This is a genomic window from Streptomyces sp. UF-297, from assembly GCF_058245575.1.
Genome location: NZ_JBSIBZ010000042.1, coordinates 1 through 56077, shown reverse-complemented (window position 1 = coordinate 56077; position 56077 = coordinate 1). Strand labels below are relative to the sequence as shown.

48 protein-coding genes, 2 tRNA genes and 4 pseudogenes (1 of these 54 cut by a window edge) are annotated in these 56077 nt (G+C 72.9%); 29 read left to right on the top strand and 25 right to left on the bottom strand.

Annotated elements, in window-relative coordinates; all coding sequences use genetic code 11:
* On the top strand, nt 1-383 hold the final stretch of the coding sequence (locus AC4IJH_RS23340) for a YhgE/Pip family protein (protein ID WP_490853758.1). Its footprint begins 1948 nt before the window's first position; the window shows 383 of its 2331 coding nt (coding positions 1949-2331); its start codon lies off the left edge, out of view; the stop codon is at nt 381-383.
* Nucleotides 384-502: 119 nt separating this feature from the next.
* Entirely contained in the window at nt 503-1072 is a 570-nt protein-coding gene (locus tag AC4IJH_RS23335; protein WP_490853772.1) for a TetR/AcrR family transcriptional regulator, read from the top strand.
* A 35-nt stretch (nt 1073-1107) separates the two neighbouring features.
* Here AC4IJH_RS23335 and AC4IJH_RS23330 read toward each other — a convergent pair whose 3' ends face one another.
* From AC4IJH_RS23330 to AC4IJH_RS23310, 5 genes are all read right to left on the bottom strand, one after another.
* Nucleotides 1108-1758 carry a hypothetical protein gene (locus tag AC4IJH_RS23330; RefSeq protein WP_490853757.1) on the bottom strand — a complete coding sequence of 217 codons (651 nt, stop codon included), beginning with the start codon at nt 1756-1758 and terminating at the stop codon, nt 1108-1110.
* Between the two features lie 102 nt (nt 1759-1860).
* Nucleotides 1861-3006, bottom strand: coding sequence for a WXG100 family type VII secretion target (locus AC4IJH_RS23325; protein ID WP_490853756.1), 1146 nt, complete (start codon nt 3004-3006; stop codon nt 1861-1863).
* 3 nt (nt 3007-3009) lie between these two features.
* Complete coding sequence (locus AC4IJH_RS23320; protein ID WP_490853755.1) at nt 3010-3321, bottom strand: WXG100 family type VII secretion target; 312 nt, start codon at nt 3319-3321, stop codon at nt 3010-3012.
* A 191-nt stretch (nt 3322-3512) separates the two neighbouring features.
* Nucleotides 3513-5195, bottom strand: a complete 1683-nt coding sequence (locus AC4IJH_RS23315; RefSeq protein WP_490853754.1) for a thiamine pyrophosphate-binding protein — start codon at nt 5193-5195, stop codon at nt 3513-3515.
* Nucleotides 5196-5411: 216 nt separating this feature from the next.
* Nucleotides 5412-6890 carry a sodium:solute symporter family protein gene (locus AC4IJH_RS23310; RefSeq protein ID WP_490853753.1) on the bottom strand — a complete coding sequence of 493 codons (1479 nt, stop codon included), beginning with the start codon at nt 6888-6890 and terminating at the stop codon, nt 5412-5414.
* A 251-nt stretch (nt 6891-7141) separates the two neighbouring features.
* Between AC4IJH_RS23310 and AC4IJH_RS23305 the strand changes: the two genes are divergently transcribed.
* Nucleotides 7142-8686 carry a PucR family transcriptional regulator gene (locus AC4IJH_RS23305; protein ID WP_490853752.1) on the top strand — a complete coding sequence of 515 codons (1545 nt, stop codon included), beginning with the start codon at nt 7142-7144 and terminating at the stop codon, nt 8684-8686.
* A gap of 142 nt (nt 8687-8828) precedes the next feature.
* Here AC4IJH_RS23305 and AC4IJH_RS23300 read toward each other — a convergent pair whose 3' ends face one another.
* From AC4IJH_RS23300 to AC4IJH_RS23290, 3 genes are all read right to left on the bottom strand, one after another.
* Entirely contained in the window at nt 8829-9536 is a 708-nt protein-coding gene (locus AC4IJH_RS23300) for a methyltransferase domain-containing protein (protein ID WP_490853751.1), read from the bottom strand.
* A gap of 111 nt (nt 9537-9647) precedes the next feature.
* Nucleotides 9648-10889, bottom strand: coding sequence for an MFS transporter (locus AC4IJH_RS23295; RefSeq protein WP_490853750.1), 1242 nt, complete (start codon nt 10887-10889; stop codon nt 9648-9650).
* Between the two features lie 98 nt (nt 10890-10987).
* The gene (locus AC4IJH_RS23290; RefSeq protein ID WP_490853749.1) at nt 10988-11626 is read right to left on the bottom strand and encodes an NAD(P)H-dependent oxidoreductase; all 639 of its coding nucleotides are present in this window, start codon (nt 11624-11626) and stop codon (nt 10988-10990) included.
* A 301-nt stretch (nt 11627-11927) separates the two neighbouring features.
* On the opposite strand from AC4IJH_RS23290, the gene AC4IJH_RS23285 reads away from it, so the two are divergent.
* From AC4IJH_RS23285 to AC4IJH_RS23275, 3 genes are all read left to right on the top strand, one after another.
* Nucleotides 11928-12734 carry an arylamine N-acetyltransferase family protein gene (locus AC4IJH_RS23285; RefSeq protein WP_490853748.1) on the top strand — a complete coding sequence of 269 codons (807 nt, stop codon included), beginning with the start codon at nt 11928-11930 and terminating at the stop codon, nt 12732-12734.
* 42 nt (nt 12735-12776) lie between these two features.
* A complete protein-coding gene (locus AC4IJH_RS23280) occupies nt 12777-13403 on the top strand; it encodes a nuclear transport factor 2 family protein (protein WP_490853747.1) in 627 nt (208 codons plus the stop codon).
* Nucleotides 13404-13519: 116 nt separating this feature from the next.
* Nucleotides 13520-14362, top strand: coding sequence for a class I SAM-dependent methyltransferase (locus AC4IJH_RS23275; protein WP_490853746.1), 843 nt, complete (start codon nt 13520-13522; stop codon nt 14360-14362).
* 24 nt (nt 14363-14386) lie between these two features.
* Here the strand turns inward: AC4IJH_RS23275 and kdpB are convergent, their stop codons facing one another.
* On the bottom strand, nt 14387-16555 hold the full coding sequence (kdpB, locus tag AC4IJH_RS23270) for a potassium-transporting ATPase subunit KdpB (protein WP_490853745.1): 2169 nt from the start codon (nt 16553-16555) through the stop codon (nt 14387-14389).
* A 132-nt stretch (nt 16556-16687) separates the two neighbouring features.
* Between kdpB and AC4IJH_RS23265 the strand changes: the two genes are divergently transcribed.
* Nucleotides 16688-17374, top strand: coding sequence for a LysR substrate-binding domain-containing protein (locus tag AC4IJH_RS23265; protein ID WP_490853744.1), 687 nt, complete (start codon nt 16688-16690; stop codon nt 17372-17374).
* A 100-nt stretch (nt 17375-17474) separates the two neighbouring features.
* On the opposite strand, the gene speB is transcribed toward AC4IJH_RS23265, so the two are convergent.
* On the bottom strand, nt 17475-18443 hold the full coding sequence (speB, locus tag AC4IJH_RS23260) for an agmatinase (RefSeq protein WP_490853743.1): 969 nt from the start codon (nt 18441-18443) through the stop codon (nt 17475-17477).
* A 189-nt stretch (nt 18444-18632) separates the two neighbouring features.
* On the opposite strand from speB, the gene AC4IJH_RS23255 reads away from it, so the two are divergent.
* Entirely contained in the window at nt 18633-19421 is a 789-nt protein-coding gene (locus AC4IJH_RS23255; RefSeq protein WP_490853742.1) for a phosphatase, read from the top strand.
* Nucleotides 19422-19444: 23 nt separating this feature from the next.
* Here the strand turns inward: AC4IJH_RS23255 and AC4IJH_RS23250 are convergent.
* The 4 genes and pseudogenes from AC4IJH_RS23250 to AC4IJH_RS23235 all read right to left on the bottom strand — a co-directional run.
* A pseudogene (locus AC4IJH_RS23250) lies at nt 19445-19957 on the bottom strand (cation diffusion facilitator family transporter); the annotation flags it as partial.
* 135 nt (nt 19958-20092) lie between these two features.
* A complete protein-coding gene (locus AC4IJH_RS23245) occupies nt 20093-20980 on the bottom strand; it encodes an acyl-CoA thioesterase (RefSeq protein ID WP_490853741.1) in 888 nt (295 codons plus the stop codon).
* The gene (locus AC4IJH_RS23240) at nt 20977-22134 is read right to left on the bottom strand and encodes an acyl-CoA dehydrogenase family protein (protein WP_490853740.1); all 1158 of its coding nucleotides are present in this window, start codon (nt 22132-22134) and stop codon (nt 20977-20979) included. The genes AC4IJH_RS23245 and AC4IJH_RS23240 overlap by 4 nt, the downstream gene beginning before the upstream one ends.
* 116 nt (nt 22135-22250) lie before the next feature.
* Nucleotides 22251-22865 carry an SACE_7040 family transcriptional regulator gene (locus tag AC4IJH_RS23235; protein WP_490853739.1) on the bottom strand — a complete coding sequence of 205 codons (615 nt, stop codon included), beginning with the start codon at nt 22863-22865 and terminating at the stop codon, nt 22251-22253.
* 118 nt (nt 22866-22983) lie between these two features.
* Here AC4IJH_RS23235 and AC4IJH_RS23230 point away from each other — a divergent pair, with 118 nt between their 5' ends.
* The 4 genes from AC4IJH_RS23230 to AC4IJH_RS23215 all read left to right on the top strand — a co-directional run bounded on the left by AC4IJH_RS23230 (nt 22984) and on the right by AC4IJH_RS23215 (nt 28818).
* On the top strand, nt 22984-24600 hold the full coding sequence (locus tag AC4IJH_RS23230) for a carboxyl transferase domain-containing protein (RefSeq protein WP_490853738.1): 1617 nt from the start codon (nt 22984-22986) through the stop codon (nt 24598-24600).
* A gap of 65 nt (nt 24601-24665) precedes the next feature.
* Nucleotides 24666-26714, top strand: coding sequence for an acetyl/propionyl/methylcrotonyl-CoA carboxylase subunit alpha (locus AC4IJH_RS23225; protein WP_490853771.1), 2049 nt, complete (start codon nt 24666-24668; stop codon nt 26712-26714).
* Nucleotides 26711-27652, top strand: a complete 942-nt coding sequence (locus AC4IJH_RS23220) for a hydroxymethylglutaryl-CoA lyase (protein ID WP_490853737.1) — start codon at nt 26711-26713, stop codon at nt 27650-27652. Before AC4IJH_RS23225 ends, AC4IJH_RS23220 begins: the two co-directional genes overlap by 4 nt.
* A gap of 8 nt (nt 27653-27660) precedes the next feature.
* A complete protein-coding gene (locus AC4IJH_RS23215; RefSeq protein WP_490853770.1) occupies nt 27661-28818 on the top strand; it encodes an acyl-CoA dehydrogenase family protein in 1158 nt (385 codons plus the stop codon).
* A gap of 68 nt (nt 28819-28886) precedes the next feature.
* Here the strand turns inward: AC4IJH_RS23215 and AC4IJH_RS23210 are convergent, their stop codons facing one another.
* Nucleotides 28887-30488 (bottom strand): beta-N-acetylhexosaminidase, encoded by a 1602-nt coding sequence (locus AC4IJH_RS23210; protein ID WP_490853736.1) that lies wholly within the window; start codon nt 30486-30488, stop codon nt 28887-28889.
* A 202-nt stretch (nt 30489-30690) separates the two neighbouring features.
* Here AC4IJH_RS23210 and AC4IJH_RS23205 point away from each other — a divergent pair, with 202 nt between their 5' ends.
* Both AC4IJH_RS23205 and glmS read left to right on the top strand, forming a co-directional pair.
* Nucleotides 30691-30966 (top strand): hypothetical protein, encoded by a 276-nt coding sequence (locus tag AC4IJH_RS23205; protein ID WP_490853735.1) that lies wholly within the window; start codon nt 30691-30693, stop codon nt 30964-30966.
* A 121-nt stretch (nt 30967-31087) separates the two neighbouring features.
* Entirely contained in the window at nt 31088-32908 is a 1821-nt protein-coding gene (gene glmS, locus AC4IJH_RS23200; protein ID WP_490853734.1) for a glutamine--fructose-6-phosphate transaminase (isomerizing), read from the top strand.
* A 273-nt stretch (nt 32909-33181) separates the two neighbouring features.
* Here glmS and AC4IJH_RS23195 read toward each other — a convergent pair whose 3' ends face one another.
* Both AC4IJH_RS23195 and AC4IJH_RS23190 read right to left on the bottom strand, forming a co-directional pair.
* Entirely contained in the window at nt 33182-33757 is a 576-nt protein-coding gene (locus tag AC4IJH_RS23195; protein ID WP_490853733.1) for an acetate uptake transporter, read from the bottom strand.
* Between the two features lie 239 nt (nt 33758-33996).
* Nucleotides 33997-34518, bottom strand: coding sequence for a universal stress protein (locus AC4IJH_RS23190; RefSeq protein ID WP_490853732.1), 522 nt, complete (start codon nt 34516-34518; stop codon nt 33997-33999).
* 387 nt (nt 34519-34905) lie between these two features.
* On the opposite strand from AC4IJH_RS23190, the gene AC4IJH_RS23185 reads away from it, so the two are divergent.
* From AC4IJH_RS23185 to AC4IJH_RS23170, 4 genes are all read left to right on the top strand, one after another.
* The gene (locus AC4IJH_RS23185; protein WP_490853731.1) at nt 34906-35211 is read left to right on the top strand and encodes a hypothetical protein; all 306 of its coding nucleotides are present in this window, start codon (nt 34906-34908) and stop codon (nt 35209-35211) included.
* A gap of 348 nt (nt 35212-35559) precedes the next feature.
* Nucleotides 35560-36891, top strand: a complete 1332-nt coding sequence (locus AC4IJH_RS23180; RefSeq protein ID WP_490853730.1) for a GlxA family transcriptional regulator — start codon at nt 35560-35562, stop codon at nt 36889-36891.
* Between the two features lie 5 nt (nt 36892-36896).
* Nucleotides 36897-37514 carry an oligoribonuclease gene (orn, locus tag AC4IJH_RS23175; RefSeq protein ID WP_490853729.1) on the top strand — a complete coding sequence of 206 codons (618 nt, stop codon included), beginning with the start codon at nt 36897-36899 and terminating at the stop codon, nt 37512-37514.
* A 133-nt stretch (nt 37515-37647) separates the two neighbouring features.
* Nucleotides 37648-37723, top strand: a tRNA-His gene (locus AC4IJH_RS23170).
* A gap of 119 nt (nt 37724-37842) precedes the next feature.
* Here AC4IJH_RS23170 and AC4IJH_RS23165 read toward each other — a convergent pair.
* A complete protein-coding gene (locus AC4IJH_RS23165) occupies nt 37843-38493 on the bottom strand; it encodes an NAD(P)-dependent oxidoreductase (protein WP_490853728.1) in 651 nt (216 codons plus the stop codon).
* 139 nt (nt 38494-38632) lie between these two features.
* On the opposite strand from AC4IJH_RS23165, the gene AC4IJH_RS23160 reads away from it, so the two are divergent.
* On the top strand, nt 38633-39520 hold the full coding sequence (locus AC4IJH_RS23160) for a helix-turn-helix domain-containing protein (protein WP_490853727.1): 888 nt from the start codon (nt 38633-38635) through the stop codon (nt 39518-39520).
* 79 nt (nt 39521-39599) lie between these two features.
* Here AC4IJH_RS23160 and AC4IJH_RS23155 read toward each other — a convergent pair.
* Nucleotides 39600-40439, bottom strand: a pseudogene (locus tag AC4IJH_RS23155) (LacI family DNA-binding transcriptional regulator); the annotation flags it as partial.
* On the opposite strand from AC4IJH_RS23155, the pseudogene AC4IJH_RS23150 reads away from it, so the two are divergent.
* A pseudogene (locus AC4IJH_RS23150) lies at nt 40430-41458 on the top strand (glycoside hydrolase family 1 protein); the annotation flags it as partial. The pseudogenes AC4IJH_RS23155 and AC4IJH_RS23150 sit on opposite strands and share 10 nt — an antisense overlap.
* A 177-nt stretch (nt 41459-41635) precedes the next feature.
* On the opposite strand, the pseudogene AC4IJH_RS23145 reads toward AC4IJH_RS23150, so the two are convergent.
* The 3 genes and pseudogenes from AC4IJH_RS23145 to AC4IJH_RS23135 form a co-directional block, all read right to left on the bottom strand.
* Nucleotides 41636-41860 (bottom strand): annotated as a pseudogene (locus AC4IJH_RS23145) (chitinase); the annotation flags it as partial.
* Nucleotides 41861-42163: 303 nt separating this feature from the next.
* Complete coding sequence (locus AC4IJH_RS23140) at nt 42164-43594, bottom strand: sensor histidine kinase (protein ID WP_490853726.1); 1431 nt, start codon at nt 43592-43594, stop codon at nt 42164-42166.
* A complete protein-coding gene (locus tag AC4IJH_RS23135; RefSeq protein WP_490853725.1) occupies nt 43591-44301 on the bottom strand; it encodes a response regulator transcription factor in 711 nt (236 codons plus the stop codon). The genes AC4IJH_RS23140 and AC4IJH_RS23135 overlap by 4 nt, the downstream gene beginning before the upstream one ends.
* Before the next feature lie 121 nt (nt 44302-44422).
* Between AC4IJH_RS23135 and AC4IJH_RS23130 the strand changes: the two genes are divergently transcribed.
* Complete coding sequence (locus tag AC4IJH_RS23130; protein WP_490853724.1) at nt 44423-45052, top strand: hypothetical protein; 630 nt, start codon at nt 44423-44425, stop codon at nt 45050-45052.
* Nucleotides 45053-45128: 76 nt separating this feature from the next.
* Here the strand turns inward: AC4IJH_RS23130 and AC4IJH_RS23125 are convergent, their stop codons facing one another.
* Together AC4IJH_RS23125 and AC4IJH_RS23120 are read right to left on the bottom strand one after the other, a co-directional pair.
* Entirely contained in the window at nt 45129-45992 is an 864-nt protein-coding gene (locus tag AC4IJH_RS23125) for a spermidine synthase (RefSeq protein WP_490853723.1), read from the bottom strand.
* Between the two features lie 69 nt (nt 45993-46061).
* Nucleotides 46062-46655: a hypothetical protein gene (locus AC4IJH_RS23120; RefSeq protein ID WP_490853769.1), complete on the bottom strand. Its 594-nt coding sequence runs from the start codon at nt 46653-46655 to the stop codon at nt 46062-46064.
* Nucleotides 46656-46938: 283 nt separating this feature from the next.
* Between AC4IJH_RS23120 and AC4IJH_RS23115 the strand changes: the two genes are divergently transcribed.
* Complete coding sequence (locus AC4IJH_RS23115; protein WP_490853722.1) at nt 46939-48489, top strand: NsdA family TPR-like regulatory protein; 1551 nt, start codon at nt 46939-46941, stop codon at nt 48487-48489.
* Nucleotides 48490-48502: 13 nt separating this feature from the next.
* Here the strand turns inward: AC4IJH_RS23115 and AC4IJH_RS23110 are convergent, their stop codons facing one another.
* Nucleotides 48503-49096 carry a histidine phosphatase family protein gene (locus AC4IJH_RS23110; RefSeq protein WP_490853721.1) on the bottom strand — a complete coding sequence of 198 codons (594 nt, stop codon included), beginning with the start codon at nt 49094-49096 and terminating at the stop codon, nt 48503-48505.
* Between the two features lie 221 nt (nt 49097-49317).
* On the opposite strand from AC4IJH_RS23110, the gene AC4IJH_RS23105 reads away from it, so the two are divergent.
* The 7 genes from AC4IJH_RS23105 (at nt 49318) to AC4IJH_RS23075 (ending at nt 56077) form a co-directional block, all read left to right on the top strand.
* Nucleotides 49318-50421, top strand: coding sequence for a phosphatase PAP2 family protein (locus tag AC4IJH_RS23105; protein ID WP_490853720.1), 1104 nt, complete (start codon nt 49318-49320; stop codon nt 50419-50421).
* Nucleotides 50330-51631: a hypothetical protein gene (locus AC4IJH_RS23100; protein ID WP_490853719.1), complete on the top strand. Its 1302-nt coding sequence runs from the start codon at nt 50330-50332 to the stop codon at nt 51629-51631. The genes AC4IJH_RS23105 and AC4IJH_RS23100 overlap by 92 nt, the downstream gene beginning before the upstream one ends.
* Before the next feature lie 61 nt (nt 51632-51692).
* Nucleotides 51693-53264: a hypothetical protein gene (locus tag AC4IJH_RS23095; RefSeq protein ID WP_490853718.1), complete on the top strand. Its 1572-nt coding sequence runs from the start codon at nt 51693-51695 to the stop codon at nt 53262-53264.
* A 49-nt stretch (nt 53265-53313) separates the two neighbouring features.
* Nucleotides 53314-54672, top strand: coding sequence for an AAA domain-containing protein (locus tag AC4IJH_RS23090; protein ID WP_490853717.1), 1359 nt, complete (start codon nt 53314-53316; stop codon nt 54670-54672).
* A gap of 88 nt (nt 54673-54760) precedes the next feature.
* Complete coding sequence (locus tag AC4IJH_RS23085) at nt 54761-55150, top strand: DUF8844 domain-containing protein (protein WP_490853716.1); 390 nt, start codon at nt 54761-54763, stop codon at nt 55148-55150.
* A 146-nt stretch (nt 55151-55296) separates the two neighbouring features.
* Nucleotides 55297-55947 carry a bifunctional DNA primase/polymerase gene (locus tag AC4IJH_RS23080; RefSeq protein ID WP_490853715.1) on the top strand — a complete coding sequence of 217 codons (651 nt, stop codon included), beginning with the start codon at nt 55297-55299 and terminating at the stop codon, nt 55945-55947.
* Nucleotides 55948-56003: 56 nt separating this feature from the next.
* A tRNA-Lys gene (locus tag AC4IJH_RS23075) sits at nt 56004-56077 on the top strand.

Genomic DNA, 56077 nt, shown 5'->3' with positions numbered 1-56077 from the left:
CCCGCGCGGCCGGAACCATCGGCTTCCTGCTGCTGACCACGGCCTGCTTCACCGCCCTGATCCAGCTCTTCGGCGCGAAGTTCGGCCCGGCGGGCCGTGTGCTGACCCTGGTCGTGCTGATGCTCCAGCTGACCTCGGCCGGCGGCACCTACCCCGTCCAGACCAGCCCCGGCTTCTTCGGCGCCATCCACCCCTTCCTGCCGATGAGTTACGTGGTGGACGGCCTGCGCCGCCTCATCACCGGCGGCGACCTGGGCATCGTCTGGCAGGGCAGCATCGTGCTCGCAGCCTTCACGCTCGGCGCGCTGGCGCTCACCGCGCTGACCGCGCGCGGCCGGCAGGTCGTACGGATGAAGGACCTGCACCCGGAGCTGAGTCTGTGACCGTACGGACGACACGTCCCCGCGGCCACCGGGGTGGTGCCACGACCGGCACCACCCCGGGGCCGGGTCCCGCCGCGGCCCCCGCCCCGGGGGCGCGGCGCGCGGCCACCCGCCGCAAGCTGTTCGCGGCGGCGGTCACCCTCATCGCCGAACAGGGCTTCTCCGCCACGACCGTGGACGCGATCGCGGAGCGGGCCGGTGTCGCCAAGGGCACCGTCTACTACAACTTCACCAGCAAGGAAGTCCTCTTCGAGGAGCTGATGCGGGACGGCATCGAACTGCTCGCCGCCTCCCTCCAGCAGGCCGCCGACGCGACCGCGCAGCGCGGCGGCTCCCGGATCGACGCGCTGGACGCGATGATCCGGGCCGGTCTGGACTTCATCGTCCAGTCCCCTTCCCTGACCCAGCTCTTCGTCGCCGAGCTGTGGCGTACGAACCGGACCTGGCAGTCCACGCTGACCATGGTGCGGGGGCGGGCCATCGCGGTCGTGGAGTCCGTACTGCGCGAGGCGGTGGACACCGGCGAGCTGAGCGAGGAGATCGATATCCCGCTCACCGCGTCCGCCCTGTTCGGGATGGTGCTGGTGGCCGCCCTGGACTGGCAGTCCTACCAGCCGGACCGGTCGGTGGAGGACGTCCACGCGTCCCTGTCGTTCCTGCTCCAGGGCCGCGTGGGCGGCCACGCGTAACCCTGCGGCCCCAGCGGCCCCACCTTCTCAACTCCCTATGGCTGTCCGGCGGAATCCACCCGCCGGGCAGCCATTTCCATGAGCTCCCGGGGGATCGAGGCGACCGTGGCGTGCAGGTCCAGGGCGCACTCCTCCAGCAGCTCCGGCGAGGAGCGCCCCTTGCCCCAGGCGACCGCGAGGTTTCCGTCCAGCCGCCAGTGCCTGCCGATGAGCTGGGGCCGTCCGAGCACCTCGGGGGTGATCAGTGAGCCGGAAGTCCAGCCGTCGGCCACCATCACCTTCACGCCCTCGAAGCGGGGGCCCGCCGCCGCGGCGTCGCACTCGTAGAGCGTGCGCTCACCGGCCCCCCGGAAATCCCGGGGCGTGGGCCGCCAGCGCGGGCCGGGGGGATAGACCCCGAAGGTGGGCAGGGCGTGCGGGAACCACAGGGCGACGCCGGAGAATTCGGCGTCGTAGGAGGTGTGTCCGGACCGGATGACCTCGGTGAGCTGCCACAGCAGGACCTCGACCGCCGGGCCCGAGGCGTCCGGGCCGGGCAGCTCACCGGCGGTCGCATGGTCGAACCAGAGCTTGGCGCCGCTGAACGGCTGGGCGCCCACCAGCCGTTCCCTGGCGTCCGCCCGGTCGTCCAGATCCCGCAGCGCCCGCCAGTCCGGGCGGACGTTGTCCCATCTCTCCCGCTGCATGCGGGGCGTCACGGCAGGCGGCGGAGGGCTTCCGTCGGTCCGCCGCCGCTTGCCGGTGCCCTGCCACTTCGCCTTGCCGAAAGGCCACATGTACGCCTCCGCCTACGCGCCCGGAAGCTCCACCGCACCGTCCTCGTCGATCATCGCCGGTCCGGCACCCTTGCGCTTCGGACTGTTGTTGACGGTTCCTTCCACGGCATTGCCCTCCGCGTACGTGGAGCCGTTCCTGCCGATCTCGTAGCCGCCCTCCAGAGGCTTCTGCACGGCCTCCGGCTCGCGCCGCCCCGGGAACCTGTTCCCCCGGTACGCCCCCAGTCCCCCGGTGATCCCACTGGTCACGGTGTCGGCGCCGGGCGTCGTGGCGTTGGGGTCGAGCTGGTCCGCCACGAACGCCCCGCCCGCGCTGCCCGCCGCACCGGAGACCACCTTCTGAGCGGTCTTGGCCCCGCCTTCGAGCCCCTTGCCGAGCAGTGCCTTGTCGAGCGCGGTGGGCGCGGCATGAGTGCCCAGCGGGCTCAGCCCCTTGCCCAGCGCCGCCGGTCCCGCCGCCACCGTGCCCGCCACCGCCGCGTTGCGCAGATCCTGCCAGCCGAGGCCGAACCCGTCCTTCGCGTCGTTGCTGAGAAGTTTGTTGCCCGCGGTGCCCAGGTAGTTCATGGCGGTGTTCTTGAGCGCCTCGCCGAGGAGTTTGGACAGCCCCTTGACGATACGGGTCATGACCCGGGAATCGCTGACGAGCCGGACCACGGCCTCCTCGGCGCGTTCCGCGAGGCGGGTGAATCTGGCTGTCAGGCTGATGATTTTCATGGCGCGGGCGCCGGAGGCTGCGGCTGCCACCGCGTCGGAGATGCCTGCCGTGACGGCGGTGAGCAGGGCGCCCGCCAGTTCCATCTCGGCTATTTCCAGGGCTATTTCGACGATTTCCTTCAGGATCTGCTCGGCTTCGTCGGCGTAGGCCTGGAGTTCCTTCTGTACGGCGGTGAAGTTCTTCGACGTCTTCTTCAGGGCGTCGTACTGCTGCTGCCAGTGCTTCGTGAAGGCGTCGGCCGCCTCGCCCTGCCAGGTGACACCGGCCACGGCGTGCACGCGGTGGTTCAAGTGCTCGGCGGTGTGGTCGAGGTCCTGGCCGAACGTACGCCAGCCGTGGGCGAGTTCGCGCAGGGTTTCCGGGTCGCCGCCGGGCCAGGGGATGCCGAGCATTTCCAGGACCGGGGTGGCCTTGTCGACGAGGAAGCTGTTGAGGCTCATCCCTCAGCCGCCCAGCGTCTTGGTGGTGTGGGCCTCGACGGCGTCGTAATTCCCGGCGGAGCGGTGCAGCCCGGCGCCGGAGTGGTCCAGCAGGCGGGCGAGTTCACGCAGCCCTTCGGAGGTGTGGGCGACCATCTCGGTGTACTTGGTGGTGACGCCCGTGCACGCGCCCAGGAGGCCGAACGCGGTGCCCGCGTGGGCGACTCGGGCGGTGAATCCCGCGATGCGTCCGTCGATCTCCTCGGCGGCGGTACGGAAATCCTGGACGAGTTCGCGTACTCCGTCGGGATGCACGCGGAAGTGTTCCGCTGTCATTTTCTGTTCCCCGTTCCCCGTTCCCCGTATGCGCGTTGTCGGAGCGGTCATCGACCGTGCGCCGTTGGGACATTACGAGGAGCGGGTGGCGGCGAGGAAGGCGGAAAGGGAGGGATTTACGGTCGGGTGAGGGGGTGTTTGCGGGGGCGTGGGGCCGTCCAGGTCAGATGTTTGTTCAGGTTATGAAGGCGTCAAGGTGCCGCAGGGGCGGGGGTGGCGATGTGGGTGGGGGCGAACATGCGGAGGGTGGCGGGGAGGACGACGACCGAGGGGCCGGGGGCGGCGAGGGCGGCCGCGAGGTCGGCGCGGAGGCGGTCCGGGGTGGTGCGGGTGGCGGGGACGCCGAAGGAGGCGGCCAGGGCGGCGAAGTCCGGGCGGGTCAACTCCGTTGCCTCGGCGGTGGTTTCGCCGAAGGTGTCGGTCATGTACTCGCGCAGGATGCCGTAGCCGCCGTCGTCGACGATGAGCCAGGTGACGGGGAGGGCGTACTGGCGGGCGGTGGCCAGTTCGGCCAGGGAGTACATGGCGCCGCCGTCGCCGGAGACGGCGAGTACGGGGCGGGCGGGGTCGGCGACGGCGGCGCCCAGGGCCGCGGGGAAGCCGTAGCCCAGGCCGCCGGCGCCCTGGGCGGAGTGCAGGCAGTTCGGTGTGCGCGCGTCGAAGCCCGACCAGGCCCAGTAGGCGAGGATCGTCATGTCCCAGAAGCTGGGCGCGTCGTCGGGCAGGGCCCCGCGCACAGCGGCCAGCACCTGGCGCTCCAGGTCCAGCTTCTGGTCGTCCAGGCGCCGGCGGACGCGGGCGAGCAGGGCCGATACGGCGGCTTCGGGGCGGCTGCCGGGGGCCTCGCGGCGGTCCCGTACCTGTGCGAGCAGCGCCTCCAGGGCGAGGCGGGCGTCGGCGTGGAGGGCGAGGGCGGGGTGGTTGGACTCCAGTTTGCCCAGGTCGGCCTCGATCTGGACGACCCGGCCGCGCGGGCGGAAGGTGTGGTAGTTGGAGGAGAGTTCGCCGAGGCCGGAGCCGATGACGAGGAGCGTGTCGGCGTCCTGGAGGAACTCGGTGGTGTGCTGGTCCTCCAGCCAGGACTGGAGGGAGAGCGGGTGCTCCCAGGGGAAGGCGCCCTTGCCGCCGAAGGTGGTGGCGACCGGGGCGCGCAGCTTCTCCGCCAGGGCCAGGAGTTCGGGCTCCGCGCCGGACCGTACGACGCCGCCGCCGGCCAGGATCACGGGGCGGGGAGAGGAGGAGAGGCGGGCGGCGGCCTGCGCGATCAGTTCGCGGCGGGGCGTCAACGGGTGCAGGGTGAGGGGCAGTTCGGTGACCGGCGGGATGTCCGTGGGGGCCAGCAGGACGTCCTGGGGGATCTCCAGCCAGACGGGTCCGTGCGGGGCGGTCAGGGCGCTGCGCCAGGCCTCGGCGACGGCGGAGGGGATCTGGGAGGCCGTACGGGCGGTGTGCACGGACTTGACCACGCCCCTGAACGAGGCGCTCTGGTCGGTGAGTTCGTGCAGATAGCCGTGGCGTCCGCCGCCGAGGCCCGCGACGGGGACCTGGCTGCCGATGGCCAGTACGGCGGCGGAGGCGGCGGCGGACTCCTGGAGGGCGGCGAGCGTCATCAGGGCGCCGGGTCCGGTGGAGACCAGCAGCGGGGCGACGCCGTGCGTCATACGGGCGTAGGCGTCGGCGGCGAAGCCGGCGTTGTTCTCCACCCGGAGGCCGATGTAGCGCAGGGGGGAGCGGCGGAGGGCGTCGAAGGTGCCGAGGGCGTGCTGGCCGGGGAGGCCGAAGACGGTGCTCGCGCCGAGTGCTGTCAGCGACTCGGCGACCAGATCGCCTCCCCTTCGCTGCACTCGGCCCGGCGGCGGCGTGGTGGTGCTCATCGTGGTCGACTCTCCCTGTGTATCGCGGCCCGCGGCCGCTCATCCTCAAACACCGGCCGGGCTGAAATGTCGGGCCCGGCCGACTCGTTCGGGTCCCCGCCAGACGGGATCGTGCCGGCCCGGCCGGATCGTTCGGGCCCCCGACAGACAAGACCGTGCCGGCCCGGCCGGATCGTTCCGGCGCCCAGCGGGACGGAATGCGGTGGGCCGGGCGGCTCAAGTGCTGGGGCGGCCGGTGGGCTCGGCCGTTGCGCCGGCCGGGTGGGCCGGTTGTCGCACCCGTTCCCGCCAAGCCGCCAGTACCCCCGCGTCCGTTGGGCGGGTGCACAGGCTGACGGTCACGTAGGTGACGAGGGAGGCGGCCAGGCCGTAGTAGACGGGTTCGCTGGCGAGGACTCCCAGCCAGGCCATCAGGGCGATGACGCAGAGGCCGCCCACCGCTATGGCGGCCAGGGCGCCGGTGCCGGTGCCGCGGCGCCACAGGAGGCCGCCCAGGATGGGGACCAGGAGGCCGCCGACGAGGAGGTTGTAGGCGACGGTGAGGGCCTGGACGACGTCGTTGAGGGCGATGGCCACGGCGATGACGGCGAGGCCCATCAGGAGGATGAAGGCGCGGTTGCCGCGGACCTCGTCCCGCTCCCCTTCGGCCTCCCGGCCGCCCGGCAGGGCACCCCGCAGCCGGGACCAGATGTCGTTGTTGGCCACCGTGGCACAGGCGATCAGCGCGCCGGAGGAGGTCGACATCACGGCCGAGAGGGCCGCCGCGAGCACCAGGCCGCGTACGCCCATCGGCAGGGCGTCCTTGACGATGGTGGCGAACGCGTCGTCGGGGCTGGCCAGTTGCGGGTAGAGCACCTTGGCCGCCGTACCGATGGCCGCGCCTGCCACGGCGTACACCAGGCAGTACGTTCCGGCCGCCGCGCCGCCGACGCGGGCGACCTTGTCGCTGCGTGCGGTGAACACCCGCTGCCAGATGTCCTGTCCGATCAGCATGCCGAAGGAATAGATCAGGACGTAGGTGAAGACGGTGTGGCCGCCGATGCCCAGCGGCGCGAAGTAGTCGCCGGGCAGCCGGTCCCGCAGCCCGGCGAGGCCGCCCGCCTTGACGAGGGCGATGGGCAGCAGGAGCAGCAGTACGCCGATGGTCTTGACCACGAACTGCACCATGTCGGTGAGGGTGATCGACCACATGCCGCCCAGCGTCGAGTACGCGACCACGATCGCCCCGCCCAGGACGATGGCCACGGTGCGGTCCAGGCCGAACAGCACGTCGAAGATGGTGGCGTAGGCGATGGTGGAGGTGACCGCGAGCATCAGTGTGTACGCCCACATCACCACGCCCGAGATGACACCGGACAGGCCGCCGTAGCGCAGGTCGAGCATCTCGGAGACGGTGTAGACCTTCAGGCGGGCGATGCGCGCGGAGAAGAACAGGCTCAGGGCCAGCAGGCCCAGTCCGATGGTGAAGACCATCCAGGCCCCGGAGAGCCCGTACTGGTAGCCCAGGCCCACGCCGCCGATGGTGGACGCGCCGCCCAGCACGATCGCGGCCATCGTCCCGGAGTACATCCAAGGGCCCAACCGCCGCCCCGCGACCAGGAATTCGCTCTTGGACCGGGCGCGCCGCATGCCCCACCAGCCCATGGCGAGCATGCCCGCGAGATACAGGACGATCACCGCGTAGTCGACAGCCATCGGGCCATCCCTTCGAGCCGCGCCGTGGGGGTGGGGGGGCGGAGCCTCTCCGGGAGGGGGGTTCGGAGAGGCTCCGCCGCGGGACGGGGGCCCTCCTCGGCGGAGCGTCCCCGGTGGTCGTACAAGAGCCTCGGCGGCCGCACGGCCGCACAGCCGCACAAGGGTCTTAGGGGTCGACCCTAGGAGGCGGCGGGGCGGCGCTGAAGTGTACGTTTCCTCCACCCCTGCTCCCCGAACAGGATGGATCGCACATGCGGCAGCTGCCCCCCGCCCCCGCCGTCCCGCTGTCCGGCCTGCTGGCCCGTACGGATCTGGGGCTGCGCCAGCTCGCGGGCCCGCGCGGACAGACCGCCGTCCACTGGGTGCACACCTCGGAGATGGCCGACCCGGAGCCGTATCTGCTGGGCGGCGAGCTGCTGTTGACGGCCGGGGTGCACGCGGGGGCGGCAGGTACGGCGGCGAGCACGACGAATACGGCGGATACGGCGGATACCGCGGATACGGCGGATACGGCGGGCCCGGACGCCACCGGCTACTGGGACGGCTATGTGGCGCGGACCGTCGCGGCCGGTGCCGCCGCGCTCGGCTTCGGGGTCGCGCCGGTGCACGACGCGGTGCCCCAGGCGCTGGTGGCGGCCTGCGACCGGTACGGGCTGCCGCTGGTGGAGGTGCCGCCGCCGACGACGTTCACCGCGGTGGAGAGCGCCGTATGGCAGGACATGTCCCGGGCCCGGCACCACGAGCTGACGCGGATCGGCGAGGCGCAGCGCTCGCTGGCAGCGGCGGCGGCCGGGCCGTCCCCGGTGCCCGCCGTGCTGCGGACGCTGTCCCGGCACCTCGGCGGCCGGGCGGCCCTGTTCACCGCCGACGGCACCGAACTGGCCTCGTCCGGCCCACAGTTGGACGAGGCCGCGCGGGCGGCTGCGACCGGGCTGGTGGCGGTGGTCGGCCCCGGCGGCCCGGCGTCGGCGGGCGAGACGGTGGCCGGTGTGCAGCTGGCGGCGTACGCGCTGACCGGCCGTACGCCGGACAACGCCGCCGCCCTGGCCGTCGCGGCCCGGCCCGAGGACCCCTCGGCGCACGCCGTGGCGGGGGTGGCCGCCGTACTGCTGTCCCTGGTCACCGGGCCGTACGGCTGCGCGGGCGAGGACGGGCGGTCGGCGGCGCTGGTACGGCTGTTGCTGGGCGCGAGGCCCCAGGAGGCCGGGGCGCTGCTCGGCCACGAGCGGTGGGTGGTGGTGCACGGGCAGCGGCGGCGCGGCGGCGAGGAGCCGGCCGACGCGCTGTCGGCGGCGCTGGGCACGTCCCTGGTGGACCCCGGGCCCCGGTCCGTACGCGCCCTGGTGCCCGCGGGCCGGGAGGTCCTCGCGCCGCCGGGCTGGACCCTGGGCGTCAGCGCGCCCGCTGCCGTCGACCGGCTGCCCGCCGCCGACGCCCACGCCGCTGCGGCGCTGCGCCGCGCGCTGGCCTGCCGCTCCTCCCTGGTCCGCCACCGTGCGGCGGACGGGCAGGGCATCGCCGCCCTCGTGCCGCCCGCCGAGGCCCACGCGCACGCCCGCGCCCGGCTGGCGCCGCTGCTGCAGACCCCCGCCCTGCTGGACACCCTGCGCACCTGGCTCTCCCTGCACGGGAGTTGGGACCGTACGGCGGTGGCGCTGGGCGTGCACCGCAACACGGTCCGGCAGCGGATCGCCCGCGTCGCGGCGCTGCTGGAGACGGATGTGGACGACCCGGACGTACGGATGGAGCTGTGGTTCGCGCTCAGGGCGCTGAGCGCTGCGCCGGACGAGCGGTGAGCCGTGCGCGGGCGCGTCGTGGCCGCTCGCGCGGTTCCCCGCGCCCCTTGACGCCGCAGCCCGGCAACGCCCGGCGCGTCCGCGGGCGCCGTAGGACAGCTACGGCGCCCGCGGACGGGGTGCACGCACCGGCCTCAGCGCCTCACCCGGCGCTGGTGTACTCCAGCAGCCGGAAGCTGGCCGGCCGCCCGTCGCTCGCGAAGTCCAGGACGCCCAGCTCGGTGCGGGTCAGCCGGGCCTCGGCCGCGAACTTGTCCAGCAGCTCCCAGTCGCCCTGGTCGTTGAAGCCGAGGAAGAGACGGCCGCCCTCGGCGAGGTACTTGGGGCCGTCCACCAGGAACTTGCGGTGGGAGACATAGCCGCGGTCCATGATGGCCCACTGCATGTAGTGGGTGTAGGTGAAGTCCTCCGGCGCCAGCAGCGCGTTGGAGTCCCAGTAGATGGCGTCGAAGCGCTCGTCGGGGCCCAGCGCCTCGAACATGTCGCTGCGCACCGCCCGCACCCGGTCGGCCACCCCGTGCCGGGCGGCGTTGGCGCGGGTGTTGTCCACCGCTTCCTGGGTGATGTCGATGGCGGTGACCCGGTCCACGCCGTTCAGCGCGGCGATCACGGAGGTGACGCCGCAGCCGCTGCCCACCTCCAGCAGGGAGCCGCCCTTGGGGTAGGGAAGCCAGGAGGAGAAGCCGTCGGTCTCGGGGGAGATGTAGGGGGGCCAAACGCCGGGGAGCAGGTCCCAGGTGCGTCCCAGCAGCTGGAACTCGATGGGTTCTTTCTGCTGTGCGTGGTGGAACAGTTCGGCCGGGAGTCCGGCGGGCAGCTGCTGGTCGGTACCGGCATCCGTATGCGTCATGGTGGTGTACTCCTGTGCCGCTCGTTGCGTCGTACGTGGGGAAGGCGCCGTTCCTCAAGCGGTCACGGGCGTGGTGCGTACGGCGGGAGGGGAGGCATTACGCGCTCGGCCTCACGCGCTCACGGACATGGCCACGATGGCCGGTCCGAGCGCCCCGCCGAGCTGGTAGCAGAGGTTGAACAGGCCGATCGCCACCGGGCGCCGCTTGTCGTCCACCGTTTCGGTGGCGAAGGCCATCAGCGCTCCCTGGCCGCCCGCCGCCGCGAAGAGCCCGACGGCCAGCGCCACCAGGACGACGACGGCCGAGGCCGACAGCGCGGTCAGGACCAGGGCGAGCGCGCCCGCGACGGTCAGGACGAGGGCGGCGGCGTTGCGGCCCATGCGCACGGCGAGCGCCGCGATGACGAAGGAGAGGACCGAGCCCGCCAGTTGGGCGACCAGGGTGCCCACGCCGGCCGCGTCCTCGGTCCAGCCCGCGCCGCCGGTGAGCTTGCCGGGGATGACGAACAGCAGCCGGAAGTAGGAGGTCGCCAGCACCAGCGCCAGCAGGCTCACGCCGATGAACACCGGCGAGCGCAGGATGGTGACCGGTACGAAGCCGTCGGGGCGGGACTTGATGTGCAGGGCGAGCAGGACGGCCAGCACCACCGCGCAGATCGCCGCGGGCACGGGGAAGTAGGGGATCACGACCAGGGCGGTGGCCAGCGCGGTCAGGACGACGGCGCCGCGCCCGTCGAAACGGTTCTGCTCGGCCGGGACGGGTGAGGCATGGCGTACGACCGGCGGCACGAACACCACCGCCACCACCGGCAGAATCAGCACGACCAGCCAGGACGACCAGCCGGTGACCAGCGAGCCGACCAGTGGTCCGACGGCCGCGACGGCCGCGATCATCGAGGTGATCAGGCCCAGCCTGCGGGCGGTGCCCGCCATGTTCATCGCCACCGCTATCAGGCCGGTGCTGCCCAGGGCCTGCCCCGCGCGGCCCACCAGGACCAGCGGCAGCCAGGGCGCGACGGCCACCAGCACCGTTCCCACGATCAGCAGGACGGTGCTCGACAGCAGGGCGAAGCGCAGTCCCTTGCGGCTGATGAGGCCGGCGGTCAGCGGCGTACCGACCGCCATGGCGAGCGCCGCGACGGTCACCAGCCAGCTGGCGACGTCCAGTGGGACGGCGTACCCGTCCGCCATCCGGGGTAAGACGATCGCCGGCGCCGAGACGCTGAAGGTGGCAGGGGCGGCGATCAGCGCCAACCACATCCCACCGGCCCGCCGTTGAGAAGTGCCGCTCCGATCCGTGTCCGGCGTCGTCAGGGCAGGGGACGAGGGGGGTCCGTCGGACTGGATAGCCATGGGTTTCTCCTGCTTGCGGAAACTGTGCTCAGCGGGGGGAGGGGCGCCGGTTCCTGGGGCCTGTCGTCAAAGTCCCGTCTGGCCTGCGACGACAGGTCCTAGGCAGCGGCGAATCCCCGGTTCAGGGCCGCGGCTATCTCGATGACGTGACGGGCCTGGTAGGCGACGGCGGCGAGGTTGTCGGCCGGGACGGTGCCGGCCTCCTTCTGCCGGGAGACGCTGCTGGCGCCGTAGGGGCAGCCGTTGGCCCGCCGCTTGCTGATGACCTCGTCCGTGATGCCGTTGGGGACGATGACACCGCCCCAGTGGCAGAAGGTGTTGTAGAGGCTCAGTACGGTCGTCTCCTGGCCGGCGTGCGCTCCGTCCCCCGAAGTGAACGCGGTCACCGGCTTGTTGAGGAGTTTGCCCGCGATGGCCATGTCGGTGGTGGTGTCGATCCACTCCATGAGCTTGGGCGCGGGCAGGCCGTAGCGGACCGGCGTGCCGATCATGATGGCGTCGGCCCAGTCCAGATCGGCCAGTTCGGCCTCGGGGATCTCCGCCGTCGCGGCGACGTGCTCGGTCCAGACCTTGCGGTCGATCCAGAGCCGGTTGGCGACGGCCTGTCCCGGCACCACTTCGCCGATCTTGCGCAGCCGCACCTGCGCCCCGGCCTCTTCTGCGGCCTGCGCGGCGGCGGTGGCCAGCTGGTGGACATGCCCGGTGGACGAGTAGTAGACGATCGCGACCTTCGTCATGCCTGTGATGCTCCCTCTGCGGGCGGAAAACGCCAACGGGCGCCAAAAGACGCCGAAGTCACGGTGCGCAGGCGCCTGACCTGGAAACAACGTGACCGGATCAACCTGGCAGGACGGTGAATCGGCAGCAACGCGGTCCGCCGTAATGTGTCAGCTCAAGCGGAGGACTTGACTCAGTGCCCGGCCGATTCTTGCCAATTATTCCCCGGCCGCGATTCCGTCTCTATACAGCGCGCGGACTACAGCGCAGCAGGCGCAGCATCGTGAACTTGCAGAGTCTTCATCCTCAAGGGGGACCGTAGTGCTGAATGACGCCACCGTCGATGCATATCTCAAGCGCATCGGCGCACAAAGGCCCAGGAGCGCGGATCTCGCCACCCTGCGCGAACTGCACGAGCGCCACATTCTGTCGGTCCCGTTCGAGAACCTCGACTACCACGACGGTACGCCGATTCACCTCGACGAGAACGTCGTCGACAAAATCGTGCACCACAACCGCGGCGGCGGCTGCTACGAACTCAACCCGGCGTTCGCCTATCTGCTCCAGGCGCTCGGATACCGTGTGCAGTTCCTGCCGGCCCGTACCTACAACGGGGAAAAGCTCGGCCCGCCGATGTGCCACATGGTCCTGAGGGTGGAGCTGCTGGAGGAGTTCTGGCTGGCGGACGTGGGGTTCGGCAAGTGCGCACGGGGGCCGCTGGCCTTCGACGTGCGCGGCGAGCAGCTCGACAAGCACGGCGTCTATGAGCTGATTCCGGCGGAGAATGGCGAGATCGACGTCGTACTCAACGGCAAGCCGCAGTACCGTATCGACAACCGCCCGGCCGAGCTGGACGCTTTCCTGCCGACGCTGTGGTGGTACCGCACCGCGCCCGACTCGACGTTCCTGCAGTACGTGTTCGCCTCCCAGCTGACCGTCGACGGGCGTATCACCGTCAAGGAGAACACCCTGACAGTGACGAAGAACGGAAAGCGCCACTCCAAGGAACTCCCCACGGACGAAGCCGTCGTGGCCGCGTACCGCACCCATCTGGGCATCCGCCTGGACCGGGCGCCGAAGACCACCGCGTCCTATGTCGGACAGGCCGTGGACATGTACATCGACTGAGCCCGAGCGCGACCCCTCAATCAGGTCGATAGGAATGGGTGGATGGGGACTACAGAACGACGCAACGTGAGCGATCTGCTGGCCGCCGAAGCCGCGCGGGAATGCGTGATCCGGGAACGCTGGGCACGTGACACCGGGCAGTGGGAAGAGATGGCGGCGAGTTACTACGACGACACCCGCATCGCCGTCGGCTGGGCCACGTGCAGCGGCGCCGACTTCATCGCCAACACCCAGAAACTCGCGTCGACCGCACGGGGCCAGGGACTGCACCAGCTCGGCCCCATTCGCGTCGATCTCAACGGCAACCGGGCCTTTGCTGAACTGCCCGCGCAGATCGTGATGCCGGTGCGGGTGGACGAGCAGGAGGCGACGCTGCTCGTGTGGGAACGGATGTGTTTCCGGGTCGAGAAACGGCAGGACGACTGGCGTATCGCGGAGTTCCGCGCCGTCTATCTCAAGGACGCGCTGGCCCCCGAGTACGTGGGCGACCGGGTCCGTCTGGACACCTCCGTGCTCGCCACCTACCGCCGTTCCTACCGCTACACCCAGTACTGGTCCAACCAGGCCGGCTGGGGAAACCACCCCGACCGCCCCGGCCTGGACCGCCCCGACCTGATGCGCGAGGTGTACGAGAGCAACGCGCGCTGGCTGCACGAGCAGGACGGCTAGCGCAGGCCCGCAGCCCCGCCCGCCCGGCCCCTGGCGCCGTCCTTTTGCGGGAACGGCAAGGAAGTTTGCCCGACCGGCCCACCCGGGCGCATGGTCGGCGCCAGGAGGTGCTCACCATGGGCGATATGAAGGACTTCGACTGGGCCGCGATGGCCGACATGCTGGAACTGGAGGGGGAGACGCACAGCCCCTATGTGCGCCAGGCCTTCGAGGAGTTCCAGGACCTGGACCCGCAGCGGGTGCTGGACATCGGCAGCGGCCCCGGCGTCGCCGCCTGCCGGCTGGCGGAGCTGTTCCCGCAGGCCGAGGTCAGTGCGGTGGACGGAACCCCTGAGCTGCTGGTCCGCGCCGAGCAGCGGGCCAAGCGGCTCGGCGTACGGCTGCGCACCCAGGTGGCCGAGTTCCCCGCGGGCCTGAGCGATCTCGAACCCGCCGACCTGGTGTGGTCGGGGCAGGTCGTGCACCACGTCGGCGACCAGCAGGACGCGCTGAACCGGCTGGCCGCGCTGCTGCGGCCCGGCGGCACGCTGGCCATCGTCGAGGGCGGGCTCGCGCCCCGCTGGCTGCCGCGCGACCTGGGCATCGGCCGCCCCGGCCTCCAGGACCGGCTGAACGCGGCGATGGCGGAGCGCTTCAACCAGATGCGCGCGGGGCTGCCCGGCTCGGTGGCGGTGGTCGAGGACTGGCCCCAGATGCTGCGCAGCGCGGGCCTGACGGACGTCTACAGCCGCACCTTCCTCGTGGACCACCCCGCTCCCCTGGCCGAGCGCCCCCGGCAGGCCGTACGGCGCACCCTGGAGCACTTTCGCAACCGCCTGGAGGAGCTCGCGGACGCCGAGGACCTGGCGACCCTGGACCGGCTGCTGGACCCGGCCGACCCCCATGGGGTGGACCGGCGCCCCGACCTGTTCCTGCTGACCGCGAAGACCGTCCACTTCGGCCGGCTGCCGCAGGGCTGACCCGCTGCGTACGGGCTCCTCGCGCTACATCCCCGGCACGAACTGCAGCAAGAGATCGATCAGTTTGATGCCCAGGAACGGCGCGATGAGCCCGCCGAGCCCGTACACCCCCAGGTTCCGCCGCAGCAGCGCGTGCGCCGAGGACGGCTGGTAGCGCACCCCGCGCAGCGCCAGCGGGATCAGCGCCACGATGACCAGCGCGTTGAAGATGATCGCGGAGGCGATGGCGGACCAGGGGCTGTGCAGGCCCATGATGTTCAGCGCGCTCAGCCCCGGATACACCGAGGCGAACATCGCGGGCACGATCGCGAAGTACTTGGCGACGTCGTTGCAGATGGAGAAGGTGGTCAGCGCGCCGCGGGTGATCAGCAGCTGCTTGCCGACCTCGACGATCTCGATGAGCTTGGTGGGGTTGGAGTCCAGGTCCACCATGTTCCCGGCCTCCTTGGCGGCCGAGGTGCCGGAGTTCATCGCCACCCCCACGTCCGCCTGGGCCAGCGCGGGCGCGTCGTTGGTGCCATCGCCGGTCATCGCGACGAGGTTGCCGCCCTCCTGCTCCTGGCGGATACGCGCCAGCTTCTGCTCCGGGGTGGCCTCGGCCATGAAGTCGTCCACCCCGGCCTCGGCCGCGATCGCCTTGGCGGTCAGCGGGTTGTCGCCGGTGACCATGACGGTCTTGATGCCCATGGCGCGCAGCTCGGCGAAGCGGTGCGCGATGCCGTCCTTGACCACGTCCTTGAGGTGGACGGCGCCCAGCACCCGCGCGCCGTGCCGGTCGGCGACGGCCACCAGCAGCGGGGTGCCGCCCTGTGCGGCGATACCGTCCACGGTCCGCTGCGCCTCGGGCGGCACCCGGCCGCCCAGCCGCGTCACCCACGCGGTGACGGCACCCGCCGCGCCCTTGCGTACGTAACACCCGCCCGACCAGGCCAGGTCGACCCCGCTCATCCGCGTGTGCGCGCTGAAGGCCACCCAGCGCGCCGCCCCCAACTCCCCTTCCGCGCGCGCCCGGATGCCGTACTTCTCCTTGGCCAGGACGACGATGGAGCGGCCCTCGGGCGTCTCGTCGGCCAGCGAGGAGAGCTGGGCCGCGTCCGCCAGCTGCGCGTGCGGCACCCCTTCCAGGGGGACGAAGGCGTCCGCCCGGCGGTTGCCGAAGGTGATGGTGCCGGTCTTGTCCAGCAGCAGGGTGTTCACATCGCCCGCCGCCTCGACGGCCCGCCCGGACAGCGCCAGCACATTGCGCTGGACCAGGCGGTCCATGCCGGCGATGCCGATGGCGGACAGCAGCGCCCCGATCGTCGTCGGGATGAGCGTCACCAGCAGGGCGACCAGCACGGTCATGGTCTGCGGCGCGTCCGCGTAGGTGGCCATCGGCTGGAGCGCGACCACCGCCAGGATGAAGATCACCGTGAGCGCGGCGAGCAGGATGTTCAGCGCCAGCTCGTTGGGGGTCTTGTGCCGTTTGGTGCCCTCCACCAGCGCGATCATCCGGTCCAGGAAGGTCTTTCCGGGCCGGGAGGTGATGCGGACCACGATGCGGTCGGAGAGCACCGTGGTCCCGCCGGTGACCCCGGAGTGGTCGCCGCCCGCGGCGCGGATCACCGGCGCCGACTCCCCGGTGATCGCCGACTCGTCGACGGAGGCGACCCCGTCCACCACCTCGCCGTCGCCGGGGATCACCTCGCCCGCGTCCACGATCACGAAGTCGTACGGCGCCAGCTCGGCGGCCGGCACCGCCTCCTCCTCGTACTCCTGCGCCGTGATGCCCACCCGCCAGCTGCGCAGCCGGCGCGCCCAGGTGTCGCTGCGGGTGCGGCGCAGCGACTCGGCCTGCGCCTTGCCGCGGCCCTCGGCGACGGCCTCGGCGAGGTTGGCGAACAGCACGGTCAGCCAGAGCCAGGCGCTGATGGTCCAGCTGAAGACGCTCGGGTCCAGGACGGCGGAGAGGGTGGTGAGCACCGACCCGGCCTCGACGACGAACATCACCGGGTTCTTGACCATCACCTTGGGGTGCAGCTTGCGCAGCGCGTCGGGCAGCGACGCCAGCACCAGCTTGGGGTCCAGGGCCCCGGCGGCCACCTGCCGGTGCCGGCCCGGGTGCCCCGGGGGTACGGGCCGGGGCGCCGGGTGCGCGGCGGGCGCGGTCTGCGTGACGTCCGGTGCGTGGTGTTCCGGGGCCAGGGGCTGCATCAGTGGGGCCTTCGGCGAGAGAGGGATGATCAGCCCACCCAACCCTTCGGGCGCTCGGCGCCAGGCCGCACTGACGCCTCCCTATTGCTCAACGGCCCCGGCTTTACGCTCCTTTGACGCCCGGTCCGCTTCGTGAACCATGGTCTCTCCGGGCTTTCCAGCCCCTCTGACCTCCTTGCCCTCCTTAACCTCCTTGGCCTTCTCGGGCTCCTTGTGCACCTCAGACTCCCTGGACTCCCTGGACTCCCTGGACTCCCCGGACTCCCCGGACTCCCCGGACTCTCCGGACTCTCCGGACTCCTTGGGTGCCCGTCCCACGCTCCACACCGCGAGGACCACCAGCGCACAGCCCGCCAGCTGTACGGCACCGGGCCGCTCCCCGATGGCCAGGCCCAGCGCGAGGGCCATCACCGGCTGCAGGAGCAGCAGCGCGGCGGCCAGTTCGGTGCGCAGCCGCGGCAGGGCGGGCGTCATCACCAGCCAGGCCAGGACCTGGCCGAGCTGGCGGGCACCCCGTGGGCGGTCTGCCCGCCGGGCACCGAGCCGCACGAGGCCCTCGTACAGGCACTGCGGGCCCGCGGCGTCGAGCCGGACATCCGCTGTCCGGTGGGCGACCACCCCACCCAACTCGCGCTGGTCGCCGCCGGGTTGACCGCCGCCCTGGTCCCCGAGACGGCCCAGGCGGCGGCCCCGCCCGGCGTCCGCTTCGTCCCCGCCCGCCCCACGCTGCACCGCACGGTCCGGGCAGCGTGGCGCACCCGCTCACCGAGCCCACCGGTACGGGCCTGCCTTGCGGCGCTCGGCGCAAGCGCCCCATAAGGGGCGCGGGGCCGTGTCGGTATGCGGCTCCGCCGCGTGGGCGCGACCGGCCCTCCCACCACCGGCCCGCGGCAACGATGACCGCGCTTCCAGCGAAGCGCTAGCGCCCCGCGGCGATCTGCCGCGACATGATCGTCGTCAGCTCGTACGCGGTGTGGGACGCCGCCACCGATGTGATCTCGGCATGGTCGTAGGCCGGGGCGACCTCCACCAGGTCGGCCGAGACCAGGTGGCAGGAGGACAGACCGCGCAGGATCTCCAGCAGTTCGCGGGAGGTCAGGCCGCCCGCCTCGGGCGTCCCGGTGCCGGGGGCGTGCGCCGGGTCCAGCACGTCGATGTCGATGGAGATGTACAGCGGCCGGTCCCCGATGCGCTGGCGCAGCTGGTCGGCGACCTCGTCCACGCCGCGGCGCATGACGTCCGCCGAGGTGACGATGCCGAAGCCCATCTTCTCGTCGTCGTCCAGGTCCTTCTTGCCGTACAGCGGGCCGCGGGTGCCGACGTGGGAGAGGGCGGAGGTGTCCAGGATGCCCTCCTCGACCGCGCGCCGGAACGGGGTGCCGTGGGTGTACTCGGCCCCGAAGTAGGTGTCCCAGGTGTCCAGGTGCGCGTCGAAGTGGAGCAGCGCCACCGGGCCGTGCTTCTTGGCCACCGAACGCAGCAGCGGGAGCGCGATGGTGTGGTCGCCGCCGAGCGTCATCAGGCGGGCGCCGGTGCCCAGCAGGTCGTCGGCCGCCGCCTCGACCGTCTCGACGGCCTCGTTGATGTTGAAGGGGTTGGCGGCGATGTCGCCCGCGTCGGCGACCTGGGCCAGCGCGAACGGCGAGGCGTCCTGCGCCGGGTTGTACGGGCGCAGCAGCCGCGACGCCTCCCGGATGGCGTTGCCGCCGAAGCGCGCGCCGGGGCGGTAGGAGACGCCCGAGTCGAAGGGCACACCGACGACGGCGACATCGGCGCGGCCGCCCACCTCGTCGATGCGCGGCAGCCGTGCGAAGGTCGCCGGCCCGGCGAAACGCGGGATACGGGAGGAGTCGACGGGGCCCACGGGCTCAGAGGATGCGGTGGTCATGGCCCGAAGCGTAGGCACCCGCAAGGCCCCGGCACATGGACGGATACGTGGCTTTGCCGCCTCGCCTTCTCCACCGTGTCCATATCCCCGTACCGATCGCGTGCCCGGCGCCCGTATCCGGGGCCCGCGCACCGTCCGCCCGGCGGAACTGAGCCGCGGCCGGGAGATCGGTACGGGCACAATGGCGCTATGCCGATAACCACCGCTCCCACCCGCGCCGAACTCATCGGTCATCTCGTCCGCACCCGTATCGCGGGCCAGGTCGCCACCCCGCGGGAGAACAACCTCTCCCACTACCGCAAGCTGGCCAACGGTGACCGCCACTACTGGCTGGGGCTGGAGCTGGGCGACCGCTGGAGCGACGAGCAGGACGTGCTCGCCGTGATGGCCGAGCGCTGCGGCGTGGTGGACGACCCGGACCACCGCCAGGGGCAGGACACCATCGACCCGGAGCTGACGGTGGACGCCCTGGAGCGCGCCGCCGCGCTGCTGCGCAAGGCGGCGGCCGGCGAGCAGCGGGTGCTGCTGGCGACCGGCCACCCCGGCGGCCTGCTGGACGTGCACCACGCCACCGCGCGGGCGCTGCGGGCCAGGGGCTGCGAGATCGTGGCCGTACCGGACGTGCTGGCCGTGGAGGAGGGCCTGGTCGTGCAGTTCGCCGATGTGGCGGTGCTGGAGCGCGGCGCCACGCTGTGGCACACCCACTCCCCCGCGCCCATGGCGGCGATCCTGGACTGGCTGGAGCGGGAGGGCCGCCCGCTGCCCGACATGGTCATGGCGGACCACGGCTGGGCGGGCTGCGCGGGCCAGCGCGGCATCGAGACCATCGGCTTCGCGGACTGCAACGACCCGGCGCTCTTCCTCGGCGAGGCCGAGGGCACCCTGCGGGTGACCGTGCCGCTGGACGACCACGTCGTGAGCCCGCGCTTCTACGACCCGCTGACGGCCTATCTGCTGGACGCCGCGGGGCTGCTGTAACGGCGCCCGCGGGCCCGCCCCCGCCCCGCGCGCGCCAGCACCAGGCCCACCAGGGCGGCGGAGTCCTCCATCACCACGGCCTTGACCGCGGTGTCGGGGGTGTGCCGCAGATAGCGGCGCAGCGGCACCGTGAAGCGGGCGGCCTCGCCGCGGGCCTGCCGCAGCCCCTTGAGCAGCGATACGCCCTCCAGGAGGAAGGCGACGCCCAGGATGAGGTAGGACAGCAGCGGGTCGCCGGGCCGCTCGCCGTGGGTGAGGGTGTGCACGCCGTCGTAGATCGCGAAGACGGCGCCGCCGACGAAGGTGGCGACGGAGGCGAGCAGCGCCCAGACGTAGCGCTCGCCGCCGTAGCCGAGCGGATGGTCCTCGTCGGCGGGGCGCGCGCTGCGTTTGAGGGCGGTCAGCAGCAGGAGTTCGGTGACGGTGCCGGCGACGGAGTGCGCGGCCTCGGAGAGCATCGCGCTGGAGCCGCTGACGACGCCGCCGACGGCCTTGGCCGCCGCGATGCCGAGGTTGGCCACCGCCGCGACGGCCACCGTGGCGACGCTCTCGTCCTGTGCCGCCGCGGCCCCCTGCGGCCCGCCGGGCTCCGTGACCTCGTCCGTCTCGTCTTCACCGCTCACACCCGGGCAGTAATCCCGAAATGCCCGTCGCGGGCATGGGGGGACGGCTCAGTGCTCGCGCGGCGCGCGGACCACGCCCTCCTGCATCACGGACACCGCCAGGCGCCCGTCCGCGGTGAAGATCCGGCCCGATCCCATGCCCCGCCCGCCGTGCGCGGTGGGCGACTCCTGGTCGTACAGCAGCCATTCGTCGGCGCGCAGCGGCCGGTGGAACCACATCGCGTGGTCCAGGCTGGCGCCCACCACATCGCCCACCGCCCAGCCGCCGCGCCCGTGCGCCAGCAGCACCGAGTCCAGCAGCGTCATGTCGGACACGTACGTCACCAGGCACAGGTGCAGCAGGGGCTGGTCGATCTCGCCGTCCAGCTTGCCGTTGGTGCGGAACCACACCTGCGAGCGCGGTGCGCGCCGCTGCCCCGCGGTCCCGAAGGGCGGCTCGTCCACGTACCGCAGGTCCACCGCGGCGCGCGCCTCCAGCAGCTTGTGCACGACGCCGCCGTCACGGAACTTCGCCGCATAGCGCGGCAGTTGTTCGGCGGCGGTCGGCAGCGTCGCCGGGTCCGGCGCGGCCGGCATCGCCTCCTGGTGCTCAAGCCCCTCCTCCGCCCGCTGGAAGGAGGCGGTGAGATGGAAAATGGGCTGGCCGTGCTGGACGGCGACGACCCGGCGGGTGGTGAAGGACCGGCCGTCGCGCACCCGGTCGACGGTGTAGAGGATGGGCGCGCCGGGGTCGCCGGGGCGCAGGAAGTAGGCGTGCAGGGAGTGCGGGGGCCTCTCGGCGGCGACCGTGCGCCCGGCCGCCACCAGTGCCTGCGCAGCGACCTGGCCGCCGAAGACCCGCGGGACGATGGAGTCCCTGCTGTGGCCGCGGAAGATGTCCTGGTCGATCCGCTCCAGGTCCAGCAGATCGAGCAGGTCCGTCAGGGCCCTGCTCACAGGCCCATCGACTTGGCGATGATCGAGCGCATGACCTCGCTGGTGCCGCCGTAGATCCGGGTGACGCGGGTGTCGGCGTACAGCCGGGAGATGGGGTACTCCTGCATGTAGCCGTAACCGCCGTGCAGCTGGAGGCACTTGTCGATGACGACGGCGGCCCGCTCGGTGGTGAAGAGCTTGGCGGAGGCGGCGTCGGCGGCGCTCAGCTCACCGGCGTCGTGGGCGTCCAGGGCCCGGTCGACGACCGCCTGCATGGCGTCGACCTCGCTCTTGCAGTCCGCGAGCACGAACTTGGTGTTCTGGAAGGAGGCCACCGACTTGCCGAAGACCTCGCGGTCCTGGACGTAGGCCTTGGCGAACTCCACGGCCGCGGCGGCCTGTGCGTACGCGCTCACCGCGATGCCCAGCCGCTCCTGGGGGAGGTTCTGGCCGAGGTAGGAGAAGGCCCTGCCCTCCTCGCCGAGGCGGTCCTCGACGGGCACACGGACGTCGGTGAAGGAGAGTTCGGCGGTGTCGGAGGCCTTCAGGCCGAGCTTGTCCAGCTTGCGGCCCACCGCGTAGCCCTCGGCCGAGGTGTCCACGAACAGCAGGGTGATACCGGCCCTGCGGTCCTGTTCGGTGGCCGGGGAGGTACGGGCGCAGACGATGACGCGGTCGGCGAGCACGCCGCCGGTGATGAAGGTCTTGGCGCCGTTGAGGACGTAGTGCGTGCCGTCCTCGGAGAGCTTGGCGGTGGTCTTCATGCCGGCCAGGTCCGAGCCGGTGCCCGGTTCGGTCATGGCGATGGCCGTCATCATGTCGCCGGAGACGAAGGAGGGCAGCCAGCGGCGCTTCTGCTCCTCGGTGGCGTACGCCATGAGGTAGGGCAGGCACAGCGCGGTGTGCACGCTGGAGCCGCCGAAGCCGACCCCGGCCCGCGCGCACTCCTCGGTGATCACGGCGTTGAACTTGAAGCTGCGCTCGCCCGCGCCGCCGTACTCCTCGGGCACCTCGATGCCGAAGACGCCCAGCTCACCGAGCTTCTTGTAGAAGTCGCGGGGCGCGGCACCGGCCTGCATCCACTCGTCGTACACGGGCACGACCTCGGCGGCGATGAAGTCGCGAATGGTCTCCCGGAACGCTTCGTGATCCTCGTTGAACACCGTCCGACGCACCAGCCGCCTCCTCCGGATCGCTACCTAAGCGCTTGCTCAGCGAAAGCTACCGGCCGGTCAGTCAGGCTGTCCAGAGCGGATCCCCCGCCCTGGACCCCGCGCCAGAACCGTCCGCGTCAGCCTTCGTCGGCCGCGGCCGCGGCGGCGAACGCCCCGCGGGCGAGGCGGTGCAGAAGGACCGCCATGTCGGTACGGCCCGGGAGCGAGCCGGGGCGGCTGAGGTGCGGCGTGGAGTTGAGCAGCCCGAACACGGCGTGCACGGTGGCCCGCGCCCGGGGCTCGGCGCAGCCGGGGTAGACCTCGCGCACCACCGTGACCCACAACTCGACATACTGCCGCTGGAGTTGACGGACCCGCTTGCGATCCGCCTCGCGCAGCCGGTCCAGCTCGCGGTCGTGCACCGTGATCAGCGGCCGGTCGTCCAGTGCGAAGTCGATGTGCCCGTCGATGAGCGCGTCCAGTATCGCCTCGGGGCTGTGGCCCCCCTGGGCCACCCGCGCCCGCCCGCCCTCCAGCAGCCGCTCGCTGATGCCCACCAGCAGCTCGGCGAGCATGGCGTCCTTGCCCGCGAAGTGGCGGTACAGGCCGGGCCCGGAGATACCGACGGCCGCCCCTATCTCGTCCACACCGACGCCGTGGAAGCCGCGTTCCGCGAACAGCCGGGCGGCCTCTTTGAGGATCTGCTCGCGACGGCTCATCGCCGCGGGGGCCGGGACCTGCACGTTGTTCATGCGATCAATTGTAGACAGCCGCGTTAGTGCTCGTTAACCTGAGGGAAACGACGTTAACGGCCATTAACACCTCTGGCGCACGCGTCGCCACGGTCACCGAGCAAGGGGGCTCGTACTGATGGAGCAGGCACCGGTGCTGGGGAGCGCCGCCGATCCGGCGTCGGACTCCTGGCGGGCCAACGAGGCCGCGCACCGCGCGCTGACCGACCAGCTGCGCCGGCGGCTGACGGCCGCGCGGCTGGGCGGCGGCGAGAAGGCCAGGGCGCGGCACACCGCGCGCGGCAAGCTGCTGCCCCGGGACCGGGTGGACACCCTCCTGGACCCCGGCTCCCCCTTCCTGGAGCTGGCACCGCTGGCGGCGGAGGGGATGTACGACGGCGCCGCCCCGGCCGCCGGGGTGATCGCCGGCATCGGCCGGGTCAGCGGCCGCGAGGTGGTGATCGTCGCCAACGACGCCACCGTCAAGGGCGGCACGTACTACCCGATGACGGTCAAGAAGCACCTGCGGGCCCAGGAGATCGCCCTGGAGAACCGCCTGCCCTGCCTCTACCTCGTCGACTCCGGCGGCGCCTTCCTCCCCCTCCAGGACGAGGTCTTCCCCGACCGCGAGCACTTCGGCCGCATCTTCTACAACCAGGCCCGGATGTCGGGCGCGGGCATCCCGCAGATCGCCGCCGTCCTCGGCTCCTGCACCGCCGGCGGCGCGTACGTCCCGGCCATGAGCGACGAAGCGGTGATCGTCCGCAACCAGGGCACGATCTTCCTGGGCGGCCCGCCGCTGGTGAAGGCCGCCACCGGCGAGGTCGTCACCGCCGAGGAACTGGGCGGCGGCGAGGTGCACTCCCGCACCTCCGGCGTCACCGACCACCTCGCCGAGGACGACGCACACGCCCTGCGGATCGTCCGCACCATCGTCTCCACCCTCGGCGAGCGCCCTCGACTCCCCTGGACCGTACGGCAGTCCGAGGAGCCCAAGGTCGACCCGGCGGGCCTGTACGGCGCGGTGCCCGCCGACTCCCGCACCCCCTACGACGTCCGCGAGGTCATCGCCCGCGTCGTGGACGGCTCCCGCTTCGCGGAGTTCAAGGCCGAGTACGGCCAGACCCTGGTGACCGGCTTCGCACACATCCACGGCCACCCGGTCGGCATCGTCGCCAACAACGGCATCCTCTTCTCCGAGTCCGCCCAGAAGGGCGCCCACTTCATCGAGCTGTGCGACCAGCGCGGCATCCCGCTGCTCTTCCTGCAGAACATCTCCGGCTTCATGGTCGGCCGCGACTACGAGGCGGGCGGCATCGCCAAGCACGGCGCCAAGATGGTCACCGCGGTCGCCTGCACCCGCGTCCCCAAACTGACCGTCGTCATCGGCGGCTCCTACGGCGCGGGCAACTACTCCATGTGCGGCCGGGCCTACTCCCCCCGCTTTTTGTGGATGTGGCCCAACGCCAAGATCTCGGTGATGGGCGGCGAGCAGGCCGCCTCGGTCCTGGCCACCGTCAAGCGCGACCAGCTGGAGGCGCGCGGCCAGGAGTGGAGCGCCGAGGACGAGGAGGCCTTCAAGGCGCCGGTCCGCGAGCAGTACGAGACCCAGGGCAACGCCTACTACGCCACCGCGCGGCTGTGGGACGACGGCGTCATCGACCCGATGGAGACCCGCCAGGTGCTCGGTCTCGCCCTGACCGCCTGCGCCAACGCACCCCTGGGCGAGCCCGGCTTCGGCGTCTTCCGGATGTGAGAGCGATGACCGCAGCAGTGCCCACAGGGACGACCACAGGAGTGCTCACCAGCATGTCCACGACGATGTTCGACAGTGTCCTGGTCGCCAACCGCGGCGAGATCGCGGTCCGCGTCATCCGTACGCTGCGCGCGCTCGGCATCCGCTCCGTCGCCGTCTTCAGCGACGCGGACGCCGACGCCCGGCACGTACGCGAGGCCGACACGGCGGTGCGCATCGGCGAGCCCGCGGCGTCCGAGAGCTATCTGCGCACCGACCGCCTGCTGGAGGCCGCCGCCCGCGCCGGCGCCCAGGCCGTCCACCCCGGCTACGGCTTCCTCGCCGAGAACGCCGACTTCGCCCGGGCGTGCACGGACGCGGGCCTGGTCTTCATCGGCCCGCCCGCCTCCGCGATCTCCCTGATGGGCGACAAGATCCGCGCCAAGGAGACCGTGCGCGCGGCCGGCGTCCCGGTCGTACCCGGCTCGTCCGGCAGCGGCCTGTCCGACGGCCGACTCGCCGACGCCGCACGGGAGATCGGCATGCCGGTCCTCCTCAAGCCGTCCGCGGGCGGCGGCGGCAAGGGCATGCGGCTCGTACGGGACGAGGCGGTGCTCGCCGAGGAGATCGCCGCCGCCCGGCGCGAGGCCCGCGGCTCCTTCGGCGACGACACCCTGCTGGTGGAGCGCTGGATCGAGAGCCCCCGCCACATCGAGATCCAGGTCCTGGCCGACGGCCACGGCAATGTCGTCCACCTCGGCGAGCGCGAGTGCTCCCTGCAGCGCCGCCACCAGAAGGTCATCGAGGAGGCCCCCTCGGTCCTGCTGGACGAGGCCACCCGCGCCGCCATGGGCGAGGCGGCCGTCCAGGCGGCCCGCTCCTGCGGCTACCGCGGCGCGGGCACCGTCGAGTTCATCGTCCCCGGCGCCGACCCGTCCGCGTACTGCTTCATGGAGATGAACACCCGCCTCCAGGTGGAGCACCCGGTCACCGAACTGGTCACCGGAGTGGACCTGGTCGAGTGGCAGCTGCGGGTCGCCGCGGGCGAGCACCTCCCCTTCACCCAGCAGGACATCACCCTCACCGGCCACGCCGTCGAGGCCCGCATCTGCGCCGAGACCGTATCTCTCAAAGAGGGCGCCCGCGGCTTCCTCCCCTCCGGCGGCACGGTCCTGGCCCTGCACGAGCCGCAGGGCGACGGGGTACGCACCGACTCGGGCCTGACACAGGGCACCGAGGTCGGCAGCCTCTACGACCCGATGCTCTCCAAGGTCATCGCCTACGGCCCGGACCGCGCCACCGCCCTGCGCAAGCTGCGCGCCGCCCTCGCCGACACGGTGATCCTGGGCGTGCCCACCAACACCGGCTTCCTGCGCCGCCTGCTGGCCCACCCGGCCGTGGTGGCGGGCGAGTTGGACACCGGCCTCGTCGAGCGCGAGGTGGACTCCCTGGTCCCGGACGGAGTGCCGCAGGAGGTGTACGCCGCCGCCGCGCTGCTGCGGGCCGAGCGGGCCGAGCGGCCCTCGGCCGCCTGGACCGACCCGTTCTCGGTCCCCAACGGCTGGCGCCTGGGCGGCACCCCCGCGTGGACGGTGCACCACGTCCGCGTCCCGGGCCAGGACCCGGTGGCGGTCCGGGTGCGCGGCCTCGGGGCGGACACGGAGGTGTGCGTCGGCGGCACAGAGGCCCACGGCGACGCCGAGGCCCGCACCGACACCCCCACCCGCGCCCGCCTCCTCGCCCTCACCCCCACCCACCTCACCCTCAACCACACCGGCCTCACCCACCGCTTCACCCACACCCCCTCCCCGGACGGGGTCTGGCTCGGACGTGACGGCGACACCTGGCACGTCCAGGACCACGACCCCGTGGAGGCCACCCTGCGCGGCGCCGCCGGGGCGCACGGCGCGGACGCGCTGACCGCGCCCATGCCCGGCACCGTCACCGTCGTCAAGGTCGCGGTCGGCGACGAAGTGGCGGCGGGGCAGGGCCTGTTGGTGGTCGAGGCGATGAAGATGGAACACGTCATCTCCGCCCCGTACGACGGCACCGTCACCGAGCTGGACGTCACCCCCGGCAGCACCGTCGCCATGGACCAGGTCCTGGCCGTGGTGACACCCCAGGAGGAGTCATGACCGCATCCGGACTGCCCATGGCCTTCCCCGCCGACGGCCTGCCCGCCCGCGTCCGTATCCACGAGGTCGGCGCCCGCGACGGGCTGCAGAACGAGAAGGCGGTCATCCCCACCGAGGTCAAGGCGGAGTTCATCCACCGCCTGGCCGGCGCGGGCCTGACCACCATCGAGGCGACCAGCTTCGTGCACCCCAAGTGGGTGCCCCAACTCGCCGACGCCGAGCAGCTGTTCCCGCTGCTGTCGGACCTCACCGAGGTCGACCTGCCCGTCCTCGTCCCCAACGACCGCGGCCTGGACCGCGCCCTGGCCCTCGGCGCCCGCCACATCGCCGTCTTCGCCAGCGCCACCGAGTCCTTCGCCAAGGCCAACCTCAACCGCACCCTGGACGAGGCCCTGGCCGTGTTCGAGCCGGTCGTGGCCCGCGCCAGGGCCGAAGGAGCGCGGGTCCGCGGCTATCTCTCCATGTGCTTCGGCGACCCCTGGGAGGGCCCGGTGCCGCTCCCCCAGGTCGTACGAGTCTGCCGCGCCCTGATCGGCATGGGCTGCGCCGAGCTGAGCCTGGGCGACACCATCGGCGTCGCCACCCCCGGCCACGTACGGGCCCTGCTCACCGCCCTGAACGAGGCGGGCGTGCCCACCGGCCGCATCGCGGTCCACTTCCACGACACCTACGGCCAGGCGCTCGCCAACACCCTGGCCGCCCTCCAGCACGGCGTCACCACCGTCGACTCCTCGGCGGGCGGCCTCGGCGGCTGCCCGTACGCGAAATCCGCCACCGGCAACCTCGCCACCGAAGACCTCGTGTGGATGCTGCACGGCCTCGGCATCGAGACCGGGGTCGACCTGGACCGCCTCACCGCCACCAGCGGGTGGATGGCGGACCGACTGGGCCGGCCGAGCCCGTCCCGTACCGTCCGCGCCCTCTCCCACAAGGAGTGACCATGCCACTGGACCACCGGCTCGCACCCGAGCTAGAAGAACTCCGGCACACCGTCGAGGAGTTCGCACACGACGTGGTCGCCCCCAAGATCGGCGACTACTACGAGCGGCACGAGTTCCCGTACGAAATCGTGCGCCAGATGGGCCAGATGGGCCTGTTCGGACTCCCCTTCCCCGAGGAGTACGGCGGCATGGGCGGCGACTACCTCGCGCTCGGCATCGCCCTGGAGGAGCTGGCCCGCGTCGACTCCTCGGTCGCCATCACCCTGGAGGCGGGCGTCTCACTGGGCGCCATGCCGATCCATCTCTTCGGCACCGACGCGCAGAAGCAGCAGTGGCTGCCGCGGCTGTGCACGGGCGAGACCCTGGGCGCGTTCGGGCTGACCGAGCCGGACGGCGGCTCGGACGCGGGCGCCACCCGCACCACCGCCGTACTGGACGGCGACGAGTGGGTGATCAACGGCAGCAAGTGCTTCATCACCAACTCCGGTACGGACATCACCGGCCTGGTCACCGTCACCGCCATCACCGGCCGCAAGGAGGACGGCCGCCCGGAGATCTCCGCGATCATCGTCCCGTCCGGCACCCCCGGCTTCACCGTCGCCGCCCCGTACTCCAAGGTCGGCTGGAACGCCTCGGACACCCACGAGCTGTCCTTCACCGACGTGCGCGTCCCGGCGGCCAACCTGCTGGGCGAACAGGGCCGCGGCTACGCCCAGTTCCTGCGCATCCTGGACGAGGGCCGGATCGCGATCGCCGCGCTGGCCACCGGGCTGGCCCAGGGCTGTGTGGACGAGTCGGTCAAGTACGCCGGGCAGCGGCACGCCTTCGGCCGGCCCATCGGCGCCAACCAGGCCATCCAGTTCAAGATCGCGGACATGGAGATGCGCGCCCACACCTCCCGGCTGGCCTGGCGCGACGCGGCCTCCCGCCTCGTACACGGCGAGCCCTTCAAGAAAGAGGCGGCCCTCGCCAAGCTCTACTCCTCCGAGATCGCCGTCACCAACGCCCGCGAGGCCACCCAGATCCACGGCGGCTACGGCTTCATGAACGAGTACCCGGTCGCCCGCATGTGGCGCGACTCCAAGATCCTGGAGATCGGCGAGGGCACCAGCGAGGTCCAGCGGATGCTGATCGCCCGCGAGCTGGGCCTGGCGGCGGGCTAGCGGGCGCTGCGAGGGGTGGCCGGCCACCGTGGCCCGCCGCCCCTCGCAGCGCCTCACCTCATGTCACCTCACCTCGCGGGCCAGGGAATCTGCGGAGAGCGGTAGTAGCCGATGCCCAGCGCGTCCCAGCGGGGCCCGTGGGCGGCCACCCGGTGCTTGTAGCCGTCCCAGTCCAGGGCGGACGACGGCGACCAGCCCAGCTCCGCGATGCCGGGCAGCCGCGGGAAGGCCATGAAGTCCAGGTGCTGGTTGGTGGAGATGAACTCCGTCCACATCGGCGCCTCGACGCCCATGACCGCCTCCTGGGGCGCGCCCGGCAGATACGTGCCCGGGTCCCAGTCGTAGGAGCGCTGCGCCTCGACGTACCCGGCCCACTGGTGCCCGACCGGAGTGTCCTTGTGGTACTTCATGTCCAGGTACGACCGGTCGGCGGGCGAGATGATCAGCTTGGTGCCGCTCTTGGCCGCGGCCACCACCCGCGCCTTCTCCTCGGCACTGGTCTTGTCATAGCCCCAGTACTGCGCCACCGCGCCCTTGATGGGGTGCGCCTCGGTCACCTGGTGCCAGGCCACCACCGTCTTGTTGTACTTGGCGACCACGGCCTGCGCCTTGTCCATGAAGGTGACGTAGTCCTCGTGGCTGGTGGAGTACGCCTCGTCGCCGCCGATGTGGAGGTAGGGGCCCGGGGTCATGGCCGCCACCTCGCGGATCACGTCGTCGATGAAGTCGTACGTGATCTTCTTCGGTACGCACAGCGAGCTGAAGCCGACCTCGGTGCCGGTGTAGAGCGGCGGCGCGATGCCGTTGCAGTTCAGCTCGGCGTAGGAGGCCAGCGCCGCGTTGGTGTGGCTGGGCATGTCGATCTCGGGGACGACCAGCAGATAGCGGCTGGCGGCGTACCGCAGGATCTCGCGGTAGTCGTCCTTGCTGTAGTAGCCGCCGGGCCCGCCGCCGACCTGGGTGCTGCCCCCGTAGGTGGCCAGACGCGGCCAGGAGTCGATGGCGATCCGCCAGCCCTGGTCGTCGGACAGATGCAGATGCAGGGTGTTGATCTTGTAGAGGGCGAGCTGGTCGATGTACCGCTTGACCTGCGGCATCGTCAGGAAGTGCCGGGAGACGTCCAGCATCGCGCCGCGGTATCCGTAGCGCGGGGTGTCGGCGATGGTGCCGGCCGCCACCTTCCAGGGGCCCGGCTGTTCGGTCGGCTTCTCCACCGCGGCGGGCAGCAGCTGCCGCAGCGTCTGCACCCCGTGGAAGAGCCCGGCGGGCCGGTCCGCGGTGATGGTCACCGAGCGGCCGCTGGAGCTGAGCCGGTAGCCCTCCGCCCCGAGCCCCTTGCTGTCGTGGCCGCCGAGCCGCAGCACGATGCCGTCGCGGCCGTCCTTGCCGGTCACCGGCAGGTCGTAGCCGGTGGACGGGCGCAGCACGCCCGCCAGATACCCGGCGATCCGCCGCGCCTCGCCGGACTTGCCGGGCACGCGGATGCGGGTGTCCTCGTCGATCGTGTACGCGCCCTTGCCGGGCCGTACGGAGGCGGGCGCGGGAATGACCTGGTCCAGCGGGGTGGCCGTGGGGGTGCGGTCGGTGCCTTGAGGTGCCGGGGCTGCGGCGGTTCCCAGCCCCGCCGCCGCGACCAGGAGCAGTGAGCACAGGAGTCTGCGTCGTCTCATGGACGATCCCTTCGGCGAGCTTCGTGCATGACATGTCCTGCATGGCATGGAGCGACCGAGCGGTCACCATGCGTACCGCCCGCCCCGGTTTCGGTCAAGATGCCGACCGTTTTCTCACCGCATTCCAGCCACCGAACCGAACCCCTGCCCGATATCGGGCAGATTTCTTGCGAAACGCTCGACTGCCCCGCAATATCGACGAGTGCTCGAACGCCACTCGTCCCACGACGATCTTGTCGACCACCTGGTGCGCAGTACGCCGCTACAGCGCGGCGAGGCCGCCCGGGTGGTGCTGGACGTGCTGGCGTACTTCGACGAGACGACGCAGGAGTTCGTCCGGCGCAGACACCGCGAGCTGCAAAGTCAGGGCCTGCGCAACGACGCGATCTTCGAGCGGATCGGCCACGAGCTGCCGCACCGCGCCGTGGCCCCGCCCGAGCTCTCGCTGCGCCAGCTGCGCCGTCTGGTGTACGGCTGAAGGGCGCCGGCCGACCGCACATCGGCCGGCTCCCCTCAGCCGCACACCGGCCGGCGCACACCGCACCACCGCCGCCCACCACCACTCAGCCGCTCAACTGTCTTTCCGGGAGGGTCATTTCATGTGTGGCATCGTTGGATATATCGGTAAACGAGATGTCGCTCCGCTGCTCCTGGAAGGCCTTCAGCGCCTGGAGTACCGCGGCTACGACTCCGCCGGTATCGCCATCCACGCCTCCGGCAAGACGGGCGGCCTCAAGACCGCCAAGGCCAAGGGCCGGGTCCGCGAGCTGGAGTCCCGCCTGCCCAAGCGCTTCGCGGGCTCCACCGGCATCGCGCACACCCGCTGGGCCACCCACGGCGCCCCCAACGACGAGAACGCCCACCCGCACACCGACGCGGACGGCAAGGTCGCCGTGGTGCACAACGGCATCATCGACAACGCCTCCGAGCTGCGCGCCAAGCTCACCGCCGACGGCGTGGTCTTCGCCTCCGAGACCGACACCGAGGTGCTGGCCCACCTCATCGGCCGCTCCCAGGCCCCCTCCCTGGAGGAGAAGGTCCGCGAGGCGCTGCGGGTGATCGAGGGCACGTACGGCATCGCCGTGCTGCACGCCGACTTCACCGACCGCATCGTGGTGGCCCGCAACGGCTCGCCGGTCGTGCTGGGCATCGGCGAGAAGGAGATGTTCGTCTCCTCCGACGTCGCGGCCCTGGTCTCGCACACCCGCCAGGTCGTCACCCTGGACGACGGCGAGATGGCGACGCTGAAGGCGGACGACTTCCGTACGTACACCACCGAGGGCTCCTCGACGACGGCCACGCCGACCACGGTGGAGTGGGAGGCCGAGTCCTACGACATGGGCGGCCACGACACCTACATGCACAAGGAGATCTCCGAGCAGGCGGACGCCGTGGACCGCGTGCTGCGCGGCCGCATCGACGACCGCTTCTCCACCGTGCACCTGGGCGGGCTGAACCTGGACGCCCGCGAGGCCCGCACCATCCGCCGCATCAAGATCCTGGGCTGCGGCACCTCGTACCACGCGGGTCTGATCGGCGCCGGGCTCATCGAGGCGCTGGCCCGCATCCCCGCGGACGCCGAGCCCGCCTCCGAGTTCCGCTACCGCAACCCGGTCGTGGACCCCGACACCCTCTATGTCGCGGTCTCCCAGTCCGGTGAGACCTACGACGTGCTCGCCGCGGTCCAGGAGCTCAAGCGCAAGGGCGCGCGGGTACTGGGCGTGGTCAACGTGGTCGGCTCGGCGATCGCCCGCGAGGCCGACGGCGGCGTGTACGTGCACGCCGGGCCCGAGGTCTGCGTCGTCTCCACCAAGTGCTTCACCAACACCGTGGTCGCCTTCGCGCTGCTCGCCCTGCACCTGGGCCGCATCCGCGACCTGTCCGTCGCCGACGGCAAGCGGATCATCGAGGGCCTGCGCAAGCTGCCCGAGCAGATCACCGAGATCCTGAAGTCCGAGGGCGAGATCGAGAAGCTGGCCAAGGAGTACGCGGGCGCCCAGTCGATGATGTTCATCGGCCGGGTGCGCGGCTACCCGGTGGCGCTGGAGGCCTCCCTCAAGCTCAAGGAGATCTCCTACATCCACGCCGAGGCCTACCCCGCCTCCGAGCTCAAGCACGGCCCGCTCGCGCTGATCGAGCCCGCGCTGCCGACGGTCGCCATCGTCCCCGACGACGACCTGCTGGAGAAGAACCGCGCCGCGCTGGAGGAGATCAAGGCCCGCAGCGGCAGGATTCTCGCGGTCGCGCACCAGGAGCAGGAGAAGGCCGACCACACCATCGTGGTGCCCAAGAACGAGACCGAGCTGGACCCGATCCTGATGGGCATCCCGCTCCAACTCCTGGCCTACCACACGGCGTTGGCCCTGGGCCGGGACATCGACAAGCCCCGCAACCTCGCCAAGTCCGTGACGGTCGAATAGGACCGCACGCCCCAGGCCCCCGTCTCCGGGGAACCGACGACGCCCCCCGCCCCTGTCCGGCGGAGGGGCGTCGTCGCCTGTCCGGCGAACGGACCCCGGCCACCAGTTGAGCGATCCCCACGGCGCCCGGCCACCTCCGCGAGAGCGGCGCCGGCTCGGGCGCGAAGAATGAGGCGGGCCCCCCGCGCGTGCCACCATACGCGCGAGGAACCCACCTCCCCTGTGCCGGCGTCGCCCATACGCCGGCGGTGATGCCGCCCTACCCGGGAACCGTCACCTCCCGAGCGGCAGCACGCTCTTGCCGTGTGCGCCGTTGGCCAGCGAGGCCGTGGCGCCGTACCAGCCCGCGGCGCCGGCCACCACGGCGACCCAGCCCGCGATCCGTACGATCAGTCCGTCGGTGCCGGCGAACTGCGCGATGGACAGGATCAGCAGGGCCACGAAGAGCAGCCCGAAGACCACCTGCGCGACGGGGCCCGAGGTCCAGCTCGCGACGGTGAGACTGAGCGCGAGCAGCGCCCACAGAAGGAGGAAGTAGCCGGTGGCCGCCTCACTGGCCTTGGTGTCCACCGCGCTGGCCCAGGTGAACCAGAAGGCCCCCAGGCCCGTGAACGCGGTGCCGGTGAGCACAGAGCCGCCGCGGAACTCCCAGAGCCCGGCGACGAATTGAGTGATTCCGCCGACGAAGAGCGCGAGGGTGGTGCCGTCGCGCACCGTCGCGTCGCTGACCACATCGGCGTTGAAGAGGCCGAACGCCAGCAGCGTCAGGCCGAGTGCGAGGTATCCAAGCGCCGAGGCGTCGCCCCCGGCCACACGGGTCCGGCTTCCCGCGGTGACATCTTTGGCCACGGCAAGCTCCCTTCTGTGCATCTGTGCAGTTGTTGACCCCACTTGATCGGGTTGTACCCCTCACAAACGCACAATCCACCTCTACGCATCGGTAGATTTGCCGCTCTCGCACACGGAGTGGACACGGTTCGATCACGGGCGGAAAACGGACCGGCGGGCGGACGCCGGTCCGCCGGCGGTGGCCTCAACTGGGCCGATGCGTACGGGAGATCGACGGCAGACCCCGCGGGCGCGGCACGTCAGGGAATGACGATCACGGGCCGCTGCGCGCGCCGCGCGAGCCGCCCCGCCACCGAGCCGAAGATCCGGCCCACGATGCCGTGCGTGGAGCCCACCACGATCGCGTCGGCCTCGTACTCGCGGCCGACCTCCTCCAGCTCGTGGCAGATGTCCCCGCCGCGCTCGACCAGAATCCATGGCACTTCGGACAAATGGTCGGCGCAGGCCAGCTCCAGCCCGAGCACTTCGGTACGGTGGTCCGGCACGTCCACGAAGACCGGCGGCTCACAGCCCGCCCACACGGTCGTCGGCAGCCTGTTGGCCACATGGACGATGATCAGGCCCGATCCTGAGCGCCGGGCCATACCGATTGCATACGCCAATGCTCGTTCGCTCGACGTCGATCCGTCGAAGCCGACCACGACGCCGTGCTGGAAGGCTGGGTCGCAGGAGTGGCGTGTCTGTTCCGCCGCTTGGAGGTCCGCCATCGGATCGGCGACCTGCTTGCGGTCCGCGGGTTCGGGGATTTCGTGACCGGCCATTGGTGTCTCGGCGAGGACGTCCTCTTGCGGAGGGGCGGACGGGGAACGGCGATTGACTTGATCCGGCAGTTGACTGAGCTTGCTTGATCGAGAGGGACCCCTGGAGGGGTGTCGTAGTTCAAAGGGGAACGATACGACTGGGAATCACCTTCCCAAGCCCTTACCCCAAGAGTACGGCGCCACTCCCCCCGCTGCCCAGAGCCTGCCGCAGACGGCGGACGCCTGTACGGCGGGTGTTCCCCCCTCGAACGTTCCCCGGAGCATGCCGGAGCACGGGCCGTATGGCAATGCCCCTACTTCCCTCGGCTCGCCCCCGTACGTACCCATCGCGGTGACCCCTGGTCCCGGGCGGCGTTGTAGTACCAGCCGTCCTGGAGGGAGTACGCCGTGCCCGGTCCGTCGAACACGTCCGCCGATCCGGTGAGTGATGTGGTCCGCTGGGGGGCGTTCAGCTGTGCCCTGGTGCCGCTCGTGCTCGTCGTGTGCGGCTCGTCCGTCGGCGGGGCCGCCGGCACCGCCATCGGGCTGACGGCGGTCACCTGTGCCTGCCGGGCGCTGCTGCGGCAGTCCGAGCGGCACGCGGCCCGTCTGCCCGCCGAGCAGAGCTCTGCGCACCGTGGGCGACACCAGCGTACGGGGACCGGAGCACACCGCGGCGGACGTCATTCCGGGGGGCGTACGCCGGGCGAATGAGCCACCCGCAAGTCGGCCCGCGTTCGTTTTCAGCCAACTTCGCACCTGGGCTCAACCCTTGGCGAAAGCGACCTCCAACCCGTGTGTGAGCAGGGCGGAAAGAACCGCTCGGCATGGTTGTGTCCCATGGCGGGTGGGCAGAGGCGAGAGGCGTACTTCCCAGCAAGCCCGACGAGTGGAACGCTTCGTGATCGAATGCTTCGCGCCAAGTTGCCATATCGACATAGCAGTGGGTGGTGAACTTGGCACTCCATCCTCACGGGACCCAGTAGATTCGATCTTGGCAATCACGGCGGGGGAAAAATGCAGGGCCGAGAGGGCTAGACGACCGAGGGGGGCTTAAGCGCCATGAGCCAGGACTCCGCTGCCGTACCAGATGCCGCACGCAAGCTCGCCGCCCGACGACGCCGCGAAATAGTCGCGGTGCTCCTCTTCAGTGGCGGCCCTATTTTCGAGAGCTCGATTCCGCTCTCGGTCTTTGGCATCGACCGCCAGGACGCGGGCGTTCCACGGTACCGACTACTTGTGTGCGCGGGCGAAGATGCGCCTTTGCGCACGACCGGGGGGCTCGAACTTTCCGCCCCCTATGGCCTGGAAGCGATCGCTCGCGCGGGGACGGTTGTCGTCCCGGCCTGGCGGTCCATCACCCAGGCACCGCCACCGGCCGCGCTGGACGCGCTGCGCCGGGCGCATGAAGAAGGGGCCCGCATCGTCGGGCTGTGCACGGGGGCCTTCGTCCTCGCTGCCGCCGGACTGCTCGACGGCCGTCCGGCCACCACGCACTGGATGTACGCACCGACGCTCGCCAAGCGTTACCCGTCCGTCCATGTGGATCCACGCGAGCTCTTCGTCGACGACGGCGATGTGCTCACCTCCGCGGGGACGGCGGCGGGCATCGACCTGTGCCTGCACATCGTCCGTACCGACCACGGCGCCGACGCGGCCAACGCGCTCGCCCGCCGGCTGGTCGTACCGCCGCGCCGCACCGCCTCCGACCTCGGCCACCAGCGCTACCTGGACCGGTCATTACCGGAGGAGATCGGGGCGGACCCGCTCGCCGAGGTCGTGGCCTGGGCACTGGAGCACCTGCACGAGCAGTTCGACGTGGAGACGCTGGCGGCCCGCGCCTACATGAGCCGCCGCACCTTCGACCGCCGGTTCCGGTCCCTGACCGGGAGCGCGCCGCTGCAGTGGCTGATCACCCAGCGCGTGCTGCAGGCCCAGCGGCTGCTGGAGACCTCCGACTATTCGGTCGACGAGGTCGCCGGACGCTGCGGCTTCCGCTCGCCGGTCGCGCTGCGCGGCCACTTCCGGCGGCAGCTGGGCGCCTCGCCCGCGGCCTACCGCGCGGCCTACCGGGCGCGCCGGCCGCAGAACGGGGTGCCCGACCAGGCGGTGCGCTCGGAGCGGCCGGAGCGCGGGGAGCGCCCCGGACCCGCGGGCCCGCCCGGACCTCCCGGACCGCCCGGCCATGTGGCTCCCGCGGCGCCGGCGGGGCCCACGGGCGCCGAGCGGTTCGCGACGGCCACCGGGGGCGGGGGCCACGCCACCGCGCTCGCCTCCGGCGAAGTGGGCAAACCGGAGTCCGACGCGTACGCGCCGCGGCTCCCCGAGCAGTCGCTCGGCCGGTCCGGTGGCCGTCCGGTGCTGCCCAGCCAGCGGGAGCGCCCCGTAGGGTGAGGCGTATGAACGATCGCATGGTGTGGATCGACTGCGAGATGACCGGACTCTCGCTGTCGAGTGACGCACTCATCGAGGTGGCCGCGCTGGTCACCGACTCCGAGCTGAACATCCTGGGCGAGGGGGTGGACATCGTGATCCGCCCCCCGGCCGAGGCGCTGGCCACCATGCCGGAGGTGGTGCGCACCATGCACACCGCCTCCGGCCTGCTGGACGAGCTCGACGGCGGTACGACGCTGGCCGAGGCCGAGCGGCAGGTACTGGAGTACATCAAGCAGCACGTTCCGGAACCGGGCAAGGCTCCGCTGTGCGGCAACTCCGTCGGCACGGACCGCGGCTTCCTGCTGCGGGACATGCCGGTGCTGGAGGACTATCTCCACTACCGGATCGTGGATGTCTCCTCCGTCAAGGAGCTGGCCCGGCGCTGGTTCCCGCGGGCGTACTTCAACAGCCCGGAGAAGAACGGCAACCACCGCGCGCTGGCGGACATCCGCGAATCCATCGCGGAGCTGCGCTACTACCGCGAGGCCGTCTTCGTGCCCCAGCCGGGGCCGGACTCCGAGACCGCGAAGTCGATCGCGGCGAAGTACGTCCTGCCTGCGCAGACCTCGCCCGCGCCCTAGCGCGCACCCCGTCCGCGAAAGAGTGACGCAGCTCGCTCCCGGCAGCGCAAAAGCCGGGAGCGAGCACCCATCCGGAGCCTGTATAGTTTTCTCCAGCCGGTGGGGAACAAGACACCACACAGCACCGGTCATGGTGGGTATAGCTCAGCTGGTAGAGCACCTGGTTGTGGTCCAGGATGTCGCGGGTTCAAGTCCCGTTACTCACCCCAGCCGAAGGCCCGGCCTGTCACTGACAGGCCGGGCCTTCGTCGTATCCGCCGCGCCCGCGCGGGAGATCATCCGCGCGGGATCGGACACCCGGTCGTGAAGGCGACGGCGGCGGGGGCGGTCAGTAGCCGACGGTGAAGCGCTCGCCGATGTGCTGGGGCCTTTCGAGCTCGTCGAGGAGGGCGACGGCGTAGTCCTCGGTGGAGATGCGGCTGGTGCCGTCGGCGGCGGCGACGAGGTCCTCGGTGGCGGTGCGGTAGGTGCCGGTGCGCTCGCCGGGCTCGATCAGGGCGGCCGGGCTGAGGTTGGTCCAGCGCACGTCGGTGACGGTGCGGTAGAAGTCCAGCGCGTCGCCGTGCGCGTGCATGATCTGGAGCAGGAACTCCGGCAGGCCCTCGGCGTCCCAGACCTGCTTGCCGTCCGGGGTGCGCAGCGAGCCCGCGCCACCGACCGCGATCAGGCGCGGGGCCGCGTCACCGAGGGTGCGCAGGCCGGCGACCAGGGACTCGGCGGCGGGCTTGATGGTGGCGATGTGGCCCGGGCCGTCGCCGCCGCCGACCGCGCTGACCAGGACGTCCTGGCCCTGGGCCACGGCGGCGACGGACGCCGGGTCCAGGATGTCGCCGGTGACGACGGTCAGGTTCGGGTCGGTCTTGGTGACCTTGGCGGGGTCGCGGACGACGGCGGTGACCTGGTGGCCGCGGCGCAGGGCCTCGTCCAGTACGCGGCTGCCGATGGTGCCGTTGGCCCCGAAAATGGCGATCTTGGACATGCTGGTTCTCCTTGGTCTCCGGTGTTCCCGGGGTCGTGCCCGCGTCCCGTGAGGATGGTGCTTTCCGTCACCGGCCGCGCTGACGTCTTCTACGCTAGAGGGGAGATCGGGGCATATCTGGGTAGGCACGGGACCGGTGATGGTGAAAAACCGACAGGAAGTCTTTCCGGAGGTCGCCTTCTCGGCGCCCGCCGGGCGGCCGGCGGGCGTGGAGGTGCTGACCTTCGCCGAGCTGCGCGAGCGCGCCGCGGCCTGCGCGCTGGCCACCCCGCACCGCCCCGGCTTCCACCACCTCTTCGCCGTGGACAGCGGCCTGCTGCGGCACACCGTGGACTTCCGGGAGTACGAGCTGTCGGCGGGCGATGTGGTGTGGGTGCGGCCCGGGCAGGTCCACCACTTCGGCGACCTGGGCACGGCACAGGGCGTGCTGGTCCTGTTCGAGTCCGGGTTCCTGGACCCGGCGACGGCCGCTGCCGCGCGGCTGGAGGACTGGTACGGGCCCGCCGTGCGGCAGCCGCAGGGCGACGCGGCCCGGGCCCTGCGCGCCGCGCTGGAGCATCTGCACCGCGAGTTCGGCGCGCTGCGCGGCCTCCCGCTGGAGGTGCACCTGGACGTCCTGCGGCACCTGCTGTCCGTACTGGTGCTGCGGGCCGCGCATCTGCAGGCGCCGCCGGAGGGCGAGGGCTCGGTCTGCGAGGCGGGCGAGACCTTCCTGCGCTTCCGGGAGGCGGTGGAGCGGGACTTCGCGCACAGCCGCCGGGTGGAGGACTACGCCAGGGCGCTGGGGTATTCGCCGCGCACGCTCTCCCGCGCCACGGCCGCCGCGACGGGCATCGGGGCGAAGGAGTTCATCGACCGCCGGGTCGTGCTGGAGGCCAAGCGGCTGCTGGCCCACGGCGAGCTGTCCTCGGCCCGCATCGCCGGACACCTCGGCTTCGCGGACGCCGCCAACTTCACCAAGTTCTTCCAGCACCGCACGGGGAGCACACCGATCGCCTTCCGTACGGGGGTGCGCGGCGCCCCTTGAGGCGCGCGGGGAACGGCGCGGCCGGCCCCCACCGGCCTTGCGGGTTCCGCGCCGCGCTCGCCGCCACGGCGAGCGGCGCTCAGGACGAGCCGCGGCGGACCAGTTCGGTGGGCAGGATCAGCCCGGGGTGACGGGGCGCGCCTTCGGCCAGGTGACGCAGCAGGACACGGGCCATCGCGCGGCCCATGGCCTGCACCGGCTGGCGGACGCTGGTCAGGGGCGGGTCCAGGTGGCGGGCGACCGGGGAGTCGTCGAAGCCGGCCAGGGCGATGTCCTCGGGGACGCGGCGGCCGTGGGCGCGCAGCGCCGCGCGGGCCCCGGCGGCCATCACGTCCGAGGCGGCGAAGACCGCGTCCAGGCCGGGGCGGCGGGCCAGCAGCGCGGCCATGGCGCGGCGCCCGCCCTCCTCGGTGAAGTCGCCGTGCGCGACCAGGGCCGGGTCCGGCGCGCACCCCGCCTCGGCCAGCGCCCGGCGGTAGCCGTCCAGGCGGCACCTGGCGGCGTACACGTCCAGCGGCCCGGCGATGGTGGCGACGGCCCGGCGCCCCCGCGAGAGCAGGTGCCGCACGGCGGTGCGGGCGCCGCCGGTGTTGTCGCAGTCGACGTACGGCAGCGGTTCACGGGCGGCGCGGCGGCCGCCGAGGACGGCGGGTATCCCGAGGCGGGCGAGCAGGTCGGGCAGCGGGTCCTCGCGGTGCACGGAGACGAGCGGGACGCCGTCGGCCCGGTGGCCGCCCAGGTAGGCGCCCAGGCGCCGGTGCTCCTTGGGGGTACGGACCAGGGTGAGCAGCAACTGCCAGTCGGTGCCGGCCAGTTCGGCGCTCACCCCGCGGATGATGCCGGAGAAGTACGGCTCGGTGAACAGGCGGGCCTCGGGCTCGGGGACGACCAGCGCGATGGCGTCGGTGCGGCTGGCCGCACCGCGACACGGCCTGCCGCTTCGCCGACTACGCGCGGATCGTGGCCGAGGCGCTGGGCGACCGCGTGGAGCGGTGGACCACCCTCAACGAGCCGTGGCGCAGCGCGTTTCTGGGCTACGCCTCGGGGGTGCACGCCCCGGGCCGTACGGATCCGGTGGCCGCCCCGCGCGCGGCCCACCACCTCAGCCTCGCGCACGGCCTGGCCGCACAGGCGCTGCGCGCCGCCCTCCCCTCCCGCGCACAGCTCACGATCAGCCTCAACCCGGCCGTGGTCAGGGCCCGTTCGGCACACCCGGCGGACCTGGACGCCCGGCGTCAGGTGGACGCGCTGGCGACCCGTATCTTCACCGGCCCGCCGCTGCGGGGCGCATACCCCGCCGATCTGATCGCGGACACCGCCCACCTCACCGACTGGTCCTTCGTACGCGGGGACGACCTCGCCGTCATCAAGCACCCCCTGGACGCGCTGGGCATCAACTACTACACACCCACAGTGGTATCAGCGGGCACTGACAACACCCCCGCAGCAGCCACCCCCGAGCGCCCGGACGGCCACGGCAGCAGCGCCGCCGAGCGCTCCCCCTGGGTCGGCGCCGAGCACCTCGCCTTCCACCAACCCCCGGGCGAAAAGACGCAGATGGGCCGGGCGATCGACCCGAGCGGCCTGTACGACCTGCTGATGCGCTGCCACCGCGAGGCCCCGGGCCTGCCGCTGCACATCACCGAGAACGGCGCCGCCTTCGACGACCGGCCCGACGCGGAGGGCAGCGTGCACGACCCCGCCCGGATCGCCTATCTGCACGGCCACCTCACCGCCGCCCACCGCGCCATCGCCGACGGCGCCGATGTGCGCGGCTACTTCCTGTGGTCGCTGCTGGACAACTTCGAGTGGGCCCACGGCTACGGCAAGCGCTTCGGGGTGGTGCACGTGGACTTCACCACCCAGGCCCGTACGCCCAAGTCCAGCGCCTACTGGTACGCGCGGCTGGCGCGCACCAACGAGCTGCCGGACCCGTGACGGCACGAAAGGGGCGGGGCGCGACGGAGGGGGGGAGTTCCGCCGCGCCCCGCGTCGGGGGGTGGCCATGGGGCCTCGGCCCGCGTACGGCGGACCTCAGCCCTTGTACGCCGCGAGCGCCTTGGTGAAGTCCAGCTCGCCCTGGCGCGCCGAACTGCACGTCGGCCGGGTCGAGTTGCCCGCGGCGCCGCGGCAGGCGGGCCCGTAGTCCATCGCCATGATGTTCACCGCGGCGATCTTCACACCGTTCTTCCTGACGTCGGCCAGCAGCCCGGCCCCGTCCCCGGTCAGCCCCTCGGGCATGACGGGCAGCGTGAAGGAGACGTCCAGGCCCGGGTGCTTCTTCTGGAGCTGCGCGATGGCCCGGGCGCGGCGGGTGCTGGCGGCGGCGCCCGGGGCCGCGTCCTCGGCGGCGCCCGGGGCCGCGTCCCCGGTGGCGCCCGCCGACGACGTGACGGCGAGCGCGCCGCCCACCGCGACCGCCGCCGTCCCCGCGCCGATCAGCTCGGCCTTGCGGCTCGCGCGTCTGCGGTGTGCCGAGTCCGTACGTCCGCGGTGTGCCGAAGGGCTCATCCGGTGCCTGCCTGTCGTCTCGTGGGGGGCTCGGTGCGCTGGGCACGCTAGCGCCCCCGAAACGGACAAAACCCTTTATCCGTACGGCAGATGACGGAATTATGGTGGCCTTAAGGAGGCCAAAGGGAGCCGTTAAGCGGCGGTGTCCGCACCCCGGCCCACCGCCCGCCTGCCGCGCCCCCGCAGCGTGCGCCGCAGCCGGTGCCCCGTCCTGCGCCGCCCGCCGCGCCCGTCTTGCCCACCGTCCAGCGCCAGCCATACCCGTACCTCGGTCCCGCCGAGCACGGAACGCCCGATGCGCACATCGCCCCCGGTGGACTCCGCCAGCCGCCGCACGATGTCCAGCCCCAGGCCCGTCGAGCCGTCCTGGCCGTCGCCGTGCCCGCGGCGCAGCGCCGCCGCCGTGTCCGCGATGCCGGGACCGGCGTCCGAGACCAGCACGATCACCGCTCCCTGCGCGGTGTGGACATCGACGGCGAAGGCGGTGCCCTGCGGGGTGTGCCGGAAGACGTTGCCGAGCATCGCGTCCAGTGCGGCGGCCAGGTCGGCGCGGGCGACGGGCAGGCGCAGCGGCCGCTGGACGCCCGCGACCCGCGCCGTGCGCCCCTCGTCCTCCGCGAGCGCCGACCAGAAGTCCATCCGCTCGCGGATCACCTCGGCCGCGTCGCAGCCTGCCGCTGCCGCCTGCTGGTGCTGTGCCTTCTGGGCGCGCGCGGTACGGATGATCTGGTCGACCTCGCGCTCCAGTTGGGCGACCGCGGCCCGGGTCTGCTCGGCGGCCGGGCCCTCCCCCAGGGAGGCGGCGTTCAGGCGCAGTACGGTCAGCGGCGTGCGCAGGCGGTGCGAGAGGTCGGCGGCCAGCTCGCGCTCGTTGGCCAGCAGTTGGACGACCTGGTCGGCCATGGAGTTGAAGGCGGTGGCGGCCGAGCGCAGCTCCCGGGGCCCGTCCTCCGGTACGCGCACGCCCAGGCGCCCCTTGCCCAGGTCGTGCGCGGCCCCCGCGAGCCGCTCCGCGGGGCGCACCATACGGGTGCCCAGGCGGTCCGCGACGGCGACCGAGCCGACGATCAGCGCCAGGCCGACCCCGGCCAGCACCGCCCAGGAGGTCGTGACGCCGTTGCTCAGCGCGTCCTCGGGGACGTACACCTCGACCACCGCGATCCCGGAGGCGACGGCGGTGGGCTGGAGCAGCACCTGGCCGCCGGCGACCGGCGAGGTGGAGGCGCGGCCGAGCCGGGCCGCTTTGGCGACGTCCTGGGGCCGGGCCCGCCGGGTCCCGATACCGGTGGTACCGCCGCCCTTCCCGCTGTCCTTCCCGGCGGCCGGTACGTGCACGCCGATACGGCCGCCGGGCCCGCCCTCGGCGCTGGCCAGCGCGCGCTCCAGGGGTGCGCGTTCGGTGGTGATGGCCAGGACGGGGCCGATGGCGGCGGCCTGCCGCTCGGCGCTGGACAGCGCCCGGTCCCGCGCCATCTCCTTGACCACCAGCCCGAGCGGGACGGCGAAGGCGAGCACGACCATCGTGGTGACCGCCAGCGCCACCTTGACCAGGGCCCATCTCACGCCGGTGGCTCCGGGGCCCGCGGCGGCTCCAGCTTGACCCCGACGCCGCGCAGGGTGTGCAGATAGCGGGGCCGGGCCGCGGTCTCGCCGAGTTTGCGGCGCAGCCAGGACAGGTGCACATCGATGGTCTGGTCGTCGCCGTAGGACTGCTGCCAGACCTCGGCCAGCAGCTCACGGCGCGCCACGACGACACCGGGCCGCCCGGCGAGGAAGGCCAGCAGGTCGAACTCGCGGCGGGTCAGGTCCAGCGGCACACCGTCCAGCTCGGCCTGGCGGCGCAGCGGGTCCACGGTGAGCCCGCCGACCCGCAGCAGCCGCGAGGGCGCGCCGCCGCCGGGCCCCGCGCCCCGGGAGCGGCGCAGCACGGCCGCCATCCGGGCCGAGAGGTGCTCCACGGAGAAGGGCTTGGTCAGGTAGTCGTCGGCACCGTCGTTGAGCAGCCGTACGATCTCGGCCTCGTCGTCCCGGGCGGTCGCGATGATCACCGGTACGTCGGTGATGCCCCGCAGCATCTTCAGTGCCTCGGCGCCGTCCAGATCGGGCAGCCCCAGGTCGAGTACGACGACGTCGAATCCGTGGTGGGCCACCTCGCGCAGCGCCTCCAAAGCGGTGCCGACACTGCGCACGGTGTGCGAGGCCTCGGTCAGATGCCGGATGAGCGCCGAGCGCACGAACGGGTCGTCCTCGACCACGAGCACACTTGCCATGGGCGGCACCGTACGCCATCCGGGTGACACCGCTTATCGACGCCCACCGCTCAAAAAACCGCCGGAAGGGGCGAAACCACCCCCTGCCCAGGGCTGTGTCCGGTGGTGCAGTATGTGCCGGATGCGACGACGAGGACTTGTGCACGCGGCGGCCTGGACGGTGGCGACCGGGGCGGCGGTCGCGCTGTCGTGGTTCGGGGTGCACACCGTGATGGCCGGGACGGCGTACGACCCGCCGCGGGCGCTGCCGTTGTCGGAGGGGGTGGGGCCCGGGCACCCCGCGGCGGACGGCCCATCCGCGCCGCGGGCCGCCTCCACGCACCGGCCCAGACCGTCCGCGTCCGCCGAGCCCTCGCCCTCCGGGCCGGCCCGCTCGCCCAAGCGGGCCGGGGCCGCCGCCTCCCCCGAGGCGGACACCAAGGCAGGCGGCGGGCGGGGCAAGGCCTCGGCCGCACCCTCGAAGGCCGGGCCGCCGGCCGCCGATGAGGACAGCCCCAGCAACCCCGGTGACCCCGACAGCACCGACTCGGTCAAGAGCTATGCGACCGCGGGCGGCCGGGTCGTGCTGGGGCTGGGGACGGACTCGGCCGAGCTGGTGTCGGCCACGCCCGGCTCGGGCTGGCGGATGCAGGTGTGGAAGCAGGACAAGTGGCTGCGGGTGGACTTCACCCAGGGCTCGGCGCGCAGCTCGGTGATCTGCGCGTGGAACGACCATCCGCCGCTGGTCGAGACGAACGACCGGGCGACGTGAGGGCAGCTCTCTTCACCAAGCGGCGTACGGCGCGCCTGACGAAGTGCCGTACGGAAAGCGCCGCTTGAGGGCGGGGTCAGTCGAAGACGGCGGCCGGGGGTGCCGGTGAGGCGGTGGCCGTCGCGTCCGTGACGGGGGCCGCCCCGCCGGTGAAGTCCACCAGTGCGCGGCCGTGTTCGACCCGCGCCGACTGGGGGTCGGTGGCCGCCCTGCGGGTCAGTTCGGCCACCGGAAGCTCCCGGTCGGCGGCCAGCAGGACGGCGTTGCCGAAGCGCTTGCCGCGCAGAACGGCCGGTTCGGCGGTCAGGCACAGTTCGGGCAGGACGCTACGGACCGTGGCGATCTGGGCGCGCAGGAACGTCAGGGGCGGCCCGTCCGCGAGGTTGGCGGCGTACAGACCGCCGGGGCGCAGCGCCCGCCGCACCTCGCCGACGAACTCGGCACTCGTCAGATGCGCGGGCGTGCGGGCCGCGCTGAAGACATCCGCGATGACCAGGTCCGCCCAGCCGTCCGGGATCTTCCGCAGCCCCTCGCGGGCGTCACCGCCGCGCACCCGTACGCGCCAGCCGCTCTCCAACGGGAGCTGCCTGCGCACCAGTTGGGTCAGCGGCGCGTCGATCTCCACCACCTGCTGGGTGGAGCGGGGCCGGGTCGCCGCGATGTAGCGGGCCATGGTCAGTGCGCCGCCGCCCAGGTGCAGGACCTGCAGCGGCCTGCCGGGCGGCGCCGCCAGGTCGGCAATGTGGCCGAGCCGCCGCTGGTAGGCGAAGTCCAGGTGCGCCGGGTCGTCCAGGTCCACGTGCGACTGGGGGGCGCCGTCGATCAGCAGGGTCCAGCCGCGCGGCCGGTCCCGGTCGGGCCGCAGCTCGGCCGTGCCGCCGTCCACCGCTTCGATGACGGACCGCGCCTGCGCCCGCTCCCGTCTGCTGCTCTTCGCCATGGCCCCATTATCGCCCGAAACCGCAGGTGGGAGGCGCCTGGCGGGGGCGGCAGGGGGCCGGCGGGGCGCTCACTGGCAGCGGTCGACGGCCTCGATGGTGCGGGCCGCCTCGCCGAGGGCCGCGCGCAGCACGGCCGGGTCGGTGGCGGTCAGATACGCGCCCTCCGGCGGCACCAGCCAGCCGGTGCCGGTGACCGGCGGCTCGACGGGCTCGCCGCCCACCACGGCGGCGCCGCACATGGGCACCCCGCGGCCGTACGTCTGGGTGCAGGCGCTGCCCGGCAGGTCCCAGCCGTCGGCGGTGCCCGGCGGCACCAGGAAGCCGAGGGTGTCGCAGGAGCCGTCGTGCAGGACCGGGCCGACGCCGTCGCGCAGCCGCAGGATGTCGACGGCCTCCAGGCCCTGCCGGGCGGGCACGGTCACCAGGTCGCACGGCTGGTCAGCGGCCCGCTCCCAGGTGTCGGAGGAGTTCCACGTCTCGGACGAGGACCAGGACTCGCAGGCGTCCCAGGCGTCGGCGTGCGGGAGCGAGGCGGAGGGGGAGTTGGCGACACGGCCCGGCGCGCGGCTCTCCTCCAGGGTGGGGAGGTGACGCGCGGTGCTCAGCGATCCGCCGAGTGAACTCCCGCCGAGGGGACGGCCGTTGACCGCTCCGCCCGCCATCGCGCCGCCGCTGCCACTGACGCCCTTGTTCACGCCGGTCTCCAACATGGGAAACCCCTCCTCAATGACGCGCCACTGCCTTTACACCCTCTTCAACGCCCGAAGTCGTCAACGGCTACGGCGGCATGACGCCGCAAAGGATGGCACTTCATGGCAGATGACGGGTGAGATATCCGGTTTGTAGCCAAACTCAGCGTGCTGCAAGTGCCGTACCGGGTACGGTCGTCCCGCCGCACCGCCACGGCGCGGCACCGCCTCAAAGATGGCACGGAGAGGTTCTGCCATGGCGTCGCCCCCAGCGTCATCCGCGTCGTCAACGCCGTCAGCACAGTCGTCCACATATGCGCCGTCAGCATCCACCACACCGCCCCGACCACCCACAACGCCGGGGCAGCCGGCTCCGTCGCGCACGGCCCCGGCCCGCGCGAACACCGCCTTCAGGCAGCTGCGCGGCCAGCTGTCGCCGGGGGAGTTCGCGGCATCGGTGCGGCGGGCCGCACGCGAGATCGGCGAGCAGGTCTCGTGCGACGCCCGCTATGTGGGGCGCGTGGAGTCCGGCGAGATCCGGTGTCCGAACTACGCGTACGAGCGGGTGTTCCGGCACATGTTTCCCGGACGCACGCTCACCGATATGGGTTTCGCGCCGCGTGAGACTGTACGCGGACGGGGTACACGGGCAGCGCCGGACGGCACGCCTGCGGGCGGCGCCGTGGCGCGCGGTGCGACCACGCGGGGCACCGCGTGGCCGGCAACCGGACCCGACGACCGCGACAGCGGTACCCAGAACTGCGAGGAGAGCGACGTGCTGCGTCGCGTGTTCATCACCGGTGGCCCTGCCGCCGCGCTGGGGCTGACCGCCCTGGCCCCCTTTGCCGTGGCCGCTCCCCGTACCCCCAGTACGCCCCACCCCCACACCACAGCCGGCGGCCGGGTCGGCGAGGCCGAGGCGTCGGCCGTGGAGGAAGCGGTGCGCAGGATCCGCCTGCTGGACGACCGGCACGGCGCCGAGGGCATCTACGCGCGCGCCGCCCAGCCGCTGCGCGCCGCCTACGAACTGCTGGACGCCGGCACCCACCGCCGGTGCGTGGCCGACCGGCTGCACGCGGGAGCGGGCGAACTGTCCATCTCGGTGGGCTGGTTGGCGCACGACTCGGGCCGCTTCCAGGACGCCCGCTCGCACTACGCCGAGGCGCTGGCCACCGCCCGGGTCGCGGGCGACGCGGCCCTTGAGGCGCACGCCTTCTGCAACACCGCCTTCCTGGCCCGGGACGCGGGCCGCCCGCGCGAGGCGGTGCGCGCGGCCCAGGCGGCGCAGCAGGCCGCCAAGCACCTCTCCTCGCCGCGCCTGCTGTCGCTGCTGGCGCTGCGCGAGGCGGGCGGCTGGGCGGGGATGGGAGACCGTACGGGCTGCGAGCAGGCGCTGCTGCGGGCCCAGCGGCTCTTCGACCACGGGCCGTGCGACGCCGATCCGGAGTGGATGTCCTTCTACGGCGAGGCGGAGCTGGAGGGCCTGGAGGCGCAGTGCTGGTCGGCGCTGGGCGAGCGGGAGAGGGCCGCGCAGCACGCCCGCCGGGCGGTGGCCCTGCAGGACCCTCACTTCACCCGCAACATCGCGCTGTTCACCACGGAGCTGGCGGACAACCTGGCCGCCAGCGGCTGCCCCGAGGAGGCCGCGGCGGCCGCGACCCGCACCCTGGTGCTGCTGGGCCAGGTCCAGTCGGCCCGGATCCGTACGATGCTCGACTCCACGGCCCACTCGCTGCGCCCCCACCGCGACTGCGCCGCGGTCGCCGACTTCCTGGAGCGGCACGCCGCGGGGGCGCGCCCGGCGTGAGACAACGTCCCGCTCAGCCCAGGTGGCCGGTGTCGTTCCAGCGCTCGATGGCGGGCTCGCCGTAGGCCCAGCCCAGCACCGACAGCGAGGTCGGCTCCAGGCGGATGCGGGCCGCGAAGGAGATGTCCAGGCCGAGCCAGCGGGCGCCCAGCGAGCGCAGGATGTGGCCGTGCGCGAAGACCAGCACGTCGCGGTCGGCCGAGCGCGCCCACTCCACGACCTCATCGGCGCGCGCGGCGACCTGCGCGAGGGTCTCGCCCTCGGGCACGCCGTCGCGCCAGATGAGCCAGTCCGGGCGGCCCGCCTTGATCTCGGCCGGGGTCATGCCCTCGTACGCGCCGTAGTCGATCTCCATCAGCGCGTCCCAGTCCTGGGCGCGGTCGCCGAAGCCGGCCAGCTCGCAGGTCTCCTTGGCGCGCACCAGCGGGCTGGTGCGGACCTCGACGCCCGGCAGGCCGTCCCAGGGGGCGCGGTGCAGCCGCTCGCCCAGCAGCTTGGCGCCGCGCCGGCCCTCCTCCAGCAGCGGAATGTCCGTACGGCCGGTGTGCTTGCCGGACAGGGACCACTCCGTCTGCCCGTGCCGGGCCAGCAGAATGCGCGGTGCCATGGGAGCTGCCTTCCGCCGATGCCTCGGCTGTAGCTGAATGATGCGTTCCGTTCCATCATCGCGCATCGCGAAGGACGGCAGCCGCGCAGGTGGCAGGGGGCGGCGGCGGGCGGCGCACCCCGCACGGCGGCCATCGAAACTTACGGCGTACGGTTGAAGGTCGTCGGCCGCTCCCCCACGGCCGCGTGCACACCCCTGCAACACCCTGGAGAACGTTCCGGATGCACCCCGCAACCCTCCGCACCGCGGCATCCGGACGCCGGGCGCGCTGGTGGACCGAGCTGCCCCTGATAGCCCTCGTCTACCTCGCCTACTCGGCCGGGCGGCTGCTCGCGCGCGGCGACGTGGCGAGCGCCACGGACAACGCCCTGGCGATCCTGCGGGCCGAGGACCTGCTGCGGCTCGCCCCCGAGCGCCCGCTGAACGCGCTGTTCACCGCGGTCCCGGCGCTCGGCGTACCCGCCGACTTCGTCTACGCCTCGCTGCACTACCTGGTGACGCCCGCCGTCCTCGTCTGGCTGTGGCGGCGGCGCCCGCACCACTACCGCGTGCTGCGCACCTGGCTGATGCTCGCCACCCTGATCGGCCTGATCGGCTTCACGCTGCTGCCCACCGCGCCGCCCCGGCTGCTGCCCGAGGCCCACGGCTTCGTGGACACCATGGCGCACTACTCCTCCTACGGCTGGTGGGGCCAGGAGGCCAGCGCGCCGCGCGGCATGGGCGGCATGACGAACCAGTACGCGGCCATGCCCAGCCTCCACGTCGGCTGGGCGCTGTGGTGCGGCGCCGCGCTGTGGCGGCACGGCACCGCCCGCGCGACCAGGGCCTTCGCGGTGGCGTACCCGCTGGTCACACTCCTGGTGGTGATGGGCACCGCCAACCACTACTTCCTGGACGCGGTGGCGGGCGCGGCCGTCATGGGCGTGGGGCTGCTCCTGGCCCGCCCGGCGCTGCGGCTGGCGGACGGGGTGCGCGGGCGGACGGGTACGGGCAGGCTTCGCGAGGGCGCGGGGCGGGTCCGTACGCCGCACGGGAAGGCGCGGGGGCAGGTGCCGTTCGACGGTGCCGTGGCCCGCGGTGCGCATGCGGTCGCCGTGGATGTCAGTGCCGGATGCGAGACTTCCGCACGTACGGCAATGTCCCGGGCGACGCTCACCGGATCCCCTGCCGCTGTGGCAGACCGGCGAGGTGGCCCGGGCCCACAGCGCGAGGCAGACCCAGAGGCAGACCGACGTGAACGCACCCTCCTCCCGCGGCAGTCAGCCCGCGGCCGCACCACCGCAGCGGCCGGCCCGGACGACAGGGCTGCGGGCGCGCCTCGCTGAGCTGCGCGGCCCCGGCGTCCCGCCGCGCGCGCTGGACGCCCGCGCCCTGGCCGCGCTCGCCGCCAACCCCGGCTGCCGCCGCCGCGCCCTGCTGGACGGCGCCGGGGTCGACAAGGCGGCGCTGGCCCTCGCCATCGGCTCGCCCCTCTCCTACGGCCAGTCGCAGTTCGCCCTCGCGCGCGGCAACAGCTTCGAGGCCCGCGTGAAGGCCGACGGCGCAACCGAACTGCTGCGCCTGCTCCACGAGCGCCTGGGCGGCGAGGACCCCGCGCCGGACCCCGGACAGGTCGCGGCGCCCGACCTGTCCGCCGCCGGGCCCGAGGGGCGCGCCGCCCGTACGGCCCTGGCCCTGCGCGAGGCCACCGCCGAGGGCGGCTGGACGCTGCTGGACCATCCGCTGCTCGCCCTCGAAGTGGCCGGTTCCCCCGCCTACTTGGAGCCCGACGCCGTCGTGGTGCACCCGGACGGCCGCTGGACGGTCGTCGAGATCAAGTCCTTCCCGATGGTCGACGGGTCGGCCGACGCCGCCAAGGTGGGCGCGGCGGCCCGGCAGGCGGCGGTGTACGTCCTCGCGCTGGGCGACGTCGCGGCGCAGGCCGCCGCGGAGACCGGCCGCGAGGTGCGGGTGGGCGAGCGCGTCCTGCTGGTGTGCCCCAAGGACTTCTCCAACCTCCCCACCGCCGAGGCCGTGGACATCCGCAAGCAACTGGCCACCACCCGGCGCCAGTTGGCGCGGCTGACCCGCATCGAGGAGATCGCCGCCGCGCTCCCGCCCGGCACCACCTTCGACCTGCGCGCGGAAGGCGGCGACGGCGCGGCCCGGCCGCCGAGGGAGCTGGCCCGCGCGGTCGAGTCGGTCCCCGCGGCGTACGCCCCCGAGTGCCTGTCCGCCTGCGAACTGGCCTTCCACTGCCGCGAGAGGGCCCGTGAGGCGGGCGCCGTCGAGGCGCTGGGGCGTGGCGTACGCGGCGAGCTGGGCGGTCTGCGCACGGTCCGGGAGGTGCTGGCGGCGGCGTCCGGCACGGGCCCGCAGCGGTGCGGCGCCACGGACCCCGCGGCGGCCGACGGCCCGGCCGCCCCTTCGCCCGACGACTCCGGCGGCCTCGACGGTCTCGACGGCGATCCCGCCGTCGAAGCCCTGCGCCGCGCGGCCGCCCTGCGCGCCGAGGCCCTCGCCGCGGCCGCCGCGACCACCGGAGGCGCCCCGTGAGCCCCGCCCCGCCGTCCCCGGGCCGCCGCCGCGGCCCCCGTCCACAGGAAGCGGTGCGCCCATGTCACTGATCACCACCCTGGCCAGGATGGAGGCCGTGGCGCAGGGCCGGGCCCGGCCGCTGGCCACGGTCCGCCACCGCCATCTGTCCGAACGCCCCCTGGTCCTCGTGCCGTTGACGACCTCGGGCGAGGCCGGCGCGCCGCTGGGCGCGCTGGTGGGCACCGACCGCGAGCACCCGCGGCTGCTCGTCGTACCCCAGCCGCGCAACCGCGATCTGCGCTTCGCCTTCCTCGCCGAGCTGGCCCAGGCGGTGCTGCCGTACGTGGACGGCTTCGCCGACGCCGTCGAGCTGGAGGAGCGCAAGGAGACCGATCCACAGACGGGCAAGAAGGTGCCCGTCCAGGTCGAACTGTGCGCGGACGCCCCGCAGTTGATCGTGCCCAGCGCGCCCGGCGTGGAGTACGTACGCCTGCTGGGGCGCTCGATGCGCTTTCGCCGTACCGCCGAGCAGGACCCGGACACCCCGCACCCCGCGCCGCCGCACGTCCCGCTCCTGGGCCGCTGGTTCACCCACTTCGGCGAGCGGGCCCGGGTGCCCGGCGCCTGTCTGCTGGCCCCGATGACGGGGCTGCTGGCCCGCCACTGGGCGAGCGGCCAGAGCAATCTGGAGGACCAGCACCTGGGCGCGCTGCTCGCCTGGATCGACCCTCCCGAGGGCGAGCCGGGCGGGCGCGCGGCCCGGCGCGCCGAGTCGGCGCGGGACGCGGCCGGACAGCTGCTGTGCCCGCCGGCCGGCCCGGCCACCGACCCGGCCTTCGACAACAAGCTCCTCGCCCCGGCCGTCGCCCGCTACGACGCGGGGGCCGCGGGCGCCGAGCAGGAGATCCGCGCGCTCGTCGAGGCCCAGCTGCGGCCCACCTGGGAGGCGGTGTGGCGGGGCCTGGACCTGCTGCGCGCGCTGCCCGAGGGCGCCCGGGTGGGCGAGCGCTGGAAGCGCGACCGCTGGTCCTACACCGCGCACCGCGACCGGGTACGCGCCGGAGAGCCGCCCCAGCCCCGGCACGACGACGCCGTCACCGCCGCCCGCAAGCTCTCCTCGCGGGAGAGCGCGCAGGCCCAGCTGGACGCCCAGGAGGCCCTGGACGACCCCCTGGTCATGGCGGCGCGGCGGCTGGCGGGCGAGGCGCTGGCGGGCGAGGTGCAGGAGGTGGAGATGGCGTACTCCCAGGGCAAGCGCCCGATGCCGCGCCCGCTGGTGACGCTGCGCACGGCCGACCGGCCGCTGCTGTCCGAGGGCGCCAAGCTCTACCGGGCGCTGCCCGAGGGCAGGTCGCAGACCGCCGAGTTCGTCCAGGCGCTCCCCGGCGAGCCGGGCGCGCTGGTGCTGCGGCTGACCGGCGGGATGGGGCGCGGCAAGGTCCCCGAGCCGGGCTCGGTCCCCGACAAGGGCGAGCGGGTGTGCTGGACGCTGTTCGAGCACGCGCCGCGCGGCGGCCCCGAGCTGCCCGACCCCGAGGACACCCCGTGGACCCACGGCGGCCCGCCCGCCGCCGCGGCCGAGCGCCAGGACCAGCTTCCGGCCGCCCTGCCGGAGACCCCCGACCCCGTGACCGCGGAGGACTTCCTGTGACCCGCGCCCCGCGCACCCGCCCCGCCCGCGCCTGCCGGGGCGGTGCCCGGTGACCGCCCCCGCTGCGCACGGCGCCTTCGACCCCGGTGCCGCGGCGGCCGCCGCCACCAGGGCGATCGTGCACGACACCCTGCACGGCACCCGGCGCGGCGTGGTCGTGGACTCCCCGCCCGGCGCGGGCAAGTCCACCCTCGTGGTCAAGGCCGCCGGCGAACTGGCCTCCGCAGGGCGCCCGTTGATGATCGTCGCGCAGACCAACGCCCAGGTCGACGACCTCGTGCACCGCCTCGCCGAGGCCCACCCCGGCCTCCCGGTCGGGCGGCTGCACAGCAGCGAGCCGGGCGCCTACGACCCCGCCCTGGACGGCCTGGACAGTGTGCGTACGTCCGCCAAGGCGGCGGAGCTGGCGGGCCTGGACGTCGTGATCTCCACGGCCGCGAAGTGGGCGTACACCAAGGTCGAGGTGCCCTGGCGGCACGCCATCATCGACGAGGCGTACCAGATGCGCTCGGACGCGCTGCTGTCGGTGGCCGGGCTCTTCGAGCGGGCGCTGTTCGTGGGCGACCCGGGCCAGCTGGACCCCTTCAGCGTGGTGGGCGCCGAGGGCGCGGCGCAGTGGGCGGGGCTGTCGTACGACCCCTCGGCCAGCGCGGTGACCACCCTCCTGGCCCACAACCCCGACCTGCCCCAGCACCGCCTGCCCGTCTCCTGGCGGCTGCCCGCCTCCGCCGCGCCCCTGGTCTCCGACGCCTTCTACCCCTACACCCCCTTCCGCAGCGGCACCCTCCAGGGCGATCGCCGCCTCGCCTTCGGGGTGAGCGGCGACGGCTCGGCGGTGGACCGCGTCCTGGACGAGGCCGCCGAGGCGGGCTGGGGCCTGCTGGAGCTCCCCGCCCGCCGAACTCCCCGCACCGACCCCGAGGCGGTACGCGCCGTGGCGCAGGTGGTGCGCCGGCTGCTGGACCGCGGCGGCGCGGCCACCAGCGAGCGCTCCCCCGACCCGGTCCCGCTGCGGTCCGACCGGATCGCGGTCGGCACGGCCCATCGCGACCAGGCGGCGGCCGTCCGCGCCGCGCTGGCCTCGCTGGGCGTCCACGATGTCGCGGTGGACACCGCCAACCGCCTCCAGGGGCGGGAGTTCGACGTCACGGTCGTGCTCCACCCGCTCTCCGGGCGCCCGGACGCCACCGCCTTCCACCTGGAGACGGGCCGCCTGTGCGTCCTGGCCTCGCGGCACCGCCACGCCTGCGTCGTGGTCTGCCGCGCCGGGGTCACCGAGCTGCTCGACGAGCATCCTTCGACGGAGCCTGTACAGCTGGGTGTCACAGTCAAGTTCCCGGACGGCTGGGAGGCCAACCACGCCGTGCTGGCCCACCTGGCGGAGCACCGTGTGGTGTGGCGGCCCTGAGGCGCGCGAGGCGGCTCACGCCGGACCCCGGGCCCACTTGCGCGGCACGGGACAATGGAATGCGGCAGACGATCCTGGAGGTACGTACATGTCCGAGCCGCAACCGGCTCCCGACCCGCGCGGGGCGGCCCCCTCGGCCCCGGCGAGGCGGCTGAAACCGGCGCCGCTGCTCTTCGAGCCCCCCGAGGCCGCTTCGGACCCGGAGCACTTCTTCGACCTGGAGTCGATCGAGGACCCGCGTGAACTGCTCGCGCGGTCCACGGAGTTGACGCTCGCCTTCCGTGCCGCGGCCGACCGGGCGACCGAGTTCCAGGCCATGGCGGCGGCACAGCTGGCCGACCCCCGGCGCTTCGACCGGGTACCGCTGTCGGTGATCGCCGAGCGCGCGGACTGGACCGAGGACTACGCCAGGAAGATGGTCGAGTTCGGCCGCGGCCTGATGCGGGAGACCGGCAACCGGCCGGACGCCTCGGACTGACCTCCCGGCCCGTCCCGGCGGCCCATGATCCTCGATCATGGGCCGTTGGCATATGCGGGTCCGAAAGATACCGCGCCCCGGCCCGCCCCGTCCCGGCTTCGGGTATTTGGCAGAAACGGAACCTCAGCCACCGGTAAACCTGTCCCATGACCGACTGGCGACCGCGCCCCCTCCCCGCCCCGCGCCCCACCCTCGCCCCTTCCGCACCCCCCGCCCCGTCCGCGTTCCCCCTGCACACCGCCACGTACGTCACGCTCGCCGGCGCCGACTGGCTGGCCTCCGCGGCTCCCCACCCGGACAGCGTCCACGCCCAGTGGGCGGCCCGGCCGAGCGCCCCCAGCGTGCTGCCCTGCGGCACCGCCTTCGACGTGATCAACACCCCCGCGCTCTTCGGCCGCGCGATGGTGGACCGCTTATGGTCCCAGGGCCCCGGATCGGGCCCGGTGGCCGTGCACCGCGGCCGCATCCTGCTGTTCGCCGCCCCCGGCACCGCGCGGCGGCTGCCCGCCCTGCTGGACTGGGAGGAGTGGGGCGCGTGCGTGCCGCCCCTGCTGTGCCACGGCGCCGGTGACGCGGTGACCGTCCCGGCGCTCTACCCGCCGCCCGCCCCCGCGGGGCGCGAGCCCGCCGCCTCCCGCTGGCTGGTCGCCCCCGAGGTGCGCGCCCCCTGGCTGCCCGGCCCCGACGTCCTGCTGTGGGCCTGTGTCCGCGCGGCCCGCGCGCCGCTGCCCGAGCCCGCGGCGGACGCCCCGGACCCCGGCCCGGAACCCCTGGTTCCGGGCCGTTCCCCCCGCTGAGACAAATCGATTTTTGTCCTCCCCGATCAGGGTGCTAATGTTTTCCACGTCAGCAGGCGCCGCTAGCTCAGTTGGTTAGAGCAGCTGACTCTTAATCAGCGGGTCCGGGGTTCGAGTCCCTGGCGGCGCA

Bases quoted from the DNA above. Each gene is read 5' to 3' on its own strand.
- glmS (WP_490853734.1), top strand. From the start codon at position 31,088: ATGTGTGGCATCGTTGGATATATCGGTAAACGAGATGTCGCTCCGCTG.
- AC4IJH_RS23105 (WP_490853720.1), top strand. From the start codon at position 49,318: ATGCACCCCGCAACCCTCCGCACCGCGGCATCCGGACGCCGGGCGCGC.
- kdpB (WP_490853745.1), bottom strand. From the start codon at position 16,555: ATGCAGCCCCTGGCCCCGGAACACCACGCACCGGACGTCACGCAGACC.
- AC4IJH_RS23295 (WP_490853750.1), bottom strand. From the start codon at position 10,889: ATGGCTATCCAGTCCGACGGACCCCCCTCGTCCCCTGCCCTGACGACG.
- AC4IJH_RS23190 (WP_490853732.1), bottom strand. From the start codon at position 34,518: ATGGCCGGTCACGAAATCCCCGAACCCGCGGACCGCAAGCAGGTCGCC.
- AC4IJH_RS23130 (WP_490853724.1), top strand. From the start codon at position 44,423: ATGCGACGACGAGGACTTGTGCACGCGGCGGCCTGGACGGTGGCGACC.
- AC4IJH_RS23085 (WP_490853716.1), top strand. From the start codon at position 54,761: ATGTCCGAGCCGCAACCGGCTCCCGACCCGCGCGGGGCGGCCCCCTCG.
- AC4IJH_RS23290 (WP_490853749.1), bottom strand. From the start codon at position 11,626: ATGACGAAGGTCGCGATCGTCTACTACTCGTCCACCGGGCATGTCCAC.
- AC4IJH_RS23125 (WP_490853723.1), bottom strand. From the start codon at position 45,992: ATGGCGAAGAGCAGCAGACGGGAGCGGGCGCAGGCGCGGTCCGTCATC.
- AC4IJH_RS23165 (WP_490853728.1), bottom strand. From the start codon at position 38,493: ATGTCCAAGATCGCCATTTTCGGGGCCAACGGCACCATCGGCAGCCGC.
- AC4IJH_RS23220 (WP_490853737.1), top strand. From the start codon at position 26,711: ATGACCGCATCCGGACTGCCCATGGCCTTCCCCGCCGACGGCCTGCCC.
- AC4IJH_RS23180 (WP_490853730.1), top strand. From the start codon at position 35,560: ATGAGCCAGGACTCCGCTGCCGTACCAGATGCCGCACGCAAGCTCGCC.
- AC4IJH_RS23135 (WP_490853725.1), bottom strand. From the start codon at position 44,301: ATGGCAAGTGTGCTCGTGGTCGAGGACGACCCGTTCGTGCGCTCGGCG.
- AC4IJH_RS23110 (WP_490853721.1), bottom strand. From the start codon at position 49,096: ATGGCACCGCGCATTCTGCTGGCCCGGCACGGGCAGACGGAGTGGTCC.
- AC4IJH_RS23255 (WP_490853742.1), top strand. From the start codon at position 18,633: ATGCCGATAACCACCGCTCCCACCCGCGCCGAACTCATCGGTCATCTC.
- AC4IJH_RS23330 (WP_490853757.1), bottom strand. From the start codon at position 1,758: ATGCAGCGGGAGAGATGGGACAACGTCCGCCCGGACTGGCGGGCGCTG.
- AC4IJH_RS23230 (WP_490853738.1), top strand. From the start codon at position 22,984: ATGGAGCAGGCACCGGTGCTGGGGAGCGCCGCCGATCCGGCGTCGGAC.
- AC4IJH_RS23235 (WP_490853739.1), bottom strand. From the start codon at position 22,865: ATGAACAACGTGCAGGTCCCGGCCCCCGCGGCGATGAGCCGTCGCGAG.
- AC4IJH_RS23325 (WP_490853756.1), bottom strand. From the start codon at position 3,006: ATGAGCCTCAACAGCTTCCTCGTCGACAAGGCCACCCCGGTCCTGGAA.
- AC4IJH_RS23080 (WP_490853715.1), top strand. From the start codon at position 55,297: ATGACCGACTGGCGACCGCGCCCCCTCCCCGCCCCGCGCCCCACCCTC.
- AC4IJH_RS23160 (WP_490853727.1), top strand. From the start codon at position 38,633: ATGGTGAAAAACCGACAGGAAGTCTTTCCGGAGGTCGCCTTCTCGGCG.
- AC4IJH_RS23275 (WP_490853746.1), top strand. From the start codon at position 13,520: ATGGGCGATATGAAGGACTTCGACTGGGCCGCGATGGCCGACATGCTG.
- AC4IJH_RS23120 (WP_490853769.1), bottom strand. From the start codon at position 46,655: ATGGCGGGCGGAGCGGTCAACGGCCGTCCCCTCGGCGGGAGTTCACTC.
- AC4IJH_RS23210 (WP_490853736.1), bottom strand. From the start codon at position 30,488: ATGAGACGACGCAGACTCCTGTGCTCACTGCTCCTGGTCGCGGCGGCG.
- AC4IJH_RS23300 (WP_490853751.1), bottom strand. From the start codon at position 9,536: ATGACGCATACGGATGCCGGTACCGACCAGCAGCTGCCCGCCGGACTC.
- AC4IJH_RS23095 (WP_490853718.1), top strand. From the start codon at position 51,693: ATGTCACTGATCACCACCCTGGCCAGGATGGAGGCCGTGGCGCAGGGC.
- AC4IJH_RS23225 (WP_490853771.1), top strand. From the start codon at position 24,666: ATGTTCGACAGTGTCCTGGTCGCCAACCGCGGCGAGATCGCGGTCCGC.
- AC4IJH_RS23115 (WP_490853722.1), top strand. From the start codon at position 46,939: ATGGCGTCGCCCCCAGCGTCATCCGCGTCGTCAACGCCGTCAGCACAG.
- AC4IJH_RS23280 (WP_490853747.1), top strand. From the start codon at position 12,777: ATGGGGACTACAGAACGACGCAACGTGAGCGATCTGCTGGCCGCCGAA.
- AC4IJH_RS23305 (WP_490853752.1), top strand. From the start codon at position 7,142: ATGCGGCAGCTGCCCCCCGCCCCCGCCGTCCCGCTGTCCGGCCTGCTG.
- speB (WP_490853743.1), bottom strand. From the start codon at position 18,443: ATGACCACCGCATCCTCTGAGCCCGTGGGCCCCGTCGACTCCTCCCGT.
- AC4IJH_RS23315 (WP_490853754.1), bottom strand. From the start codon at position 5,195: ATGAGCACCACCACGCCGCCGCCGGGCCGAGTGCAGCGAAGGGGAGGC.
- AC4IJH_RS23310 (WP_490853753.1), bottom strand. From the start codon at position 6,890: ATGGCTGTCGACTACGCGGTGATCGTCCTGTATCTCGCGGGCATGCTC.
- AC4IJH_RS23320 (WP_490853755.1), bottom strand. From the start codon at position 3,321: ATGACAGCGGAACACTTCCGCGTGCATCCCGACGGAGTACGCGAACTC.
- orn (WP_490853729.1), top strand. From the start codon at position 36,897: ATGAACGATCGCATGGTGTGGATCGACTGCGAGATGACCGGACTCTCG.